Annotated in this window: 51 protein-coding genes and 2 tRNA genes (2 of these 53 only partly in view); 47 read left to right on the plus strand and 6 right to left on the minus strand. The window is 49.2% G+C overall.

Features of this window, described 5'->3' with window-relative positions:
• The 7 genes from purB to DW720_RS06515 all read left to right on the plus strand — a co-directional run.
• Window positions 1-1,278 carry the 3' portion of an adenylosuccinate lyase gene (gene purB / locus DW720_RS06485; protein ID WP_107001528.1) on the plus strand. Its footprint begins 153 nt before the window's first position, so the window shows 1,278 of its 1,431 coding nt (coding positions 154-1,431); the start codon falls outside the window, past its left edge; the stop codon is at window positions 1,276-1,278.
• Window positions 1,271-2,188: a LysR family transcriptional regulator gene (locus DW720_RS06490; RefSeq protein WP_118481727.1), complete on the plus strand. Its 918-nt coding sequence runs from the start codon at window positions 1,271-1,273 to the stop codon at window positions 2,186-2,188. Before purB ends, DW720_RS06490 begins: the two co-directional genes overlap by 8 nt.
• A 210-nt stretch (window positions 2,189-2,398) precedes the next feature.
• On the plus strand, window positions 2,399-3,679 hold the full coding sequence (locus DW720_RS06495; RefSeq protein WP_118749401.1) for an adenylosuccinate synthase: 1,281 nt from the start codon (window positions 2,399-2,401) through the stop codon (window positions 3,677-3,679).
• Window positions 3,680-4,076: 397 nt separating this feature from the next.
• Window positions 4,077-5,351: a PD-(D/E)XK nuclease family protein gene (locus DW720_RS06505; RefSeq protein WP_118749402.1), complete on the plus strand. Its 1,275-nt coding sequence runs from the start codon at window positions 4,077-4,079 to the stop codon at window positions 5,349-5,351.
• A 124-nt stretch (window positions 5,352-5,475) separates the two neighbouring features.
• On the plus strand, window positions 5,476-5,850 hold the full coding sequence (locus DW720_RS06510; RefSeq protein WP_107001522.1) for an MmcQ/YjbR family DNA-binding protein: 375 nt from the start codon (window positions 5,476-5,478) through the stop codon (window positions 5,848-5,850).
• A gap of 10 nt (window positions 5,851-5,860) precedes the next feature.
• Entirely contained in the window at window positions 5,861-6,037 is a 177-nt protein-coding gene (locus DW720_RS15705; protein WP_182427916.1) for a hypothetical protein, read from the plus strand.
• Window positions 6,028-6,318 carry a type I restriction-modification enzyme R subunit C-terminal domain-containing protein gene (locus DW720_RS06515; RefSeq protein WP_118742468.1) on the plus strand — a complete coding sequence of 97 codons (291 nt, stop codon included), beginning with the start codon at window positions 6,028-6,030 and terminating at the stop codon, window positions 6,316-6,318. Before DW720_RS15705 ends, DW720_RS06515 begins: the two co-directional genes overlap by 10 nt.
• Before the next feature lie 104 nt (window positions 6,319-6,422).
• Here DW720_RS06515 and DW720_RS06520 read toward each other — a convergent pair whose 3' ends face one another.
• Entirely contained in the window at window positions 6,423-6,620 is a 198-nt protein-coding gene (locus tag DW720_RS06520) for a hypothetical protein (RefSeq protein WP_022359311.1), read from the minus strand.
• 247 nt (window positions 6,621-6,867) lie between these two features.
• Here DW720_RS06520 and DW720_RS06525 point away from each other — a divergent pair, with 247 nt between their 5' ends.
• Entirely contained in the window at window positions 6,868-8,160 is a 1,293-nt protein-coding gene (locus DW720_RS06525) for an N-acetylmuramoyl-L-alanine amidase family protein (protein ID WP_118742469.1), read from the plus strand.
• Window positions 8,161-8,250: 90 nt separating this feature from the next.
• Here DW720_RS06525 and abc-f read toward each other — a convergent pair whose 3' ends face one another.
• Complete coding sequence (abc-f, locus tag DW720_RS06530) at window positions 8,251-10,311, minus strand: ribosomal protection-like ABC-F family protein (protein WP_118673030.1); 2,061 nt, start codon at window positions 10,309-10,311, stop codon at window positions 8,251-8,253.
• Between the two features lie 272 nt (window positions 10,312-10,583).
• On the opposite strand from abc-f, the gene DW720_RS06535 reads away from it, so the two are divergent.
• From DW720_RS06535 to DW720_RS06560, 6 genes are all read left to right on the plus strand, one after another.
• Window positions 10,584-11,279, plus strand: a complete 696-nt coding sequence (locus tag DW720_RS06535) for a redox-sensing transcriptional repressor Rex (RefSeq protein WP_106999697.1) — start codon at window positions 10,584-10,586, stop codon at window positions 11,277-11,279.
• Entirely contained in the window at window positions 11,276-11,644 is a 369-nt protein-coding gene (gene acpS, locus DW720_RS06540) for a holo-ACP synthase (protein ID WP_106999698.1), read from the plus strand. The genes DW720_RS06535 and acpS overlap by 4 nt, the downstream gene beginning before the upstream one ends.
• Window positions 11,641-13,155: an NAD(P)H-hydrate dehydratase gene (locus DW720_RS06545; protein WP_118638575.1), complete on the plus strand. Its 1,515-nt coding sequence runs from the start codon at window positions 11,641-11,643 to the stop codon at window positions 13,153-13,155. The genes acpS and DW720_RS06545 overlap by 4 nt, the downstream gene beginning before the upstream one ends.
• A 22-nt stretch (window positions 13,156-13,177) precedes the next feature.
• On the plus strand, window positions 13,178-14,383 hold the full coding sequence (gene alr, locus DW720_RS06550) for an alanine racemase (RefSeq protein ID WP_243017102.1): 1,206 nt from the start codon (window positions 13,178-13,180) through the stop codon (window positions 14,381-14,383).
• Window positions 14,384-14,598: 215 nt separating this feature from the next.
• Entirely contained in the window at window positions 14,599-14,946 is a 348-nt protein-coding gene (locus tag DW720_RS06555) for a type II toxin-antitoxin system PemK/MazF family toxin (RefSeq protein ID WP_106999700.1), read from the plus strand.
• 143 nt (window positions 14,947-15,089) lie between these two features.
• Window positions 15,090-15,818, plus strand: a complete 729-nt coding sequence (locus DW720_RS06560; protein WP_022360132.1) for a YebC/PmpR family DNA-binding transcriptional regulator — start codon at window positions 15,090-15,092, stop codon at window positions 15,816-15,818.
• Window positions 15,819-16,083: 265 nt separating this feature from the next.
• Here DW720_RS06560 and DW720_RS06565 read toward each other — a convergent pair whose 3' ends face one another.
• Window positions 16,084-17,547, minus strand: coding sequence for a nicotinate phosphoribosyltransferase (locus DW720_RS06565; RefSeq protein WP_118524473.1), 1,464 nt, complete (start codon window positions 17,545-17,547; stop codon window positions 16,084-16,086).
• Between the two features lie 569 nt (window positions 17,548-18,116).
• On the opposite strand from DW720_RS06565, the gene ileS reads away from it, so the two are divergent.
• The 10 genes from ileS to DW720_RS06615 all read left to right on the plus strand — a co-directional run bounded on the left by ileS (window position 18,117) and on the right by DW720_RS06615 (window position 29,529).
• A complete protein-coding gene (gene ileS, locus DW720_RS06570; protein ID WP_118749403.1) occupies window positions 18,117-21,305 on the plus strand; it encodes an isoleucine--tRNA ligase in 3,189 nt (1,062 codons plus the stop codon).
• 46 nt (window positions 21,306-21,351) lie between these two features.
• A complete protein-coding gene (locus DW720_RS06575; RefSeq protein ID WP_118491199.1) occupies window positions 21,352-23,820 on the plus strand; it encodes a glycogen/starch/alpha-glucan phosphorylase in 2,469 nt (822 codons plus the stop codon).
• Window positions 23,821-23,847: 27 nt separating this feature from the next.
• Window positions 23,848-24,372, plus strand: a complete 525-nt coding sequence (locus tag DW720_RS06580; protein WP_106999704.1) for a hypothetical protein — start codon at window positions 23,848-23,850, stop codon at window positions 24,370-24,372.
• A gap of 214 nt (window positions 24,373-24,586) precedes the next feature.
• Complete coding sequence (locus DW720_RS06585; protein ID WP_118749404.1) at window positions 24,587-25,579, plus strand: SpoIID/LytB domain-containing protein; 993 nt, start codon at window positions 24,587-24,589, stop codon at window positions 25,577-25,579.
• 40 nt (window positions 25,580-25,619) lie between these two features.
• The gene (locus DW720_RS06590) at window positions 25,620-26,387 is read left to right on the plus strand and encodes a M23 family metallopeptidase (RefSeq protein WP_118742473.1); all 768 of its coding nucleotides are present in this window, start codon (window positions 25,620-25,622) and stop codon (window positions 26,385-26,387) included.
• Between the two features lie 591 nt (window positions 26,388-26,978).
• Window positions 26,979-27,569, plus strand: a complete 591-nt coding sequence (locus tag DW720_RS06595) for a lactate utilization protein (protein ID WP_118467519.1) — start codon at window positions 26,979-26,981, stop codon at window positions 27,567-27,569.
• Between the two features lie 204 nt (window positions 27,570-27,773).
• The gene (locus DW720_RS06600; RefSeq protein ID WP_022360124.1) at window positions 27,774-28,169 is read left to right on the plus strand and encodes a CBS domain-containing protein; all 396 of its coding nucleotides are present in this window, start codon (window positions 27,774-27,776) and stop codon (window positions 28,167-28,169) included.
• A gap of 92 nt (window positions 28,170-28,261) precedes the next feature.
• The gene (locus tag DW720_RS06605) at window positions 28,262-28,660 is read left to right on the plus strand and encodes a spore coat associated protein CotJA (protein ID WP_227589710.1); all 399 of its coding nucleotides are present in this window, start codon (window positions 28,262-28,264) and stop codon (window positions 28,658-28,660) included.
• Entirely contained in the window at window positions 28,660-28,914 is a 255-nt protein-coding gene (locus DW720_RS06610) for a spore coat protein CotJB (RefSeq protein ID WP_022360123.1), read from the plus strand. Before DW720_RS06605 ends, DW720_RS06610 begins: the two co-directional genes overlap by 1 nt.
• A 3-nt stretch (window positions 28,915-28,917) precedes the next feature.
• Window positions 28,918-29,529, plus strand: a complete 612-nt coding sequence (locus DW720_RS06615; protein ID WP_117795208.1) for a manganese catalase family protein — start codon at window positions 28,918-28,920, stop codon at window positions 29,527-29,529.
• Between the two features lie 125 nt (window positions 29,530-29,654).
• Here the strand turns inward: DW720_RS06615 and DW720_RS06620 are convergent, their stop codons facing one another.
• Complete coding sequence (locus DW720_RS06620; RefSeq protein ID WP_182427921.1) at window positions 29,655-30,038, minus strand: hypothetical protein; 384 nt, start codon at window positions 30,036-30,038, stop codon at window positions 29,655-29,657.
• 126 nt (window positions 30,039-30,164) lie between these two features.
• Between DW720_RS06620 and DW720_RS06625 the strand changes: the two genes are divergently transcribed.
• Window positions 30,165-30,455 (plus strand): phage holin family protein, encoded by a 291-nt coding sequence (locus DW720_RS06625; RefSeq protein WP_022359091.1) that lies wholly within the window; start codon window positions 30,165-30,167, stop codon window positions 30,453-30,455.
• Between the two features lie 471 nt (window positions 30,456-30,926).
• On the plus strand, window positions 30,927-31,769 hold the full coding sequence (locus tag DW720_RS06630; protein WP_118742489.1) for a M15 family metallopeptidase: 843 nt from the start codon (window positions 30,927-30,929) through the stop codon (window positions 31,767-31,769).
• Window positions 31,770-31,997: 228 nt separating this feature from the next.
• On the opposite strand, the gene DW720_RS06635 is transcribed toward DW720_RS06630, so the two are convergent.
• A tRNA-Gly gene (locus DW720_RS06635) sits at window positions 31,998-32,068 on the minus strand.
• 328 nt (window positions 32,069-32,396) lie between these two features.
• Between DW720_RS06635 and trkA the strand changes: the two genes are divergently transcribed.
• The 4 genes from trkA (at window position 32,397) to DW720_RS06655 (ending at window position 35,929) form a co-directional block, all read left to right on the plus strand.
• Complete coding sequence (trkA, locus tag DW720_RS06640; protein ID WP_117795754.1) at window positions 32,397-33,755, plus strand: Trk system potassium transporter TrkA; 1,359 nt, start codon at window positions 32,397-32,399, stop codon at window positions 33,753-33,755.
• Between the two features lie 9 nt (window positions 33,756-33,764).
• On the plus strand, window positions 33,765-35,204 hold the full coding sequence (locus tag DW720_RS06645; RefSeq protein WP_118491207.1) for a TrkH family potassium uptake protein: 1,440 nt from the start codon (window positions 33,765-33,767) through the stop codon (window positions 35,202-35,204).
• A 15-nt stretch (window positions 35,205-35,219) separates the two neighbouring features.
• On the plus strand, window positions 35,220-35,510 hold the full coding sequence (locus tag DW720_RS06650; RefSeq protein WP_022359095.1) for a hypothetical protein: 291 nt from the start codon (window positions 35,220-35,222) through the stop codon (window positions 35,508-35,510).
• Between the two features lie 194 nt (window positions 35,511-35,704).
• Complete coding sequence (locus tag DW720_RS06655; RefSeq protein ID WP_022359096.1) at window positions 35,705-35,929, plus strand: hypothetical protein; 225 nt, start codon at window positions 35,705-35,707, stop codon at window positions 35,927-35,929.
• Window positions 35,930-36,042: 113 nt separating this feature from the next.
• On the opposite strand, the gene DW720_RS06660 is transcribed toward DW720_RS06655, so the two are convergent.
• Window positions 36,043-36,116, minus strand: a tRNA-Pro gene (locus tag DW720_RS06660).
• Window positions 36,117-36,659: 543 nt separating this feature from the next.
• Between DW720_RS06660 and DW720_RS06665 the strand changes: the two genes are divergently transcribed.
• From DW720_RS06665 to DW720_RS06745, 17 genes are all read left to right on the plus strand, one after another.
• Entirely contained in the window at window positions 36,660-37,436 is a 777-nt protein-coding gene (locus DW720_RS06665) for an HAD family hydrolase (RefSeq protein ID WP_118467525.1), read from the plus strand.
• Between the two features lie 242 nt (window positions 37,437-37,678).
• Complete coding sequence (asnA, locus tag DW720_RS06670) at window positions 37,679-38,689, plus strand: aspartate--ammonia ligase (RefSeq protein ID WP_022360200.1); 1,011 nt, start codon at window positions 37,679-37,681, stop codon at window positions 38,687-38,689.
• Window positions 38,690-38,840: 151 nt separating this feature from the next.
• Window positions 38,841-40,262 carry a dihydrolipoyl dehydrogenase gene (lpdA, locus tag DW720_RS06675; RefSeq protein WP_118742490.1) on the plus strand — a complete coding sequence of 474 codons (1,422 nt, stop codon included), beginning with the start codon at window positions 38,841-38,843 and terminating at the stop codon, window positions 40,260-40,262.
• A 25-nt stretch (window positions 40,263-40,287) separates the two neighbouring features.
• Entirely contained in the window at window positions 40,288-42,084 is a 1,797-nt protein-coding gene (locus DW720_RS06680) for an aminopeptidase P family N-terminal domain-containing protein (RefSeq protein WP_181357136.1), read from the plus strand.
• A 121-nt stretch (window positions 42,085-42,205) separates the two neighbouring features.
• Window positions 42,206-43,483, plus strand: coding sequence for a peptidoglycan-binding protein (locus DW720_RS06685; RefSeq protein ID WP_118742491.1), 1,278 nt, complete (start codon window positions 42,206-42,208; stop codon window positions 43,481-43,483).
• A gap of 123 nt (window positions 43,484-43,606) precedes the next feature.
• Window positions 43,607-45,037 carry an MATE family efflux transporter gene (locus tag DW720_RS06690; protein WP_106999719.1) on the plus strand — a complete coding sequence of 477 codons (1,431 nt, stop codon included), beginning with the start codon at window positions 43,607-43,609 and terminating at the stop codon, window positions 45,035-45,037.
• Between the two features lie 199 nt (window positions 45,038-45,236).
• On the plus strand, window positions 45,237-45,947 hold the full coding sequence (locus DW720_RS06695) for a Bax inhibitor-1/YccA family protein (RefSeq protein WP_107000382.1): 711 nt from the start codon (window positions 45,237-45,239) through the stop codon (window positions 45,945-45,947).
• Between the two features lie 416 nt (window positions 45,948-46,363).
• Window positions 46,364-47,962: a GH25 family lysozyme gene (locus DW720_RS06700; RefSeq protein ID WP_243023708.1), complete on the plus strand. Its 1,599-nt coding sequence runs from the start codon at window positions 46,364-46,366 to the stop codon at window positions 47,960-47,962.
• Between the two features lie 966 nt (window positions 47,963-48,928).
• Window positions 48,929-49,729 (plus strand): OadG family transporter subunit, encoded by an 801-nt coding sequence (locus DW720_RS06705; protein ID WP_118742492.1) that lies wholly within the window; start codon window positions 48,929-48,931, stop codon window positions 49,727-49,729.
• A gap of 28 nt (window positions 49,730-49,757) precedes the next feature.
• Window positions 49,758-50,114 (plus strand): acetyl-CoA carboxylase biotin carboxyl carrier protein subunit, encoded by a 357-nt coding sequence (locus DW720_RS06710; protein ID WP_118742493.1) that lies wholly within the window; start codon window positions 49,758-49,760, stop codon window positions 50,112-50,114.
• 63 nt (window positions 50,115-50,177) lie between these two features.
• Entirely contained in the window at window positions 50,178-51,329 is a 1,152-nt protein-coding gene (locus tag DW720_RS06715) for a sodium ion-translocating decarboxylase subunit beta (protein WP_022360208.1), read from the plus strand.
• 280 nt (window positions 51,330-51,609) lie between these two features.
• Window positions 51,610-51,795, plus strand: coding sequence for an aspartyl-phosphate phosphatase Spo0E family protein (locus DW720_RS06720; RefSeq protein WP_106999723.1), 186 nt, complete (start codon window positions 51,610-51,612; stop codon window positions 51,793-51,795).
• 230 nt (window positions 51,796-52,025) lie between these two features.
• Entirely contained in the window at window positions 52,026-52,451 is a 426-nt protein-coding gene (mraZ, locus tag DW720_RS06725) for a division/cell wall cluster transcriptional repressor MraZ (protein ID WP_022360210.1), read from the plus strand.
• Complete coding sequence (gene rsmH, locus DW720_RS06730; protein WP_022360211.1) at window positions 52,448-53,386, plus strand: 16S rRNA (cytosine(1402)-N(4))-methyltransferase RsmH; 939 nt, start codon at window positions 52,448-52,450, stop codon at window positions 53,384-53,386. Before mraZ ends, rsmH begins: the two co-directional genes overlap by 4 nt.
• A 91-nt stretch (window positions 53,387-53,477) precedes the next feature.
• Window positions 53,478-53,957, plus strand: coding sequence for a hypothetical protein (locus DW720_RS06735; RefSeq protein WP_022360212.1), 480 nt, complete (start codon window positions 53,478-53,480; stop codon window positions 53,955-53,957).
• Window positions 53,935-56,106, plus strand: coding sequence for a penicillin-binding protein 2 (locus DW720_RS06740; protein WP_243099711.1), 2,172 nt, complete (start codon window positions 53,935-53,937; stop codon window positions 56,104-56,106). The genes DW720_RS06735 and DW720_RS06740 overlap by 23 nt, the downstream gene beginning before the upstream one ends.
• Before the next feature lie 245 nt (window positions 56,107-56,351).
• Window positions 56,352-57,671, plus strand: the 5' portion of a protein-coding gene (locus DW720_RS06745; RefSeq protein ID WP_118742495.1) for a penicillin-binding transpeptidase domain-containing protein. 462 nt of this gene lie beyond the right edge of the window; the window shows 1,320 of its 1,782 coding nt (coding positions 1-1,320); the start codon lies at window positions 56,352-56,354; its stop codon lies off the right edge, out of view.

Here is a 57,671-nt window from a genome sequence, read left to right on the forward strand (position 1 = left end):
GAGCAGATCGATGAATTGAAAGCACATAAGGATGAAATCAATTTTGATGTTGCTAAAGAGCGTGAGAAACTGGTGCGCCACGATGTTATGTCCCATGTGTATGCGTACGGCGTACAGTGCCCGACAGCAAAAGGAATCATCCATCTGGGTGCAACTTCCTGCTACGTAGGAGACAACACCGATATCATCATTATGACAGAAGCCCTGAAGCTGGTACGTAAGAAACTGATCAGTGTTCTGGATGAGCTGGCTAAATTTGCTGATAAATATAAAGCACAGCCGACCCTGGCATTTACCCATTTCCAGCCGGCACAGCCGACCACCGTCGGTAAGCGTGCAACTCTGTGGATGATGGAGCTCAAGCAGGATCTGGATGATCTGGATTATGTGCTTGGATCCTTACGTCTCCTTGGCTCCAAGGGAACAACCGGTACACAGGCAAGCTTCCTGGAGCTCTTTGATGGGGATCATGCAAAGTGCCGCAAGGTAGATCAGATGATCGCAGAGAAGATGGGCTTTGATGGCTGCTATCCGGTATCCGGACAGACCTATTCCCGTAAGCAGGATACACGTGTATTAAATGTTCTTGCAGGTATTGCACAGAGTGCCCATAAATTCTCCAACGATATCCGTCTTCTTCAGCATCTGAAAGAAGTAGAAGAGCCTTTCGAGAAGAATCAGATCGGTTCCTCTGCTATGGCATATAAGAGAAATCCTATGAGAAGCGAGCGTATGGCTTCCCTGGCTAACTACGTGATGGCAGACGTGATGAACCCGATGCTGGTTGCATCTACCCAGTGGTTTGAGCGTACATTGGATGATTCTGCGAACAAGCGTCTGAGTGTTCCGGAAGGCTTCCTTGCAATTGATGGTATTCTGGATCTGTACCTGAATGTCGTTGACGGTCTGGTTGTATATCCGAAGGTTATCGAGAAACACATGATGGCAGAGCTTCCGTTCATGGCAACCGAGAATATCATGATGGATGCAGTAAAGGCAGGCGGTGACCGTCAGGAACTGCATGAGAAGATCCGTACTCTGTCGATGGAAGCTGGAAAGAATGTGAAAGAGAAAGGTCTGGATAACAACCTTCTCGAGCTGATTGCAGCGGATCCGGCGTTCAATCTGTCCTTAGATGACCTGAAAGCAGCGATGAAACCGGAGCGCTACACCGGCCGTGCAAAAGAGCAGGTAGATGAGTTCTTGGCAGAGGTAATCCAGCCGATTCTGGATGCAAATAAAGAAGATCTGGGAGTGAAAGCAGAGATTAATGTCTAAACAGGATTTACATGGAAGTGTGAATCTGGAGTATTACCGGGTATTTTGCAGCGTGTGCGAATGCGGCGGCATCACGGCGGCCGCAGAGGCACTCTGCATTTCCCAGCCGGCGGTCAGCCAGGCGGTCCGACAACTGGAGACCGCGCTTGGCTGCCGCCTTTTTTTGCGGACATCGCGCGGCGTGAAGCTGACGAGCGAGGGAGAATTGCTTCTGTCGTATGTCAGACGGGGAATTGATGCGATACAGGACGGGGAGACGATGCTGCGGCGCATGAAGGACCTGGAAACGGGCGAGATCCGCATTGGCGCGAGCGATATGACACTCCAGTTTTATCTGCTTCCATATCTGGAACAATTTCATGAGCAGTATCCGAATATCAAGGTGACGGTTTCAAACGGTCCGACGCCCGAGACCCTTGAAGCACTCTATCAGGGACACATTGATTTCGGTATTGTCAGCACACCTTTTGAGACCAAGCAGGCGGTAAAGAGTTTTCCGGTTCAGGAGATCCGCAATGTGTTTATAGCCGGACCCAAATACGCAGCCCAGTTAAAGGGCAGAAAACTTTCATATAAAGAGCTGTTGAACTGCCCCTGCATCTTCCTGGAGCGCAATACCAGTACGCGCCGCTTTATGGATGAGTTTCTGGCAAAGCGCGGGGTTCGGCTGGAGCCGGAGTTTGAACTGGCCACCAGTGAGATGATTGTCCAGTTTGTTAAGCGGAATCTGGGAATCGGCTGTCTGATGTCGGATTTTGCATCGGAGGCTCTTGGAAATGGGGATGTTTTTGCGTTGGAATTTGACGAAGAGATGCCATCCCGTGAGTTTTGTCTGGTGGCAGCTGAGAAAGCCTGGATGTCCCCAGCGGCTGCGAAGCTTTTTAAGCAGCTGGCGAAGGTAACCACATGAGAAAAATAGGAGCTGCAAAGTAGCGGTTTTTCAAATCACATTGCCTGGCATATGTGTGAGCATCAATAGTATAAGTGTTAATTATGTAGCTTATAAATAATATTGATTTTACTTATATAGAAAAGTTGTGTATGATTATACAGTAAGAAGGCATGATCGTTTTTCAATCATGCCGAAAAGTATTTATATTCTTCTGAGGGAGGAAAATTCATGGTACGAGCAATAGTAGGAGCTAACTGGGGAGACGAAGGCAAGGGTAAGATTACCGATATGCTTGCTAAGGAATCCGACATCATTATCCGTTTTCAGGGAGGAAGCAACGCAGGTCATACGATTATCAACAATTATGGCCGTTTCGCACTTCACCTTCTGCCGTCCGGTGTATTTTACGGACACACAACCAGCATCATTGGCAATGGTGTGGCATTAAACATTCCATTCCTGGTAAAAGAGCTGGAAAGTCTGGTATCTCAGGGTGTTCCGATGCCGCATATTCTGGTATCGGACCGTGCACAGATCCTGATGCCGTACCATGTTCTGTTTGATACGTATGAGGAAGAGCGTCTGGGCGGCAAGTCCTTCGGTTCCACCAAGTCCGGTATCGCGCCGTTCTACTCTGACAAATACGCGAAGATCGGTTTCCAGGTCAGCGAACTGTTCGAGGACAAGGCAGCTCTGAAAGATAAAGTACAGCGTGTCTGCGAGACAAAGAATGTCCTGTTAGAGCATCTGTACCACAAACCGCTGCTGAACCCGGATGAGGTTCTGGCAGAGCTGATGGAATACAAGAAGATGGTAGAGCCGTATGTATGCGATGTATCTGCATATCTGCATGACGCGATCAAAGAGGGTAAAAACATCCTTCTTGAGGGTCAGTTAGGTTCCCTGAAAGACCCGGATCACGGTATTTATCCGATGGTTACTTCTTCTTCGACTCTGGCAGCTTACGGCGCTATCGGCGCAGGTATCCCGCCGTATGAGATCAAAGAGATCACAACCGTTGTAAAGGCATACTCCAGTGCAGTCGGCGCAGGTGCATTTGTCAGCGAGATCTTCGGTGATGAGGCAGACGAACTCCGCCGCCGCGGTGGTGATAAGGGCGAGTTCGGCGCAACCACCGGACGTCCGAGACGTGTGGGCTGGTTCGACGCAGTAGCAAGCCGTTACGGCTGCCGCATCCAGGGTTCAACCGAAGTGGCTCTGACCGTTCTGGATGTTCTGGGATATCTGGACGAGATCCCGATCTGCGTTGGCTACGAGATCGACGGCGAAGTTGTTAAAGACTTCCCGGTAACCTACAAGCTGGAGAAAGCAAAACCGGTTCTGAAGACACTTCCGGGCTGGAAATGTGATATCCGCGGAATCAAGAAATACGAAGATCTTCCGGCAGAGTGCCGCAACTACATCGAGACGATCGAGGCAGAGCTTGGCGTACCGGTAACCATGGTATCCAATGGTCCGGGACGTGATGAGATCATTATGAGAAAGTAACTTTATAGAATCAATTTCAGCGGCGGTCCTGCATGATGAGTGCAGACCGCCGCTATTTTTGTGTAATAGGAAATTCCTTGGAATTCTCTATTACACAAAAAGGCACATTCTTTTTCAAGTTTATTCTGAAATCAGCCAGTCAATTAAATTCTTAGATTTTATGCCATCATAGGAAGAGTCCATTCCGGGATTCAGGGAAAGGACGATTTTTTCGTAATTGTCATTGATTTTTTGAAGAGGGAATAATTCAGGATAAGGTATGATTTGGTGTGAAGAAAATTGGAGGGATGCCTTGGATAGAGTCTGTGAGAACCGTTTTTTTTATGGTATGATGGATAAAAAGAAATCGTTTTATAAATGAAAAATGAGACAAACGGGAATCGCCAGAGAATGAGAAATGGAAACATATAGAGATTTACTATCGCAAATTCATACAAACTGTAAAAACATACCATTTCATAAGAAATTATCAGCCTACAACATTTTTGATGTATTAGAGATACAGAGCCGTGAAGTGATCATGTGCCGTTTTTTGACCAATCTGCTGAACCCGGAGGGAATGCATGGCTGCGGAATCCGGTTTCTGAAATCGTTTATCCGAGATGTGTTGAAAATGGATCCGGTAAGCGATACATTGCTATTGCATACGGAGGTAGTCAAAGAGTACCCGATTGATAAAGAGAGAAGAATTGATATTTTCATACGGAATGCGGAGTATCAGATTCCGATCGAGGTAAAAATCTATGCGGGGGAACAGGAAGGACAGTGTTCGGATTACTTTGAGATGGCACAAAATTCCCGATTGATATATCTAACCCGTTTTGGAACTCCGCCATCTGAGTACAGCCGGAAGAAGAAAGGCGGAGGAAATTTATTACCATTAGGGCAAATCCAGTGTATTTCATGGGCAGAAGATATCTATCGGTGGCTAGAAGGTGAATTGCAAAATTTAAAAGAGCCATTTCGGGCAGTGATGGAGCAATATTTGGATGCGGTACATAGCATAGCGGATGAAAGAGAGAAGAAAGTGGCAGATAAAGTGATTGAGGCATTGTACGAATCGCCGGAAAAATTTCTTGCCGGAATTGAGATTGAAAAATCAATGAAAAAGGCAAAGGTGCGGCTGATTCGCCAGGTGTTTGAAGAATTTCAGCAGCAGATGCAGCCGATTATAGAAAAATATGGTTTGAAATTAGAAAAGGATAGTGGATATTATTCCTATCAGGATTCACAGCATGATAAATTTTATGATTGTTACAGCACCTATCCCGGATTGAATTATGTGGTAAAAAAGGCAAAATTTCAAAAAGCGGGTCTGGAACTCTGGTTTCGGATTGAGGTAGAACATAATTTGTTTGCGGGATTTTGCCTGTTTGATAAAGAAGCCAGCTCCAAGGATGGCTTTTCGAAAGGCTATCAGGTAGATGATATAACCGACGGGCTTAAGCAGGAGGCATCCAGATATCTCAAAAAGGAAATAATTCTGCCGGAGGACTGGTGGTTTGCCTGGTGTTATCCGAACGGAAAACGCCACTGCGAAGAGGCAGAAGTGCCAGATTTTAAGCAGATGAATTCGTGCGCGGTTTCGCTTGTGGATGAAACGGCGCGGAGGGAGTATGTGAAGCGGGCGTTGGCGGTGTTCGAGAGAGAACTTTTGGGGTGGCTTTTGTAAAGGGATAAATTGTCGCTGAAACAGAATATCATACTGCACTATAAAAACACATTTACACAAACAAAAACATTGTAAATAACAAATATATTCTACCTTGAAACCGAAAGCGAGGCGTTTCACCAAAATGACAAGAGAAGAATTATTTCAATGGGTAAAACAGGAATATGGCACGGAAGCGGAATATCCGTGGAAGGATTCGAACGCAGTGCTGCGTCGGGCGGATAATGATAAATGGTATGGCGTGATTTTGAGTGTTGCAGGGAGTAAGCTGGGGTTGGAGGATGATAATATCATAGATGTTATAAATCTAAAGAGTGATCCGATGCTGATAGGTTCTTTGCGGGGGCAGAAAGGATATTTTCCGGCATACCATATGAACAAGGAGAAGTGGATCAGTGTTTTGCTGGGGGATGCGGGGCTGGATGAGCCGATTAAAAATTTACTTGCGTTAAGCTATGAGCTGACAGCGCCAAAGAAAAAGAAGAATACTTCCAAATAGGGGGGATCTTATGTCAAACTTTGAATTTTTAAAGAATACAAAAGAATATGCATTATTTGCGCCAGCGGTGGTGGAAGCGAAGCGCACCAGCAAGGAATGTTGGTCGGAAACAGGTTATGCTGTATGCGGACTGTTTAGAGAGGAAGTTTGGCCGCAGACCGATGATGTTTACGACGAATGGATTTGAAACGTATTTCTGGGATGACAAGACTTCTCCACAGCGTCCGGTCAGTGGCATTTTCAGAGTTTATTAACGATCAGTCATTGAAGCAACGGCAGATCAATTTTGTTCATAAGATTATTAATCATATGGAGCAGAATGGGTATATGGAGAATGTGGCTGTTTTGCAGAAGCCTCCGTTTGATAAGCCAATTAGTTTTTTAAAGCTGTTTGATGTGAGAACGAGAACAGCGCTTATGAAAGCGATTAATGATGTCCGGGAGAATGCGGTTACAGTGGCGGGATGATGAAAAAATGACAGGAGACTGCGGAGGCAGTCAGTATAGAAGAGTGAAAGAAGCGAACGACTGCGTATTGTGTTAGAAATAGACAGTCGTTTGCTTTTTGAACGTTATTTTTTCTTTTTAAAATATCGCAGTGCCACCGCATACCCATAGAGCACCGCCGGTATAACGATCGTGCAGAACAGCGATGCCAGCAGCAGATTTTCTGCCAGTGGACTGTCCATCAGGGCGAAGATGATGGAAGAGACGTAGAGGGCGATTAGGATAACAGCACCTGTCAGCGCCAAAATGCGTTTTGATTTCATATATGGTATCCTTTCTAATTTTATAACTCTATAAAAAAGAGTGATTGGAATTTGTAATCATTTTTATATTGTTTCAAAGGCAGATTGGATATTGCTGTCTTTGATGAACTGTCTTTTATTTTATTATTATAAAGGATGTAAGAATTTTTTTCTATACTTTTCATTTGCGGTGCGGTAAAATAAGAAGAGATGTGGCAACTGTTCACAGTTTTTTGCTTAATTATGAACAAGAAAGGGGAGGCACACGATGAATTGGAAGAAAAAATTTATGTGGGCAGCATCCTTTTTAGTATCCCTGTTTGTTTGTGGGACAGCGCTGGCGGCAGGTAACGATGCGTTTGCGGACACCCCGGCGCAGGGCAAGGAAGAAAATCAAGTTTACAGGTTCGGCACCGAAAATAATGCCAATGATATAACAGAGACAGAGGCATCGGCGACAGAAAGTGGCGCGGCTGGTTTTGAAAATAAAGAAATGTATCTGTATGAGGGCGAGTGGGTCGGAGACGGCGAGGACTGGCAGTACCGCCTGACGGATGGCAGCTTTTTGAAAGCGTCCTGGCTGAAATCGAATGGTCACTGGTATTATCTGGGAAAAAGCAGCTATATGCAGCGGGGACTCCGGAAAATCGGCACAAACCGTTATTATTTCGCCGAGAGCGGCGCGATGATGACTGGCTGGATTTATGAGGAAGAGACGGATCAGTGGTATCATGCAAACGAGGATGGAGCACTGACGACCGGCTGGTATCAGGCAGGAAATGCCTGGTATTGGTTTGATTCCAAATGTGTTATGTTCAGCGGCGGAAACCGGATGGTAAACGGGCATAAATATTATTTCTTTGACAATGGTCAGATGGCGGCGGATCAGTACGTGGAACTCAACTACTACGATGCAAATGGACTGCGCGACCGGACGCATGATGTGCGTTTGATGGGAAAACGGCGTCCGTCGGACAGTGAAAAAGAACAGATTACGAAAGAACTGGCAGGCGTGCCAAGAGAGTGGATCAAACGATTTGCAGAATCAGGCTGGGAGCTGATGTACTACACAGACAAGGCATACTTCTCAGCGCCGAAAACAGAGCAGGGTATCTATTTTGTCAATTATGATACAGATGTGCATTACAAGAAAATCAAATTTTCTAAACCGCAGGGACTTGCGATGGCATTCGGCGAGTTCGCTGCGTCGGAACTAAGCGACGAAGAAACCTCACGTGCCCTGACGGATTTCGAGCGATATCTGGCTGGCAGTGGACTGGTGCAGCCGCTTCCATCCTACTTTGACGATAAGCCGGAGATGCAGTTCGGCAGCTTTTTCGCCGCCTGCTGTGACGAAGATGTCCGAGCTGACATCCGAAAAAACAGTCCGGAATTATACAAATATGTCGTAAAGTTAGGATTCTGGCAGGAAGGACAAAAACCAGACGAAGCCGAAGGGGTCGAGATGAACTCTGATCCGGAATTTGCCGGAAATGGAGCCGGACCGGCTGGGGATGAATCTTTAAAGGCTAAGAGTGGTCCGGCATCGGAAGTGCCGTAAGAAAACGTGGTGGCAGCAGGAATTTGCCGTATGTAAATGCAAAGCCGCGGCAAATTCCGTTACTGGGCGCGTATGCGTGAACAGTAACCACTACTCTGCCAATTCCTCCCACTTCTCATACAATCCCTCTAACTTTGCATTCAGTTCTTCCTTCTCTTTATTCAGTTCCATCAAACGCGGAACATCGGAAAAGACAGTCTCATCGCAGAGAAGCGCATCGATCTCCTGATCGCGGGTTTCAAGGGTGTGGATTTCTTCCTCGACGCGTTTCAATTCATTCTGTTTCTTACGAAGCCGCGTCTGTTCTTCCTTCTGCTGTTTCCAGTCCAATTTGCCGGAGGAAGCGCTGGCTGCCGCCTGAACTGCAGCGGTCACGGCAGAAGCGGACGAAGCAGCAGAGGTACCAGTGCCATTTCCAGAAAGAGCAGTCGGATTTGCGCCTGTCGCAGCGGTCAGATGGCTGGAAGTCCCTGTGTTTCCGGCTCCGGAAGATTTTGCAGAGCGGCTGGCTGCCTGTGCGGCGGAAGCCAGATAGGCTTTCTCCTGCGTCTCCCTCTTTTCCAGATAATAATCGTAGTTTCCAATATAATTAATCAGTGTTCCCATCGTCAGATCGAGAATCCGGGTCGCAGTTTTGTTGATGAAATATCGGTCATGGGAGACGTAGAGAACGGTTCCGGTATAATGAACCAGCGCGTTTTCCAGAATCTCCTTCGAGGCGATATCCAGATGGTTGGTCGGCTCATCGAGGATCAGGAAGTTCGCCTCCGAGAGCATCAGCTTCGCCAGGGAAACACGTCCGCGTTCGCCGCCGCTCAGATCGCGGATGCGCTTAAAGACATCGTCGCCGGTGAAGAGAAATGCCGCCAGCACATTTCGGATCTGCGTGTTGTTCATATCCGGGTAGGTGTCCTGCAGCTCGTCAAAGAGCGTCTTGTCCATGTGCAGAACCTGGTGTTCCTGATCGTAGTAACCGATATGCACCTTGGAACCTAACCGGATCTCGCCGTTGTCCGGGGTCAGAAGACCGTTGATCATCTTGAGAATTGTGGTCTTGCCGGTTCCGTTGTTGCCGATGATGGCGATGCGCTCGCCGCGTTTTATCTCAAAGTTAAGATCCGTGAAGAGTGTCATGCCGTCGAAACTCTTGGCAAGCTCACGGACGGAGAGAACGTCATTTCCGCTGGTGACGCACGGTTCCAGCGTAATGTGCATCGCGTCGTTGATTTCGGTTGGTTTTTCCAGAAGATCCATCTTGGAAAGCATTTTTTCACGGCTCTCGGCGCGCTTGATGGATTTCTCACGGTTAAAGGATTTGAGTTTGGTGATAACCTCCTCCTGATGGCGGATCTCCTGCTGCTGGTTTAAGTAAGCCTTGAGCACACCGGCGCGGATGATCGCTTTTTTCTCGCTGTAGGCGGTGTAATTGCCCTGGAAAGAGGTGGCGATGCCGCCGTCCAGCTCGACGATCTTGGTCACGACGCGGTCCAGAAAATAGCGGTCGTGGGCGACGATGATGACCGTCCCGGCGTAGTTCATCAGATAGGTTTCCAGCCACGCGATGGATTCCATGTCGAGGTGGTTGGTCGGCTCGTCCAAAAGGATGATGTCCGGTTTGGAGAGCAGGAGCTTACCGAGGGAGACGCGCGTTTTCTGACCGCCTGAAAGTTCGGAAACCGGTTTGGAAAATTCTTCCTCGACAAAGCCGAGTCCCTTTAAGACACCGGTGATTTCACTCTGCCATGCGTAGCCGTTTAAAAGTTCAAATTCATGGTTTAAGCGGCTGTAAGTGTTGAGCATCGTTTCGAGCTTTTCGCCCTCGGCGTGCTTCATCTGGAGTTCCAGCGTGCGGATCTGCTGTTCCATTTCCAGAATCGGACGTTTGACCTCCAGAAGAGAGTCATAAATGGTGGTCTGGCTATGCAGATCCTGGTGCTGTGCCAGGTAACCGAGGGTTTTGCCCTTGGCGATGGTCACGGAGCCCTCGTCTGCTGCGAGTTCTCCGACAATTATTTTTAAAAGAGTCGATTTACCGGCTCCGTTGATGCCGACGATGGCGGCTTTTTCGTGATCTTCTACATGAAACGATACGTGTTTGAGGATTTCCTCTGTACCGAATGCTTTTGAAATATTGCTGCAAGATAAAATCATAGATTCCTCCTGTGGTTGTATCCATGTATTTTGGTTAAAAATATACCGTCAATCTCAAATTATAATATAAATAAAGAAGCAATGCAAGAATGAGAACGGTTAATGGCTGTTTCTGGTCAGAAAATTTTGCGAAATACAATGTAAAATCCCTCATATGAAATAAAAAAATTGACAATTATTTATCATATGACTATAATAAATTTATCAGATTGTCCGAAGGTTTGCGTAAACCATATGGACAACGTTAGAGGAAAGAAAGGTGGAAGAAAGCCGTGGAACAGAAAGAGATATCTAAAGCGGTCATTTCTAGGCTACCCAGATACTATCGTTACTTGGGCGAATTGCTCGAGGAGGGAGTAGAGAGAATCTCATCGAATGATTTGAGTATCCGCATGAAGGTGACAGCGTCCCAGATTCGTCAGGATCTGAATAATTTCGGCGGATTTGGTCAGCAGGGATATGGTTATAATGTAAAGTATTTATATTCGGAGATTGCCCGGATTCTGGGAATTGACCGTCAGCATAACCTAATTATTATCGGTGCGGGAAATCTGGGTCAGGCGATCGCGAATTATACGAATTTTGAGCGGCGTGGTTTTTTAATCAAAGGCATGTTTGATGTGAATCCGCGTCTGGTCGGTCTGGTAGTCCGTGGAGTGGAGATCCGCGGTATTGAGGATCTGGAGCAGTTTATCAAGGACAATGAAGTGCAGATCGCAGCACTGACGATTCCGAAGTCGAAAGCGCCGGAGATTGCGGATCGGCTTGTCAAAGCCGGAATCAAGGCGATCTGGAATTTTGCCCATACAGATTTACAGGTTCCAGATGACGTTGTGGTGGAAAATGTCCATCTGTCGGAGAGCCTGATGCGCCTTTCTTACCGCGTATGCAGCATGCAGGATCAGAAAGCGAGAGAAGAAGCGCAGAGAAAGCAGGAAGAGGCAGCTGGTGCTGGAGAAATAAAATGATCGTCGGAATTGGTACGGATCTGGTAGAGATAGAGCGAATCAAAAAAGCCTGTGAAAAAGAGGCTTTTTTGGTGCGTGTATATACAGAAGAAGAGCGTCGGCAGGCTGGGGGAAATGCGTCCCGGCTCGCCGGCGATTTTGCGGTAAAAGAGGCAGTCTCGAAGGTGTTTGGAACAGGCTTTCGGGGCTTTGGACTGCTGGATATAGAAGTGCTTCGGGACGAGTTTGGAAAACCGTGGGTGCAGCTTCACGGGGGAGCGAAGAAACTTGCGGACAGCCTGAAAATCACCCGGATTCACGTGTCGATCACGAATACAGGCAGTCTTGCATCCGCGTACGCAGTCGGAGAGGGGGAATGGAAATGAGACGTCTGGTGACAGGAAAACAGATGAAAGAGATAGATGGATATGCAATCCGGAAAGTGGGGATACCCTCTCTGGTACTGATGGAGCGAGCGGCGCTGGCGGTTGCAGACGAGATGGAAAAACGGTATGGGAAGCTTTCAGGGCAGAGGCTTCTGGTATTTTGCGGAACGGGCAATAACGGTGCGGACGGCGCGGCGCTGGCTAGGATTCTCTTTCTGCGCGGCGCGCTTCCGACGGTGCTCACGGTCGGTGACAAGGCGCACTGGACGGGGGAGATGACCTGTCAGGTGGCGATTGACCGGAATCTGGGGATCCCGGTGGAGGCGTTTGAAAATTATGTGCCGGGGCATGTGGAGATCATGGTGGATGCGATCTTTGGTGTGGGTCTTTCCAGAGAGGTCGGCGGTGAATTTGCCGAGGCGATCCGTTTTATGCGTGAGCAAGAGCCAAAGGCGGTAGTTGCGGTTGATATTCCGTCCGGCGTCAGCTCAGAGACAGGGGCGGCGCTTGGCGAGGCAGCTGAGGCGGATCTGACCGTTACTTTCGGCTATGAGAAGCTGGGAATGGTGTTCTATCCGGGACGGAAGCTGTGCGGCGAGATTGTGATTGCCGACATCGGGTTTCCGGCGTATACAAAATATGAAGGGCATACCTATTTTGCCTATGATCCGGAGGATCAGAACCAGATCCCGAAACGGCGGGCAGACGCCAACAAGGGAACGTATGGAAAAATCCTGATCGCAGCCGGTTCGGAGGGGATGTGCGGCGCAGCGTATTTGAGCGCCCTGGCCGCGTACCGGATGGGCGCGGGACTTGTGAAGATCCTGACCGTCCGGGCAAATGTGCCGATTCTGCAAAATCTCCTTCCGGAGGCGATCCTGACGCCGTATGATCCGGAACAGGCACAGACAGATCCGGCAGGTTTTAAGAGCCTGGTGGAACAGGAGTGCGGCTGGGCGAGCGCGATCGTGCTGGGACCGGGACTGGGAAAGGAAGCCCATGTCGCAAGTCTGGTGCAGAACGTGCTGCTTTCCGCCTATGTGCCGATCATTGTGGATGCGGATGGATTAAATGCTGTCGCACAGCATCCGCATTTGTCCGGGTATTTTACGGAAAATGTGATCGTTACTCCGCATCTGGGAGAGATGGCGCGTCTGACGGGACGTTCGATTGAGGAACTGAAACGGGATCTGGTCGAGTCAGCGGTGCGGTATGGCGAAGAAAAAGGCGTGACCTGCGTGCTCAAGGATGCCGTGACGGTGACGGCGGGGCGCGATGGCAATGTGTATATCGGCGACAGCGGCTGCGCCGCGATGGCAAAGGGCGGTTCCGGCGATGTGCTGACCGGTGTGATTGCCGGGCTTCTGGCGCTGGGATTTTCAGAGGATGAAGCGGCGGCGCTCGGTGTGTTCCTGCACGGAAGAGCCGGGGCGGCAGCTGCCTGTAAAAAGGGAGAGCATTCCGTGCTGGCAAGAGATATCGCGGACTGTCTGCTTGAAAAGATAGATTGAAAATAAAAAGGAAGACAAAAAGATGGAAAAAGCATATACAATGGCAGAAGAACCATATACCCGGATTTATGCGCGGATTGACCTGGATGCGATTGTGAAAAATATGGAGGCGATGCGCGAAAATCTTCCGGCAAAAACGAAGATGATCGGCGTGGTTAAGACGGATGGTTACGGTCACGGGGCTGTCCCGGTGGCGAAGACGATCGCGCCGTTTGTCTGGGGCTATGCGGTGGCAACCTTGGAGGAAGGACAGAACCTGCGCCGCCACGGCATTGACAAACCGATTCTGGTGCTTGGCAGCACGCACCCGCGGCATTTTGCGGAATTGATTGAGGACGATATCCGTCCAGCGATCTTTGAGGAAGATAAGGCAGAGCTGCTCTCAAAACTTGCGGTTTCGATGGGAAAGACGGCGAAAATGCATATTGCGCTCGATACCGGCATGGGACGAATCGGATTTCACCCGGATGAAAATAGCCTGAAAGAGATAGAGCGGATTGCAAAGCTTCCGGGCATTGAGATCGAGGGAATGTTTACACATTTTGCGCGTGCTGACGAGGCGGATAAGGCATTTACCCATTTACAGTATGAGCGGTACCAGAAATTCCATGAAGGTCTGGAAGCTGCAGGCGTTCATATTCCGATGTGCCACTGTGCGAACAGCGCGGCGATCATGGAACTGCCGCGGATGGGACTGGATGCGGCGAGAGCCGGTATCACGGTATATGGTCTGTATCCGTCGGATGAGGTAGAGCGGAACATGAAGATTTACCCGGCGATGGAGATCCGCAGCTTTATTACCTATGTTAAGGAAGTGGAGCCGGGCACGCCGATCAGCTACGGCGGAACCTTTGTGACGGACCGTCCGATGCGGATTGCGACGATTGGCGCCGGATACGGCGATGGCTATCCGAGAAATCTCTCTGGAAAGGGTTATGTCCTGATTCATGGACACCGCGCACCGATTCTGGGACGCGTCTGCATGGATCAGTGCATGATCGATGTGACCGATATCCCGGAGGCTGCTGAGGACACGCGGGTAACGCTGGTCGGACGCGACGGAGACGACGAGATCACGATGGAAGAGCTGGCGGAATGGAGTGGCGGTTTCCACTATGAGATCCCATGCGTGCTTGGAAAACGTGTGCCGCGCGTGTACGTGAGAGGTGGAAAGATCGTCGGGAAAAAGGATTATAATGATGATCGGTATGAGGATTTTATGGAGTAAAGCCGGTGTTTGAACCATTTAGAAAAAGGATTCATAAGATAAAGTAGATAGCTTCGGCAAAGCCGGGAACCTGGACTGCCGGATGCATTTATGGGACGACCCGCGTATAGGCGGTGTAAATCTGTCCATACTAACGGTATAAACGGACTGTGGAGCTGTGAAAGTACAAAGCAGTTATTTATATCTTAAAATAGTTTGGACGGAGTGTGAATCGAGTGATTATCAGACGAGGAGATATTTATTACGCAGATTTAAGACCGGTCATCGGCTCAGAGCAGGGCGGCGTCCGCCCGGTGCTGGTCATCCAGAATGATATCGGCAACAAGCACAGCCCGACCGTGATCTGCGCGGCGATCACATCAAAGATGAACAAAGCCAAGCTGCCGACGCATGTGGAATTAAACACGCGCCGCTGTGCGATGGTGAGGGATTCGGTCATTTTACTGGAACAACTCCGCACGATCGATAAGCAGCGGCTGAAAGAGAAAATCTGTCATATCGACGGGGCGCTTTTACAGGAGGTGGACCGTGCGCTGAAGGTCAGTCTGGAACTGGATACATAAAATCAGCCGCGAACCCCTTGTCAAGCATACAGAATGGTGTTAAAATAGTTAAGATGCAGCTTTTTAGTGCCGAAATCGGCGTGATATAAAAGCTGATGAGCGAAAAGATACAACAAAGAAGATAGAAAGAGGAGTGTTATTTTATGTCAGGACATTCAAAGTTCGCCAATATTAAGCACAAAAAAGAGAGAAACGACGCAGCAAAGGGAAAAATCTTTACCGTTATCGGCCGTGAGATTGCCGTAGCTGTTAAGGAAGGTGGTTCGGATCCGGCAAACAACAGCCGCCTGCGTGATGTGATTGCAAAAGCAAAAGCGAACAATATGCCGAACGATACCATCGATCGTGGTATCAAGAAAGCAGCCGGAGATGCAAACTCTGTCAATTACGAGAATCTTACATACGAGGGATATGGTCCGAATGGCGTCGCTATCATCGTAGATACCCTGACCGACAACAAGAACCGTACCGCAGCGAATGTCCGCAGCGCATTTACCAAGGGCGGCGGAAACGTAGGTACTCCGGGCAGCGTGTCCTTCATGTTTGATAAAAAAGGTCAGATCATCATCGACAAAGAAGAGTGCGAGATGGATCCAGATGAGCTGATGATGCTTGCACTGGATGCGGGAGCTGAGGATTTCTCCGAGGAGGAGGACAGCTACGAAGTGATCACCGCACCGGAAGATTTCTCTGCAGTCCGCGAGGCGCTGGAGAAGGCTGGCGTTCCGATGATGGAAGCAGACGTTACCATGATTCCGCAGAACTGGGTAGAGCTTACCGATGAGGAATCCATCAAAAAGATGCAGAGGATCCTGGATCTTCTGGATGAGGATGATGACGTACAGGCTACTTACCATAACTGGGATGAGTAATTGATATCATATTTGATATAGATTTTAAAAAAATAAAGATACGATTCATATAAAAACTGTCGCTGGAATACAATGGCGGGCTGGACTTTTCAAAGAAGAGGGCTGGCAGCCGGATGTATTTGGCGGCAGTTTTTGTGTAATAGGAATTTCCTTGGAGACACATTCGTTTTTATTTTGCAAATTTTATGGAAGCGTTAAAGAAAAAAATACCATGTCCGGCAGCAATAAACTTGCCTGAACATGGTATTTACTCGTATTTTATCTACTAGTTGCTTGTATAATGATAGCTGTCTAACAGCTGTGCCTTCATATGCCACAGCTCGTTGGAGAGATCCACATGAATCTCATGCGGGTTTACCAGACGGCGGGACTCATCCCACAGCGTCTCCTGTTCTTTCTTGCAGTATTCGCGGATGTCCATAACCTTTGGAGACTCGTAAACGCATTTGCCGTTTTTGAAGATTGGAACGAGAAGTTCGCGCATGGTGTAGGTGCCCGGCGCGAGGTGTGTCTTTTTCCATGTCTCGATCGGATCGAAGAGCAGAAGGGAATTCTTCTCATCGAACTCTTCATCCACGAGACAGATCAGATCTGCGATAATCTTGCCAGTCTCCTTGTCATAGATTCGCTGGATGGTCTTGTTGCCCGGATTGGTAACCTTTTCTGTATTTTCCGAAAGCTTGATCTTCGGGATAAATTTGCCTGTGTGACGGTCCTTGATGGCAGCCAGCTTATAAACGCCGCCGAAGGAAGGGCAGTCCTTGGAGGTGATGAGGTTTGTGCCGACACCCCAGGACGTGATGGCAGCGCCCTGAATCTTCAGGCTGTCGATCAGGTATTCATCCAGATCGTTGGAGGCGGAGATGACTGCATCCGGGAATCCGGCGTCATCCAGCATCTTGCGGGCTTTCTTGGAAATATATGCAAGGTCGCCGCTGTCGAGGCGGATGCCGTAGAAAGTCAGCGGGATACCGGCGTCGCGCATCTCCTGGAAGACGCGGATCGCGTTCGGAACACCGGAACCCAGGGTATCATAGGTATCGGCTAACAGGATGCAGGCACTCGGATAGAGCTTTGCATAAGCGCGGAACGCAGTCAGCTCATCCGGGAAACTCATGATCCAGCTGTGTGCGTGGGTTCCCTTGACCGGAACGTCAAATAGTTTTCCGGCCAGTACATTGGAAGTGCCGATACAGCCGGCGATCATGGCAGCGCGGGCGCCATAGGTACCGGCGTCAGCACCCTGCGCGCGGCGAAGCCCAAACTCCATAATTCCGTCCCCGCGTGCGGCGAAGACGATACGGGATGTTTTGGTCGCGATCAGGCTCTGGTGGTTGATGATATTTAAGATGGCAGTCTCAACCAGCTGTGCTTCCATGATTGGCGCGATGACCTTGACGAGAGGCTCGCGCGGGAAGACAACGGTGCCTTCCGGGATTGCGTAAATGTCACCCGAAAATTTGAAATTGTGAAGATATTCGAGGAAATCTTCATCAAAAATGCCGAGTCCGCGTAAGTATTCGATGTCGGCATCATCGAAGTGAAGATTTTTCACATAGTCAATGACCTGCTCTAAGCCGGCGCAGATGGAAAACGCATTTCCATCCGGGTTTGTGCGGTAGAACGCATCAAAAATGACGGTTTCGTTGGCATCTTTCTCCCGGAAATAGCCCTGCATCATCGTCAGTTCATACAGGTCGGTCAATAGGGTAAGGTTTCTTGGCTCCATAATATTCTCCTTTGTTGCGAAAGACGGCTGCGGGCACGCCCTTCTTTTATATAGTATACTTCATTGTTTATATTTGCAATGAATGTCTGTGTCCGTTTTTTAAAGTAAATACAGACATATTTTATATACTATACCATAAAATCATAGGAATGGCAAAATAATGATAATTTTATAACATGTGAATCATATCCGAAACATTCCTTGACAACCATCTGGAAAAAAGATACAATGTCCATGTTAGTGATTTGATTACTAATTATGATAGGAAAAGCAATGATGGAGACAGTAGCGCCGCACGGAAAGCGGGAGCGAGGCAGGGACGGTGAGAGCCTGCTGTGAGTAAAGCGGATGCGAAGATCACTCCGGAGCTTCGGGCTGAACCATTTTTGGAAGTCTGAGCGCCGTTTCTGACAGTGCCCGGAAGGAAAATTCAGTAAGTACCGACGGTTTCCTCCGTTATAGGGAGCGCATATAAAGGTATGCAGTAATAGGTGGTTAAAAGCAAGTGGGCCCTTGTCCTGTTACAGGATGGGTCCATTTTTATTTCATATTTTTAGGAGGAATTTATCATGTACAACAAAGTTCCGGCAAACATGAATTTCGTGGAACGTGAAAAGAACATTGAGAAGTTCTGGGAAGATGAGCAGATTTTTAAGAAGAGTATCGACAGCCGTAAGCAGGGACCGACCTATACATTCTATGACGGACCGCCTACCGCAAACGGCAAGCCGCACATCGGACACGTGCTGACCCGTGTTATCAAGGATATGATTCCGAGATACCGCGCGATGAAAGGCTACATGGTTCCGAGAAAGGCTGGATGGGATACCCACGGTCTTCCGGTTGAGCTGGAAGTAGAGAAGATGCTGGGACTGGACGGCAAGGAGCAGATTGAGCAGTATGGTCTGGAGCCGTTCATCGAGCACTGTAAAGAGAGTGTCTGGAAATACAAAGGAATGTGGGAAAAATTCTCCAACACCGTTGGTTTCTGGGCAGACATGGAGCATCCGTATGTCACCTACCACAACAGCTTCATTGAGTCTGAGTGGTGGGCATTAAAAGAAATCTGGAACAAGGGACTTCTTTATAAGGGCTTCAAGATCGTACCGTACTGCCCGCGCTGCGGCACCCCGCTGTCCAGCCATGAGGTGGCACAGGGATATAAGGACGTCAAAGAGCGTTCTGCGATTGCCAAATTCCCGGTAAAGGGCGAAGATGCATACATTCTTGCATGGACGACCACCCCGTGGACACTTCCGTCCAACGTGGCACTCTGTGTAAATCCGGACGAGACATATGTAAAGGTAAAAATGAAAGAGGATGGCACGGTTTATTATATGGCGCAGGCGCTGTGTGATACCGTTCTGGGCGAGGGCACTTACGATGTCCTGGAAACCTTTGTCGGAAAAGATCTGGAATATAAAGAGTATGAGCCATTATTTGACTATGCCGTAGCAACCTGTGAAAAACAGCATAAGAAAGCATTCTACATTGTCTGCGATAATTATGTAACACTGACCGATGGTACCGGTGTCGTACACATTGCGCCGGCATTTGGTGAGGATGACTCTAAGGTCGGCAGAAAATATGACCTTCCGTTCGTACAGTTGGTAGACGGCAAGGGCGAGATGACGAAGGAGACTCCGTGGGCTGGTATGTTCTGCAAGAAAGCCGATCCGGAGGTTCTGAAAGCATTAAGAGAAAGCGGACTTCTGTTCTCTGCACCGGTATTTGAGCATAGCTACCCGCACTGCTGGCGCTGCGATACACCACTTATCTACTATGCACGTGAATCCTGGTTCATCAAGATGACCGCAGTCAAGGATGACCTGATCCGCAACAACAACACGATCAACTGGATTCCGGAGAGCATCGGTAAAGGGCGTTTCGGCGACTGGCTGGAGAATGTCCAGGACTGGGGCGTGAGCCGTAACCGTTACTGGGGAACTCCATTAAATATCTGGGAGTGCGAGTGCGGCTGCCAGCACGCGATCGGAAGCCAGGCAGAATTAAAATCTATGAGCCCGAACTACACGGAGGTTGTGAAAAAATATGCAAAAGAGATGGATCAGGAGGCAAATGGAGAGGTTGAGCTTCACCGCCCATTCATCGATGATGTGACGATCACCTGCCCGAAGTGCGGCAAACAGATGCACCGTGTACCGGAGGTTATCGACTGCTGGTTTGATTCCGGTTCCATGCCATTTGCACAGCATCATTATCCATTTGAAAATAAAGAACTGTTTGAGCAGCAGTTCCCGGCAGATTTCATCTCCGAGGCGGTTGATCAGACGCGTGGATGGTTCTACTCCCTGTTAGCTATCTCGACCCTGATCTTTAACAAGGCGCCGTACAAGAATGTTATCGTTCTGGGGCATGTCCAGGATGAGAACGGACAGAAGATGAGTAAGTCCAAGGGCAACGCGGTTGACCCGTTCGATGCACTGCAGACTTACGGCGCTGATGCGATCCGCTGGTATTTCTACATTAACAGTGCACCGTGGCTGCCGAACCGTTTCCACGGAAAAGCCGTTATCGAGGGACAGAGACGTTTCATGGGTACTCTCTGGAATACCTATGCATTCTTTGTACTCTATGCGAATATTGATAATTTTGACGCAACCAAATATACACTGGAATACGATAAACTTCCGGTTATGGACAAATGGCTGCTGTCTAAGTTAAACAGCCTCATCAAAGAGGTGGACGACGATCTGGGCAACTACCGCATTCCGGAGGCTGCAAGAGCGCTCCAGGATTTCGTCGATGATATGAGTAACTGGTATGTCAGAAGAAGCCGTGAGCGTTTCTGGGCGAAGGGCATGGAGCAGGATAAGATCAATGCGTACATGACACTCTACACCGCACTGGTAACTGTAGCGAAGGTAGCGGCTCCGATGATTCCGTTCATGACCGAAGACATTTACCAGAATCTGGTTCGCAGTCTGGATAAAGAGGCACCGGAGAGCATCCATCTGTGCGACTTCCCGGTTGCAAATGAGGCGCACATCGACAAGGATCTGGAAGCGAAAATGGAAGAAGTCCTGAAGGTTGTCGTTCTGGGTCGTGCAGCAAGAAATACTGCTAACATCAAGAACCGTCAGCCGATCGGACGTATGTTCGTGAAGGCAGAGACCGCTCTGCCGGCGTTCTATCAGGAAATCATCCAGGATGAGCTGAATGTGAAGAAGGTAGAGTTCACGGATGATGTCCGCGCATTTACCTCCTACAGCTTCAAGCCGCAGCTTCGTACCGTTGGACGCAAGTATGGCAAGTATGTAAACGAGATCAAAGAGATTCTTGCAGGTCTGGACGGAAATCAGGCGATGGATACCTTAAATGAAACCGACCTTTTAAGCTTTGAGACGCAGGACGGTACAAAGGTAGAGCTGGCAAAAGAAGATCTTCTGATTGACATGGCACAGGTACCGGGCTTTGTATCTGAGGGTGACAATTTCGTTACCGTTGTTCTGGATACTAATCTGACACCGGAACTCATCGAAGAGGGCTTTGTCCGTGAGATCATCAGTAAGATTCAGACGATGCGTAAGGAAGCCGGTTTTGAGGTAATGAACCATATCAACGTCTTCCAGGACGGAAATGATAAACTTGCAGAAATTTTAAAGAACCATACAGAGGAAATCAAGAAAGAGGTTCTGGCTGATAATATCCTGATTGGCACCATGGGCGGACACACAAAAGAGTGGGATATCAATGGCGAAAAAGGTATGTTTGGTGTTGAGAAAACGACTGACTGATGTGCCTGGCGGGAAACCGTGATACTACGAATATTAGGAGGACAGGATGCGCGAGATCAGCAAAGAAGAGTTTAAAAAGAGTATTATCGAAAATGTAAAGAACCAGTACCGCAGAACGATCGACGAGGCGACACCGCAGCAGATATTCCAGGCTGTGTCCTATGCGATCAAGGATGTGATTATCGACGACTGGATTGCAACTCAGAAGCAGTTTGACGAGACAGGCGCAAAGAAGGTATATTACCTTTCTATGGAGTTTCTGATGGGACGTGCGCTTGGTAACAATATCATCAACCTGGGTGCGAAAAAAGCAGTGAAGGAAGCACTGGAAGAGCTGGGTTTTGACCTCAATGCGATTGAGGATCAGGAGCCGGATCCGGCACTTGGAAACGGCGGTCTGGGGCGTCTGGCAGCATGTTTTCTGGATTCCCTGGCAACGCTTGGTTATCCGGCTTACGGCTGCGGCATCCGTTACCATTATGGTATGTTCAAGCAGAAAATTAAAGACGGCTACCAGGTGGAGGTGCCGGATGAGTGGCTGAAAAACGGTTATCCGTTCGAGCTTCGCCGCCCGGAGTATGCGACCGAGGTTAAATTTGGCGGTTATGTCAAGACCGAGTGGGACGGTGGGCGCAACCATTTTGTACAGGAAGGTTATCAGTCTGTTCTGGCAGTTCCGTATGATATGCCGATTGTCGGCTACGGCAACAACGTAGTCAACACCCTGCGTATTTGGGATGCACAGCCGATCGACACGTTCAGCCTTTCTGCATTTGACAAGGGTGATTACCAGAAGGCGGTCGAGCAGGAGAATCTGGCGAAGAACCTGGTTGAGGTCCTTTATCCGAACGACAACCACTATGCGGGTAAAGAGCTGCGTCTTAAACAGCAGTATTTCTTCATTTCTGCCAGCTTACAGGTTGCTCTGAAGAAATTCAAAGAGACAAACGATGATATTCACAAACTGCCGGAGAAGATCGTATTCCAGATGAACGATACGCATCCGACCGTGGCAGTTGCTGAGCTGATGCGCCTGCTCCTGGATCAGGAAGGCTTAAATTGGGATGAGGCGTGGGGTATCACAACAAAATGTTGTGCATACACCAACCACACTATCATGGCAGAGGCGCTGGAAAAATGGCCGATCGAGCTGTTCTCCCGCCTGCTTCCGCGTGTATACCAGATTGTGGAAGAGATCAACCGCCGTTTTCTGATCGAGGTACAGAATAAGTACCCGAATAACTACGAGAAAGTTAAAAAGATGGCGATCATCTTTGACGGTCAGGTCAAGATGGCGCATCTGGCGATCGTAGCCGGATATTCCGTCAACGGTGTGGCAAAACTTCACACCGAGATTCTGAAAAATCAGGAGCTGAAAGATTTCTACGAGATGATGCCGGAGAAATTTAACAATAAGACAAACGGTATTACCCAGCGTCGTTTCCTGCTGCATGGCAACCCGCTTCTGGCAGACTGGATCACGGAGCAGATTGGCGACGAGTGGATTACCGATCTTCCGCACCTGGCAAAATTAAAAGTATACGTCGATGATCCGAAATTCCAGCAGGAATTTATGAACATCAAGTATCAGAATAAACTGCGCCTGGCAAAATACATCAAGGAGCACAACGGCATCGACATTGATCCGCGTTCCATTTTCGATGTACAGGTAAAACGTCTCCATGAGTACAAGAGACAGCTTTTAAATATTCTTCATGTAATGTACCTGTATAACCAGCTCAAAGACAATCCAAACATGGATATGGTTCCGAGAACCTTTATTTTTGGTGCGAAAGCAGCGGCAGGTTACCAGATTGCCAAGAAGACGATCAAACTGATTAACTCTGTAGCAGATGTTATCAACAATGATAAATCCATCAATGGTAAGCTGAAAGTTGTGTTTATCGAAGATTACCGCGTTTCCAACGCAGAACTGATTTTTGCGGCAGCGGATGTCAGCGAGCAGATTTCCACCGCCAGCAAGGAGGCGTCCGGTACCGGCAACATGAAGTTCATGCTGAACGGTGCGCTGACGCTGGGCACGATGGATGGTGCGAACGTGGAGATCGTCGAGGAGGTAGGCAAGGAGAACGCATTTATCTTCGGTCTGAGCGCTGACGAGGTTATCAATTATGAGAACAACGGCGGTTACAACCCGGAGGAGATCTTCAACACCGACCAGGATATCCGCCGCGTGCTGATGCAGCTCATCAACGGCTACTATTCACCGCAGGATCCGGAGCTGTTCCGCGATATTTACAATTCTCTGTTAAATACAAAGAACAGTGCCAAGGCAGATACCTACTTCATCCTGAAAGATTTCCGTTCCTATGCGGAAGCACAGAGACGCGTCGAGGCAGCTTACCGTGACGAGAACTGGTGGGCGAGAGCAGCCATGCTCAACACAGCAAGCGCTGGTAAATTCTCCTCTGACCGTACCATCGAGGAGTATGTGCGCGACATCTGGCATCTGGAGAAGATCCATGTGGACGATGATGATGTAAAGGCACTGTAAAAGGAGTAAAAAGAGGGAGGACACACTATGAGAGGATACAGAAAAAGACCGGGGACACAAGGATTTTCGGTTCCTCTTGTGGGTGCTTCCCTCTTTTTTATCATTTCGCTGTTTTTGTTTGCTTCTTATAAAAACAGCGCCTATCAGCAGGCGAAAAAGGAAATCTATTCGCTTTATACGGCGAACCGGGCGTTTGATCTGGATGAGGTGTATCAGGACGGTCTGACGGCGATCTATGCGAAAGAGTATGGAAAGACGGCAACCGAGGCTGGATGCGAGGCGCTGGAGCAGACGGGGCTTCCGTATGTCCTTTTATTATCGCAGTTTTCCGCACCGGTGGAACGCGTGTATGTGACGAACTGTCAGCTGAGCGAGACGGGGCGGGATAAGAAGGCGCGGACGTATGACTACACGGTTTCGGTGCGTTTCTGCCTGGAAAAAGGCGATGAGGTGCTGGCACCGGAGAAGACGATGGACTTTCATGGAACTGTGGTGATGAAGAAAAAGGGATGGTTCCGCTGGCTGCTGGATGGTGTGACGCTGGGGGAGTAAAAGAATGATAGAGGGGAAACTGGAAGAGACTGCAAAGGGCGGCGGAGGAAAAGCCGGAGCGTAGACTTGTGATATTTTTTGAGTGCCTGTCATAAGATAAGGAAGGCAGAGAAAAGAAGCAGGTTTGTAAGGCATTGAAACCATAAGTTTACTGGTATGGCAAAACAGAAAATGCGTGAAACCGTACTGGAACAGTCAAAACAGGAGAACCGAAATGAAGAAGAGAACTGCCGCCGTACTGGCGGCTTTTTTGATCCCATATATCACAACACTGGCAGTTTCCGGGCGTGTGCAGGGGGCGGATGGAGGAAAAATCGGAGGAAATTCAGATAGAACATCTGGAGGGGGAAGTCAGACGGATGGTCGGCAGATCCTTCTGGATCGGGAGGATGGCGTCCGCAACAACGGAACCGGGTATGCTGTCCCACTGGAAGAATATCTGATCGGTCTGACTGCAGTGCAGATTCCGGACGGCTATCCGAAGGAGGCAGTCAAGGCGCAGGCAATTCTGGCGCGGACGGCGCTGTACCGGGAGATGGACGGGGCGGATTCGATCGAGGAATCGGCGTTAGATATGGATTATCTGGAGCCGGAGCAGATCGAGAGCCGGTTTGAGGCGGCTGGAATGCCGGAATATTACCAGACGATCTGTGGGGCGGTGCGGGAGAGCGCAGGACAGACGGCGATCTGGGATGGGGATTATATTGAGCCGCTGTTTCATGCAGTGAGCGCGGGGCGGACGCGCGAAGGGGATGAGGCGCATCCGTATCTGGCGTCGGTTGCGGCAAAGGAGGATGAGGGCGCTGGCGGCTACCTGACGCGGCAGGGCATGACACGGGAAGAACTGAAAAAACGTCTGGAAGAAGGACTGAATGCATTGGGAGAACACCCGGATCTGGAAAATTTGGAAGAAGAGCGGATTCTGGAGGAAATTCAGATCGTGAAACGGGACAGCGCCGGTTATGTGGAAACAGTGCAGATTGGGGCGGAGACGTACAGCGGGGACGCGGTGCGCTATGCGTTAGGCGTGCCGTCGCCAGCTTTTTCCCTCGAGGAAGACGGGGACGAAATCCGCTGTGTTACTTATGGGCGCGGGCATGGTTACGGGTTGTCGCAGTACGGGGCGGGACTCATGGCGGAGAATGGGAGCAGTGCGGAAGAAATTTTAAAGCATTATTTTAAAAATATTCAAATCGTTTCTGAATAAAACGATTCACTTCGGCAAGACTAATACCGAGGTGATAAACGTGAAAAATAAAGTAAGACAGTTATTCAGGGACAAACTTGTTCTGGTAATGACAGTGCTTGGTCTGCTGACAATCGTAGCCGCAGCAGGAACCGTAAAAATTCGAAAAGATAATGCGCAGGATGGAAGAAATCCGTATCTGGATGTGCCGCAGACGGAGGGAATCCTGGCGGAAGAGAGGCCGCAGAACCGTTTAGAAGAAAACGACGGACAGGCGGAAACACGCGCACAGGTGGCAGGAAGTTCGGATGCCTCGTATTCGGTCAATAACCGGGATGAAGCCGATCAGAAGCCGATGGAGGAGGAAAAAGAGAGCAGTCTGGGAGCCGGAGCAGCTGCCGCACGCGCACTTTCCTACAATGGAACCGATCGCTTAAGCTGGCCGGTCCAGGGCAATGTAATTCTCGATTACAGCATGGATTCGACCATCTATTTTCCGACGCTCGATCAATACAAATGCAATCCGGCGCTCATTATCCAGGGCGATGTGAGTGAACCGGTCGCCGCACCCGCCGAGGCGCAGGTAACCGAAGTCGGTTCTAATGAGGAGATCGGCAATTATGTTGTGCTGGATCTGGGAAGCGGCTACACGGCGGTCTGTGGACAGCTCAAGGACGTTCAGGTGGCGCAGAAGCAGTATGTGGCAAAAGATACGATACTCGGATATGTGGCAGAGCCGACCAAATACTATTCGATTGAGGGAAATAACGTATATTTCGAGCTGATGCACGACGGAGAACCGGTGGATGCGCTGGACTATCTGGAATGACAGGCTGAAATGCTGTTTATGATACGCCTTGCAGTCTGGTTCTGGCTGTGGCAGAAATTGGAAATGAAGGGATAAGTTTGTGTTTTGTGACAGGTGGTTTTGAAACAGAAAGCTGCTGTATGAAAACATGAAGACAGGGAATTTTGTTGACTTGATACTGTTTACGGGTAGGCACTTTTGGAACCGAAAGTGCCGTAAGAAAACGTGGTGGCAGCAGGAATTTGCCGTATTTGAATGCGAAGCCACGGCAAATTCCGTTACTGGGCACGCATGTGTGAACAGTAACTTGACTTGAAGCAAGGCGGGCAGCTAATTTGCTCTGCCTTGTTTTTCTGCCAATATTTGATATACTATAGGTAAAGTACGAATATTTTCAAAGATCAAAAGCTGTCAATGTAGGTTATAAATAAAAGTTACGTAACTGTTCAGTACCTTCACAGTCACGCGCAAAAATCCATTAAAAATTGCCTACGGCAATGGGATTTTTGCCTGCTGGTTCATGTTTTCGTACGGTCAGCGCAGTAAATGCGCAGACCTACTGAACAGTTACAAAGTTACTATAAATTGAACGATTTAATAAGGAGGACAAAGATGGAACAGGAATTGTTGAAGAATAATTTTGAACGTCACGGATTTAAAACGAGTTTCTTTGATACAAAGGAGGCTGCGTTGGACTATCTGAAAGATCAGATTTCCGGGAAAAAAGTTGCGATAGGCGGAAGCGTGACGGCACAGGAGATGGGACTTTATGAAGCACTTTCCGAGAAAAATGAGGTGATCTGGCACTGGAAAAAGGCAGGGCGCGAGACGCTTATGGAAGCGAGAAGTGCCGAGGTGTACATAACCAGCGCCAATGGTGTTTCCAAAACCGGAGAACTGGTCAATATCGATGGAACCGGAAACCGCGTGTCGCAGACCTTATTCGGACCGGAAAAAGTATATTTTGTCATTGGAAACAATAAAGTCTGTCCGGATTTGACATCTGCGATGGAACGTGCAAAACAGATCGCAGCACCGAAGAACGCAGCCCGTCTGCAGGTCCAGACCCCGTGTGCGAAAACGGGCGTTTGCGTAGACTGCAACAGCCCGGCACGGATTTGCCATTCGATCGTGATCCTGGAGCGTCCGAGCAATGGGATGGAAGTAGAGGTTGTGTTTGTGGATGAGGAGATGGGTTATTAGGAGCGGAATATAGTTACTGGTCACGGGTATGAACAGTACCGATTATAGAAAAATTTGATGGAAAAATAAGGATTTCTTTATATCTTTTTTGGACGGATTTGGTATAATCAAGAAGAACGAAGGCAGATTTGAACGAAAATATACAAAATCTACAGATACGTATGGGGTACGTATGGGGAAAGATGAAAGGAGAACAGGTAAACCATGAATATATTATTTTTTCTGACACCGAAAAGTGAAGTCATTTATGTGAATGAGGAGGACACGGTTGGGCAGGCAATGGATACGATGGAAAAGTACAAGTATTCTGCGGTGCCGATCATCACGAAGGCAGGGCGTTACGCAGGAACATTAACCGAGGGCGATCTGCTGTGGGGACTCAAAAATAAGACAGATCTGGTGCAGAAAGGACTGGAAAAAGTGCGGATCACTGAGATTCCACGCCGTTCCGATAATCAGCCGGTACTTGTCAATGCGGATATGGAAGATCTTCTGGGAAAGATCATGAACCAGAATTTCGTGCCGGTGCTGGATGATCAGAAAAATTTTATCGGTATTATTACCAGAAAAGATGTTATCAGTTACCTTTGTAAAAAATAGTACATAATGATCGCTCTGTTTTTCAGCGGCGATCGCATTTATATATTTCCTGCATAAGATAAAGTATAACTGCTTTTGTAGGAGAATGAAATATGAATGGTTATCAGGATAACTCCAGCCGGAAAAATGCCTGCCGTTCGGGAATGCCTCTTATGTCATGCCCGGTGGCAGGCATTTCTGGCAATCGCTGCATAAATACTGCACCGCCAACCTGTCCGCCGGAAATACCTTGTGCTGGTTCGGTGCATCCTGTTTTGGAAAATGGGGCATTTTGCCCGCAGGGGCCAGAAATCCGACCTGCCCGCCCGTATCCGCAGACAGGAGGAAACAGGCCGCCGCAGACATTTCTGGGAGGCGGAAATTATCCGGTCGGCATGGGATATGTACCGGTTCAGTCCTGGCAGCAGCCGTATGCGCTGGAAACCGCATTCAGGCGGGGAACTATTTTTCCGGATCTGGATCTGCCGTTTATGATGGGAGGTGCCTGCTGATGAATGAGACTGCCAGAAAATTGATGAAACGGATTGATGATGCCAGCTTTGCAATGGATGATGTGATTCTCTATCTGGACACCCACCCGGATGACAGGAATGCGCTGAATTATTACCGGTATGTGGTGGCACTTCGGAAAGAAGCTGTTAAAGCGTATGAGGCATCGTTTGGACCGCTCACGATCGAGGATGCGGACGATGCATGCACATGGTCCTGGCTTACAGAGCGCTGGCCGTGGGAAGGGGAGGTGTAGCGTATGTGGAGATATGAAAAAAGATTACAATATCCAGTCAATATCAAGACGCCGAATCCGAAGATCGCGCAATATATAATGAGCCAGTATGGCGGTCCTGACGGCGAAATCGGAGCCTCTATGCGCTACCTGTCCCAGCGGTATACGATGCCTTATAAGATGCAGAAAGGACTTCTGACTGACATCGGAACCGAGGAACTCGCCCATATGGAGATGATTGCCGCCATTGTCCAGCAGCTCACGCGCAACCTTACTCCGGCACAGATCGAGTCATCCGGGTTTGGACCATACTATATCGACCACACCACGGCAATCTGGCCGCAAGCAGCAGGCGGAATCCCGTTCAATGCGTGCGAGTTCCAGTCGAAGGGCGATGCGATCACGGATTTATATGAGGATATGGCAGCAGAGCAGAAAGCCCGCACAACCTACGACAATATTCTCCGCGTGGTCAAAGATCCGGAAGTATGCGATCCGATCCGTTTTCTGCGCGAGCGGGAGATTGTACATTTTCAGCGGTTTGGTGAAGCTTTAAGAAATGTACAGGATCACCTGAGCAGTCGTAATTTCTATACGTTTAACCCAGAGTTTGATAAAGTGAAAGCGAAGGGATAAAACAAAAACCTCCGTAAACAATGTCAAATTCATTCTTTACGGAGGTTTTCAAACCAGCACCGAGTACGGATAAATCCGAACCCTCAACCTCCGCCAGTGTGATGGTCTTAGAACCGTTCTTACAGTTAAAAGTAAGGAATTATCTTGTCCTTATAAAGATACACCGCATTTACAAAACTGTCAATCAGTCTTTGCCGCTGTTCCCGCTTTGTCACATCAAATTTACGGAAGCGGTAAATGAAAAATGCTATCTGTTCTCTTGTAAGCAGGGGCTTGTGCATTTCCTCCTGCAAAATGCTGACTTCAAGCTGCCTTTTGGTTTCCTCCAACTCGTCCAGTCTTTGCTTGGTGGACGGAGTAAAAATCCCTGCTTGAATGGAGTTGAGCATATTGTTAATACCTTTTTCCGTTTCTGCAAGCTGCTTTTTCAAAAGAGGCAGATCGGTGCTTTCTTTCTTCTGCAACTCCATCAGCGTATCAATCAGTCGTTCCATGACTTCATCATTCATAATTGCTTTCATACAGTAATTGAGCGTACATATAAATTAGAGGAGACCGAGGCAGTGATGCAGGAACAGATCCGGGTGGCAAACCATCGGATCGCAGATTTGGAAAAGCAGATGGAGGGATAAGGTATGCAGATTAAAGATTATGTAAAGCCGGAATTACTTGTGGTAGCAGTAGTGCTGTACTTTATTGGGATGTGGCTGAAGCAGAGCGAGACAGTGAAAGACAAATACATCCCACTCATTAATGGGCTGATTGGCGTTGCGATTTGTGCCATCTATGTGTTCGCCACCTGTGCCTGCGGCAGTGGTCAGGATATCGCGCTGGCAGTTTTCACGGCACTTACACAGGGCGTCCTTGTGGCGGGATTGTCTACGTATGTAAACCAGATTTTTAAGCAGTCAGGAAAAGAAGAGTAGAAGGAGGCGATCCGACTATCTCCCGCGGCAGTTCGGGGCATGGCTGCCGTTGCGGCATCGCAACAATAGGGAAAATCGACGAAAGCCGATAGAGTGAAAGAAATTTATATGCTATAATGTCAGAGTTACCGCCTCCGAAACTGGTGACAGGAAGGAGGTGCCTGCGGTGGAAATACTATTATCTCTTATTGTTTCCGTCGTGGCGGGTGTGATTAGCCATCTCATCTGCAAATGTTTAGACGGTCACAAATAGTCGGTAACTAGCCTGCGGGTTTAAGCCTTCCCGTCGTGAAATTAGGAATAAAAACCCCCAAGGAGTCGCGATCCTTGGGGGTTTTGTCGTTGCCTGTGATGGACAACTACTATCTCTTAGCCTATCGGCATTATAGCATATGCGAAAATTCTTTGCAAGATACCCCGGAAAACAAAATTTCATATTTTTTCATATCATAAAGAAAAGAGGACAAATCTATGAGAGATATCACATTATGCCATCCGCGCCTCCAGGCGCTGACTGCGCAGCTCGTTGATAAGTGTGTCGGTGCAGGTTTGCCGATTAAAATCGGGGAATCTTTCCGGAGCGTCGCCGAACAGGACGCTTTGTATGCACAAGGGCGGACTCAGCCGGGCAGCATTGTCACGAATGCTAGGGGCAGCAGCTATAGCAGCCAGCACCAATGGGGCATTGCAGCGGATTTCTACCGGGCAGATGGAAAAGGCGCCTATAATGAGTCTGGAGATTATTTTAAGAAAGTAGGAGAGCTTGCCAAAAATCTGGGGCTTGGATGGGGCGGCGATTGGAAAAGCATCGTAGACAAGCCACACGTATATTTGCCGGATTGGGGCAGCGGTACTGGGATTTTGAAACAGAAATATGGGACATTTGAGGCGTTTAAAAAGACCTGGGCGGCGGAGAACAGCACGGTACCAGAACAGTCAAAAACGGTGATCACCGATCTTAAAGAAATTAAGAGCGGCGCACACGGCTTGAGCGTCACTGCATCCTCGCTCATCATCCGGACAGCTCCGGCAGGTGCTGACTCTGGCAAGCGCTACACCAAGGATCAGCGTGTGCAGCCAATTAATAAATGCTTTGCCGGCGGCGATCCGTGGATCCAGACTGCGGACGGCTGGGTGTCTGGCAAGTATCTTACTGGCTGGGTGTGCCAGGACGGGCGCTGGTGGTATCTGCTGAGTGGGTACATCTACCGGCACGATGCAGTCTGCCAGATTGACGGGCAGGCGTATGCGTTTGATTCGGATGGCTGGATGATTACCGCAGATCGGATAGCAGAGGACGGACATATACGATAAAATATGATGAAAAACACAATATAAGCGCATAATAAGGGGCTGTCATTCCTTGAAAATAAAGGGAAAACAGCCCTTTTTTCGTGTGATATTTCGTGTGATATTTCCCCAGAAAAAGGGGTTCTTTATACTGAAATATGCTTTCGTGGTAGATGCTCCAAAAACACCAGAAACCCTTGTAAATAAAGGAAAAATCCAGCATTTACAAGGGTTTCCGCATCCATCAAAAAAAGCAGATAACGGGAATCGAACCCGCCTTTCCAGCTTGGGAAGCTAGCGTTCTACCGATGAACCATATCTGCAAATATATATTAAGTATACTGTTTTTTCTGAAAAAGTCAAGAAATTTATCTTGCCCAAAAGGGAGGAAAGTTACTGTACACGGGTAGGCACTTTTGGGATCGAAAGAGACAAATATATTCAAAACGCCCACAAAATGCCCTCTTAACACAATTTATATTTCAAAAACTCGCAGAAGGTGTTATAATAATTCGGTATGGATCAGGGCGCGGTTTTCAGGCACCCTTTTTCCGTCATAGGAAAGTGTTAAGGCACATTTTTTATTTTGTATATAAAATAGAGATTTTCTGTATCGGTATGGCGGATAAGCAGAAAATAACGGAGGAAACTATGGATATAATCATTATCGGATGCGGCAAGGTTGGTACGACGCTGGCGGAGCAGCTTGTCCGGGAGGATCACAATGTGGTGATGATCGATACGTCTGCGGAGCGAATGCAGCGGGTGTCAGATGATATTGATGCGATCAAGCTGGTGGGAAATGGTGCCAGCATTTCCATGCAGATCGAGGCAGGTGTGCAGACGGCGGACATGCTGATTGCCGTGACAGGGTCGGATGAGATGAACCTTCTCTGCTGCCTGATTGCGAGAAAAGTGGGACATTGCCACACGATTGCGCGTGTGCGGAATCCGATTTACAGCAACGAGCTTACCTTTATCAAGCAGCAGCTGGGAATTTCCATGATTATCAACCCGGAATATGCGGCGGCGACGGAGATTTCGAGAATTCTGCGCTTCCCGTCAGCGATCAAGATCGATCCATTTGCCAAGGGAAAGGTAGAGCTTCTGAAATTTAAGGTAAAACCGGAGTTTAAGCTGGACGGGCTTTCGGTCATGGATATTGATAGCCAATTCCGCTGCGATGTCCTGATCGGCGGTGTTGAGCGCGGCGATGAGGTGGCGATCCCGGATGGTAAATTTGTGATTAAAAACGGGGATATGGTGTCGATTATCGCTTCCCCGGCAAATTCGGCAGAATTTTTCCGCAAGATCGGCATCCAGACAAACCAGGTCAGAAATACGATGATTGTCGGAGGCGGTACGATTGCTTATTATCTGGCGAAACTTTTGGCTGCGATGAAGATCCGGGTTAAAATTGTGGAGAAAGATAAAGCGCGTTGCGAGGTTCTGACAGAGCTTCTGGACGATGCGTTGATCCTCAACGGTGACGGAACGGACCGGCAGCTTCTTCTGGAAGAGGGGCTGATGACGGCGGAGGCATTTGTCACTCTGACGAATATGGATGAGGAAAATGTATTCCTTGCGCTGTATGCGAAGGAAAATTCCAGCGCGAAGCTGGTGACAAAGGTTAATCGGATCGCCTTTGACGAGCTGATCAGCAAGCTGGATCTGGGAAGTCTGATTTATCCGAAATACATCACGGCGGACTACATTTTACAGTATGTGCGCGCGATGCAGAATACCATCGGCAGCAATGTGGAGACGTTGTACCATATTCTCGACAGCCGGGCGGAAGCGCTGGAGTTTGTGATCCGCGAGGAGTCGGAAGTGACGGGCATTCCGCTGATGAATCTGAATCTCAAGAACAACCTGCTGATCGGATGCATCAACCGCGGCGGCAATATCAAGATCGCGCGTGGACAGGACTGCATCCAGCAGGGCGATACAGTGATCGTCCTGACGAGTCAGAAAGGTCTGCGGGATATCCGCGACATCCTGAGAAAGTAGGCGGCATAGATGAATTATTCGATTGTATTTTATATCATAGGCTGGATCCTGAATTTTGAGGCGGCTTTTATGGTGCTTCCGACGGTAGTGGCACTGATTTACCGTGAGTCAGAGGTATGGTGTTTTCTGGCAACGATGGCAGTATGCCTGATGGTTGGTATGCTTCTGGTACGCCGGAAACCGAAAAATCAGATCTTTTATGTGGCGGAGAGCTTTGTGGCGGTTTCTCTAAGCTGGGTTTTACTCAGTGTGATGGGAGCAGTGCCGTTTGTATTAAGCGGCTATATTCCAAATCCGATCGATGCCTTGTTTGAGACGGTATCGGGCTTTACGACGACCGGTGCAAGTATTCTGAGCAATGTGGAGCAGCTGCCGAAATGCTTATTATTCTGGCGAAGTTTTACGCACTGGATCGGCGGTATGGGCGTTCTGGTATTTCTTCTGAGTGTCCTGCCGATGGTGGGCGGTTCCCATATGAATTTGATGAAAGCGGAGAGCCCAGGACCCATCGTGAGTCGTCTCGTTCCGAAGGTTCAGATGACGGCGAAGCTGTTATACCAGATTTATCTGGGAATGACGATTCTTGAGGCTGTGATTCTGATTCTTGGGAAAATGCCGATTTTCGACGCGATCACGATCACGGTCGGAACAGCAGGTACGGGTGGTTTTGCAATCCGGAATGATAGTCTGGCGAGCTACACGGCATTTCAGAAAAATGTCGTGACGGTGTTTATGATTCTGTTCGGAGTGAACTTTAACTTTTACTTCTTTCTGCTGATGCGGAAGATGGGACAGGCCTTTAAAATGCAGGAGGTCCGGGCATATTTTCTAATCATTGCATCGGCGGTTGGCATCATTACAGTCAATACGGTAGCACTCTGCGGCAATGCACTGCAGGCATTCCAGGATGCGGCATTCCAGGTCGGTTCGATTATCACGACGACCGGTTATGCCACGGTGGATTTTGATAAATGGCCGCAGCTTTCAAGAACGATTATGGTACTTTTGATGTTTATCGGCGCCTGCGCGGGCAGTACCGGAGGCGGTATCAAGGTGTCGCGTGTTTTGATTCTGCTTAAATCGGTAAAAAAGGAGCTGAAACAGTACCTGCACCCGAGTGCAGTGGAGAAGATCAAAATGGATGGAAAGATCGTGGAGCATGAGGTTGTGCGCTCGACGAATGTGTTTATGGTTGCGTATGTGCTCATTTTTACGGTATCTGTTCTGCTGATTTCTCTGGATGAATACGATCTGGTGACGAATTTTACGGCGGTTACGGCTACGTTTAATAATATCGGACCGGGTCTGGCGCTGGTCGGACCGACCGGAAACTTTGGATTTTTCAGTAATTTCTCAAAAGTGGTTCTGATTTTTGATATGCTGGCAGGACGTCTGGAGATTTTCCCGGTACTTCTGCTGTTTTCAAGGGAAACCTGGAAGCGGTTCTAGGGAAGGAGAATGCGGATGGATATACTGTTCTTTTTAACGGGGTGTCTGGGACTGGCAGAGACAATTGATTTGTTCTGCGGCAAAGATTTCCTGATTTTTATATCGGATTCGATCGATCCGAAGAAATATAACCTGAAAAAGGTGTATGCGGTTGAAAAATGGCTGTTTGCGATTGATACGCTGTCGCTGTTTGGCATGGCGTTTCATCTGGGCGGCGGTACGGGCGATCTGGTGCTGGCGGCAGTTGTGCTGGTGACACTGTTCGCACATGTGTATGTGTTTAAGAGCCGGAACTTCCGGGTGTAAGTAGATAAAAGTGGGCGTGATGTGTCTGGCATGCGCCCATTTTTATTGCCATGATGCAGAGAAAATGGCTGGTGGCGTGTTTTGGGACAGATGCTTGAAACGGCTGACAGTGTGGCTTCCGGGGAAGTGGGACACACTTTGCGTTGACAGGCATATGATATAGTATCAATGAAAAATGAAAAGGAGATTATCATATGTGTTGGTCTTGGGGTAATGGTTGTGGACACTGCGGAGGATGCGGCGGCTGCGGAAACAATGGATGGGGCTGGAATAGCTGTGGAAATAATGGAAGAAATTCCTATCGGAGAGGTTTCAACGATGGTTATGCAATCGGCTATCGGGATGGCTATGATGCCGGAAGAGACAGCCAGTCTGGCTGCGGCTGCAGTAATAATGGCGGCTGTGGCTGCGGAAATTAGAGATGGAGATTCAGCTTGCATGGGGTGTGAACTGAGAGGAAGAAAGCCGGGCGGTGAGAGCTGCCCGGCTTTCTTCCTTTTATTTATTAAGAACTCTAAGAATATGCTAAAAATCGGGGCAACAGGATTTGAACCTGCGACCTCTCGGCCCCCAGCCGAGCGCGCTACCAAGCTACGCCATACCCCGAAAATAAATCATAGCTGTACTTTGCCAAATGTTCAGCTGACATATACCGCCATTTGTTGAAATATTATATGCATGATACCAGGGTCAAAAGGTCAGAAGTTCGACGCAAGCTTGCTTGCAGGAGAATTTTTGCCCTTGGGACCCGCCAAAAACATGAGTAAGTAGCCATTTTTCAAAGAAAAATGAGCGAATTGCGAATGTTTTTGAGAATTGCGGGAGCACGCAGTGCAGAGCAATTCGGTATCAGAGGGGTCAAAAGCTTTTGCCCCCAACATCATATGCATATCATTATATCAAAATTACATCAAAAATCAACTATGACTTCTAAATTTTCGCTGCCGGATGTTTGTTTTTTTGATGTAATTTTGATGGTTGAGTGGAATTTTACGAATCAATGGAATGGATCAACAGAATGAATATTTTCCCAATATTGACTCCAAATTTGAAAAATGGTATGATGAAAACGTGGATAATTAAAAGAAAAGGTCATAGCAGAGTCTTCGGCTGTGACCTTTTGTAGTAACCAACCCCAAGGAGAACATCATGATAAGTTTTGACCTCGACATGACCCTCTTAGACCACCGGACGGATCAGATCACACCGAGTGCGCTGGAGGCGATTGAAAAGCTACGCCCGAAGTACAAGATTGTGCTGGCAACGGGGCGCGATATGGATAATTATTACAGTACATCGTACCGGGACATCGTCCGTCCGGATGCGATTGTACATATGAACGGGACGAAGATCACAGTGGGAGATAAGCTGCTGTTTGAGCACATCTTTGATCCGAAACTCCTGCGCCGGGTGCTGAGTTTTTGCGATGAAAAGGGCTTCGGAATCGGCATGACGGTGGGGGATGAAGATTACTATATCCATCCAGAGATCATTGCGGCTAATGATATCCGCTTCTGGGGAAGCTGCGGGCGGCAGTTCCAGGATCCGTGGAAGATGCTCACGATGCCGGTCCGGACACTGGCGTTTGTCGGCAGCCGTGAACAGGTGAAGGAGATGGAACGGGAATTTCCGACCCTGAAATTGCCGATGTTTGCGAGCGGACATGGCGCGGATGTGGTCGAGAAAGGCAATTCCAAGGCGGACGGACTCCGCAGGCTGGCGGTGTATTTTGGAGAAAAAGAAGATCTCTCCGATACAGTGGCATTTGGCGACAGCATGAATGATATTGAGGTTGTGCAGGAAGCCGGCATCGGCGTGGCGATGGGAAATGCAGTGGATGCGCTTAAAAAAGTAGCCGATTACGTGACGGCACCGATCGGGGAAGATGGAATTTATAAAGCGTGCGAACACCTTCATTTATTTTAAAGAAGTTATTTTCCTATTTTACCTGTTCCCATTTTCCTATATAAATGATATAATAGCTACCAAACGGTTATTGTCCACAGGTGAGTTTCTTTGAGTAGAAATTCCATGCAGTACAATAACAAGAAATGACTTAAAAGGCGCGTGCCTGCAAGCTTTGACTAAAAGGATGAACTGCGGCTGCAGAAATCGGCAGTGCGGCAGGGAACCGGACACGCACCGGGAAAAAAGAGAGGATGTAACAGATGGAACATTTAATTACTCCGGCTGGTTATAAACCGGTATTGGATTTGAGAGAAACACAGGTTGCTATCAAGGAAATCAAGGACTTTTTTCAGAGAGAACTGGCAAAACAGCTCAATCTGACCCGTGTGTCCGCACCGCTTTTTGTACTGCCGGAATCTGGTCTGAACGATAACTTAAACGGCGTAGAGCGCCCGGTGTCCTTTGGAATTCTGGAGCAGAAAGATCGGAAGGCTGAGATTGTACATTCTCTCGCCAAATGGAAACGTCAGGCATTAAAAGAGTACGGATTTCAGGAAGGTGAAGGCCTTTACACCGACATGAGCGCGATCCGTCGTGATGAGGATACAGACAACATCCATTCCATTTATGTGGATCAGTGGGACTGGGAGAAGATCATCAGTAAAAAAGATCGTACCCGTGAGACACTGGAATCCATTGTCCGTTCGGTTTACAAGGCACTGAAAGTGACCGAGGACTATATGGCATATGAGTATGAGTACATTGGACGTTATCTTCCGGAAAATATCACATTTGTGACGACCCAGGAGCTGGAAGATATGTATCCGGATTGCACACCGAAGGAGCGCGAGTACAAGATTGCGAAGTTGCATGGTGCGGTATTTATTGAGCAGATTGGTGACAAGATGAAATCCGGTGAGAAGCACGATGGTCGTGCTCCGGACTATGATGACTGGAAATTAAACGGCGATATTCTGGTATATTATCCAGTTCTGGATATCGGACTGGAGCTTTCTTCCATGGGTATCCGTGTTGATGAGGATTCCCTGAAAGAGCAGCTGGTAAAGGCGGGATGTGAGGAACGCGCGGAGCTGCCATTCCAGAAAGCAGTTCTGGAGGGAGAGCTTCCGTATACAGTCGGCGGCGGTATCGGTCAGTCCCGTATCTGTATGTTCTTCCTGCGGAAAGCACATATCGGAGAGGTGCAGGCGTCGATCTGGCCGGACGGTGTGCGCGCAGAGGCAGAGGCTCACAACATTCATCTGCTGTAAAAATAAAATTGATGAAAAGCTGCCCGGGAAAGTGATTTTCTGCGGCAGTTTTTTGTGTAATAAGAAATTCATTAGAATTCCCTATTACACAAAAAGGCACATTCTTTTTATGTAATGGGAAGCCCATAGAATGAGAGGATAGGATATTTATATGGCGGATCATATCTATGATTTAATTATTATCGGTGCGGGACCGGCGGGATATACGGCAGCGCTGCGTGCGGCAGCGATGGGGATGGATGCAGTCCTGATCGAGAAAAAAGCGCTGGGCGGCTCATGCGTCAATACCGGCTGTATTCCTGCCAAGGCGCTTCTGCAGGCGACGGCGGTCTACCGGGATATGCTGAAAGCATTCCGGTTTGGCATCGTGGCGGAGAAGGTCAGCTTTGACTGGCGGCAGATGCAGATTTATAAAAATGAGTCCGTGGAATCATTCCGCTCAATGATTCAGGGAATGTTAGAAAAAGCGGAGGTGGAGATGATTCACGGCGATGCGCGCCTGCATGCGGATAATGTGGTGCGTGTGACGACCTCCAAAGGCGCATTGACGCTGAAAGGAAAAAATGTGATTCTGGCAACCGGTTCCAGCCCTGTGATTCCGGATATCCCGGGAATTGATCTGCCGCAGGTTATGACAAGCCGTGATATTCTGCGGATGGATGACTGGAATTTTGACTGTCTGACGGTCATCGGCGGCGGTGTCATCGGTGTGGAGATCGCGACGATCTTCGCGGCGCTCGGTTCCAGCGTGACGCTTTTGGAGCAGGCAAACCGTCTGCTGGAGTCGATGGATCCGATGATTTCCGAGCAGATGGAAGCAAATCTGCGTTCTAAGGGTATTGAAGTCCACTGCAATGTACAGGTCATGGAGATCAAGGATCGCGGCAACGATACGGTGTCGGTCAATTACCGCTGTGAGCGCGGCTGGAAGGAAAGCCCGGCAGACCGCGTGCTGGTGGCAGTCGGCAGACGCCCGAATATGTCGAAGGTTCTGGCGGACGATTGTCAGGTGCAGCTGGAAAATGGGCGTCCGCTCATCAAGGGAACTTACCGCACGACGCAGGAAAATGTCTATGCGATCGGCGATACCGTGGCGCGGAAACGTCTTGCCCATGTGGCAGCGTCCCATGCGGCTTATCTGGTCGAAAACCTGGCGGGACGCGGACACCGGATGCAGCTTTCGGTCGTGCCGAACGGTATGTATGTCGTGCTTCCGGTTGTGCCGACCTGTATTTATACGGAGCCGGAGATTGCGGCGGTTGGATTTACGGAAAATGACGCCCGCCTTTATAATATGAAGATCAAGTGCGGTGTGGCATATATGACGGAAAATGGAAAAGCGCTTCTGGCGAGAAACAGCCGCGGTTTTGTGCGCCTGATTTTTGAGGCGTATACCAACACGCTGATCGGGGCGCAGATCATGTGTGCGCGTGCGACGGACATGATTGGAGAGATGGCAACGGCGATCGCCAACGGTCTTACGGCATATCAGCTCTCGACGGCGATGCGCGCGCATCCGACGTACAGTGAGGCGATCACGGAGGCGATCGAAGATGCGTTGAAAAATGGATAATAGAGAAACAATAGGAGGCAGAAAAATGGGACGTGAGGTTCGGGAGAGAATTGAACAGCTTCGCGAGAAGATGGCGGAGCGTGGAATGGACGCATATCTGATTCCGACATCGGATTTCCATGGCTCGGAATATGTGAGCGAGTATTTCAAATGCCGGAAATATATGACAGGCTTTACCGGCTCGGCGGGAACAGCGATCATCACGATGGAGGACGCAGGGCTCTGGACGGATGGCAGATATTTTGTGCAGGCGGCAGCAGAGCTTTCCGGCAGCGGGGTGAAACTTTATCGCTCCGGTCAGGAGGGCGTGCCGACAACGCTGGAATTTTTGAAAAAACATATGCCGGAACAGGGTGTTCTGGGCTTTGACGGCAGAGTGGTCGATACGGCAGAGGGCGAGCACATCGCGAAAGCACTGTCTGGGAAAAAGGTACGCATTTCGGAGGGAGAGGATCTGATTGGGAGTATCTGGGATGACCGCCCGGCGCTTCCGATGAACCCGGTCTGGATTCTGGAAGAGAAGTATGCGGGAAAACCGGCGGCGGAGAAGATTGCAGATCTGCGCGGGGAGATGAAAAAGTGTCAGGCGACGGTGCATCTGCTGACGAGTCTTGATGATATTGCGTGGCTTTTAAATATCCGGGGCGATGATATTGTACATACGCCGGTTGTATTGTCCTACTTGATTGTGACAAAACAGGAATTATTCTTCTTTATTCATGAGAAGACGCTGAACGAGGAAGTACGTGCCTATCTGCATGGACTGGGCGTTCGGATCATGCCATATGAGGCGGTATACCAGATTGCATCCGCATTCCGCTATGAGCGTGTATTATTGGAAAAGTCGAAGATCAATTACCGTCTGTTCCGGTGCCTGGATGCGAGTGTGAAAGTGATCGAGGCGATGAACCCGACGGCAGCGGCAAAAGCAGTCAAAAATCCAGTGGAACAGGAAAATATGCGCCGCGTGCATGTGCAGGATGGTCTGGTATTGACCCGTTTCCTGCGCTGGATGAAGGAACATGCAGGTGAAAAAGGACTGGATGAGTGGACCGCCGGGGAATATCTGGATAAGCTGCGCCTGGAACAAAAAAACTGCCTGGATATGAGCTTTACGACGATCTCTGCGTGGGGACCGAACGCGGCGATGTGCCACTATACGGCGTCTGAGACAGAGAAGAGCAGTGTGCCGAATAAGGGGCTGTATCTGGTCGATTCCGGCGGACAGTATTATGAGGGAACGACGGATGTGACGCGTACCATCGCGGTCGGACCGATCACGCAGGAAGAAAAACGCTGCTGTACGCTGGTGGCGTGCTCGATGCTGCGTCTGCTGGATGCGAAGTTTATGTATGGCTGCCGCGGTATCAACCTGGACTATATTGCGCGCGAACTCCTGTGGAGAAACGGCCTGGATTTCAACCATGGAACAGGGCATGGTGTCGGCTATCTGGGCTGTGTGCATGAGCGCCCGAATTCCATCCGATGGAGGCTGCTCACATCGCCCGCTGAAAATGCGGTTCTGGAGGAAGGCATGGTTACCTCTGATGAGCCGGGTCTTTATCTGGAAGGAAAATTTGGCATCCGGACGGAGAATCTGATGCTCTGTGTGAAAGATGTGAAGAATGAATTTGGTCAGTTCATGAAATTTGAAAATCTGACCTGGGTTCCGATTGATCTGGACACGATCGATGTATCGCTGATGGAAGGGCGTGACCGCGAGCTTTTGAACGCGTACCACAAGGGCGTGTTTAAGAAGCTGTCTCCGTATATGACGGAGGAAGAGAAAGCATGGCTGACAGAGGCGACGCGAGCGATTTAGAGGAGGAGAACAAGGAAGATACGGCAGTAAAACATTAAAAAGCGGTTAAAAACCGGCATAGATAAAAGATGCCGGATATAAACTGTAAATGACCATGTAAAATAAATGTGAGGCTGCGTGTATGCGCTATCATTTGTTCGACCGTGTTCGAATCTGTGAGACAACTGGAATGCAGGACGGCTATCTGAGGATCGATGTGGTAAACCGTGAAAACAATTTCCCGATTGAGGGAGCAGAGGTTTCGGTCAGTTATGGCGATTCCGGACAGACGCAGGAAGTGCTTAGAACCAATTTATCCGGGCAGACAGAGGAGATTGCGGTAGCAGCGCCTCCTGTGTCGCTTTCACTGGAAGAACAGAACCGGGAAAAGCCGTATGCGGATTATACGGTGGAAGTGAGGGCAGAGGGCTATGAGTCGGTGAAGGTAAAGGGAACGGAGGTGCTGGCGGGCGTGCTGGCAGTCCAGCCGATCCGGATGATTCCGCTTCCAGCTCAGACCGGAGCGGAGGAGAATATCCAGATTCCGGACCATACCTTATATGGTTCCTATCCGCCCAAGATTGCCGAGGATGAGGTAAAACCAGTGCAGGAGAGCGGAGAGATCGTGCTGAGCCGCGTGGTGGTGCCGCAGACGATCGTCGTGCATGACGGTGCACCGACGAATGCGTCCGCAAAAGATTACTATGTGGCATACCGGGATTATATCAAGAACGTGGCATCGAGCGAGATTTATGCGACCTGGCCGCGCAGCACAATCGTCGCTAATGTGCTGGCGATCATGTCGTTTACGTTGAACCGGGTGTATACGGAGTGGTATCGGAACCAGGGCTACGATTTTACGATTACATCCTCAACGGCATTCGATCACAAATGGATTTACGGGCGCGATATTTTTGAGCCGATCTCAGAGGTGGTGGATGACATTTTTGACAACTATCTGTCCCGCCCCGGTGTGAGGCAGCCGATTCTGACGCAGTACTGCGACGGGCGGCAGGTGTCCTGCCCGGGCTGGATGACCCAGTGGGGATCATGCAGTCTGGGAGAACAGGGATACAGCGCGATTGAGATATTGCGGCGCTTCTATGGAAATAGTATTTACATCAACACTGCGGAACAGATATCAGGAATCCCGATCTCCTATCCGGGGGAACCGCTTAAGGTGGGGGCCAGCGGCGATAAGGTGCGGCAGCTGCAGCAGCAGCTTGACGCGGTGGCGACTGTGTATACAGCGATCCCGCGGGTTACGCCGGACGGGATCTACGGACCCGGAACGGAGGCGTCCGTACGGGCGTTCCAGTCGGTGTTTGGACTTCCGCAGACGGGCGTGGTCGATTTTGCTACCTGGTACAAGATTTCTCATATCTATGTGGGGATCTCGCGGATTGCGGAGCTGAATTGAGTTGGAAATGGGATTTGCGGGAGAAGAATAACGAAAAGACATATGAATTCCTATAGGTGAAATATCTGTGAGCAGGATGCATACAGGAAACAGAGACAAAGAACATAAGAGGGGGTGGATTGGATGAAAGATACCAGACGGGAAGAGGGAGTCAGACAAACCGGGGGGACTGGCCGGGCAAATGCGATCACAGAGGGAGTGATCTGGAAACAGCTTCTGCTATTTTTCTTCCCGATTTTATTTGGAACTTTTTTTCAGCAGCTCTATAATACGGCAGATGCGGTGGTAGTAGGCCGTTTTGTCGGAAAGGAAGCGCTGGCGGCGGTCGGCGGAAGCACATCGATGCTTACGAACCTGCTGGTTGGCTTTTTTGTAGGACTTTCTTCGGGTGCGACAGTTATCATCGCCCAGTTTTACGGGGCGGGACGCGGTCAGCGGGTCAGCGAGGCAGTCCACACGGCGATTGCCTTTTCGCTGCTGTGCGGTATCCTCATGACGGTTGGCGGACTCCTTTTTTCCGACACGGCGCTTCGCCTGATGGGGACGCCGGAGGATATCATGGACAATGCAAGCGGGTATCTGCACATTTATTTTGTCGGAATCACGGCGAACCTCTTATATAATATGGGTGCCGGAATCCTGCGGGCAATCGGTGATTCCAAAAGACCGTTCTATTTCCTTGTGATCAGCTGTTTTACAAACATTGCGCTCGATCTGTTGTTTGTAGTAGGACTTCGGATGGGCGTGCGTGGCGCGGCGGTGGCGACGATTCTTTCCCAGGTGGTCAGTGCGTGTCTGGTATTGGGAACGCTGATGCGTGCGGATGGCTCGTACCGGTTTGAGATCCGGAAAACGCGGATCACACCGGTGATTCTGGTGCGGATCATCCGGATTGGGTTTCCGGCTGGACTCCAGTCGGTTATGTATTCCTTTTCCAACCTCGTGATCCAGAGCAGCGTCAATGCACTGGGAACAGACACGGTGGCGGCGTGGGCTGCATATGGAAAGATCGACAGCACTTACTGGATGATCATTAATGCGCTGGGGATCTCCATCACGACCTTTGTCGGACAAAATTACGGCGCGGGGCGGCTGGACCGTGTGAAACGCAGCGTGTACGTCTGCCTGGGAATTTCCTGTATTATCACGGTGGGGCTGAGCACGATCCTGTATCTGACGGGCGGCTATATTTATCTGTTGTTCACAACGGATGCGGCGGTAATTGCGATCGGCATGAAGATTCTTCACTTCCTGGTGCCGGCATTTGTGACATACCTCTGTATTGAGATTTATTCCGGCGCACTTCGCGGTGTGGGAGACTGCTGGATTCCGATGATTATGACGGCGCTGGGCGTGTGCGTCCTGCGGGTTGTCTGGATCCTGATCGCTGTTCCGATCCGCCCGGATATCCTGACAGTGGTATTCAGCTATCCGCTGACCTGGACGATCACAACGGTTCTCTTTAATATTTATTATTATTTTTTCAGTGCGCTGAAAAAATGGAATGTGCCGCTTCCGTGGAAGAAAAAGAGGCGGGAGCTTCATAACCTGTAAATAGTTATGCATGGTTTCGAAAATGATTGACAAAACGGGGTGGTACTGGATTTTTTTCAGAAAGTGTGATATTCTTATGTTACAAAAGATAGGTGACAGTGTTTCTTCCTGGATGGATGCCGCGCAAGCGGCAGATAAAACGGAGATTCGAAACAGAGGGCAGAGGCACTTGCCGCTGGTCAGAAAGAGAGGCAGAATTATGGGCTATGAACCAATGAATGAGTCCTGGCAGATGGCGGGGGAACGCCATGAGACACTGGGACAGTATGTGGCGAAGACATATTTATGGATGTTTGCAGGGCTTCTTGTGACATTTGGCATCGCATTAGCCGGATACGTGACGGGAGCGATTTTGTATGTATTTCAGGTTCCGTATGCGACCCTCGCATTGACGGGACTGGAGCTTTTGACGGTGATCTGGCTGAGTGCCCGGATTCACAAGTTATCGGTGGGAGCGGCGAGAGGGCTGTTTCTATTCTATGCAGCTTTAAACGGCGTTGTTTTCTCGATGTATTTCCTGATCTTCGGTGTTGTGGAGATGGTGTTTGTATTTGCGGCGACCGCGCTGTTCTTCGGAATGATGGCGGGCGTCAGCCTGATCTTCAAGCTGGACTTGAGCGGAATCCGTCCACTGCTCGTTGGCGGATTGCTGTTTCTGATTCTCTTTGGTCTGCTTTCAATGTTTTTAAATCTAGGCAGCTTTGAGACAGTGCTCTGCTATGCCGGTATCGTGGTATTCTTAGGCTTTACCGCTTATGATACAACCAAGATCCGGGATAATTACCAGATTTTCTCTGCGGATCCGGAGCTGCTTCAGAAAGCATCGGTATTCTCGGCGTTGCAGCTGTATCTCGATTTTATCAACCTGTTTCTGTACATTATCCGCCTGATGAACCGGAATCGGAAATAGGAAAAAATCTTTCAGGAGAACGAAAGTTCCTTTGCAGGAATAAAGAAAAGTGGAATTTTGCGGAAAACTGAATATGCAAAAATGAAATGCCGGAACGGGGGAAAGCTTTGTTCCGGCATTATTGTGTTTTTCTGCTTGAAAATCCTGTTTTTGGCATGGACGGCTTCATTCTTTTAGCAGAAAGGGAAGCATTCTGTAATAAATTTGACAGATTTTATTTAAAGTTTCTCTATTGAAGTGGATGGGGAGTATCTGTTAAACTAGATTATAATAGGGAAAGTCCTGCTGTTGGTTACACAGTGTGTGGATGAACCATATCTGTTTCGCATATGCCCCCGCCGGATCAGGCGGGGAAATGTATATAAAATGGTGAACAGACAACAGGAATAAAAGGATAATCAAGGAGGTTTTTTGGCATGAATCGGAATAGAGTGAACAAAAAAAGGATGGGGGGCGCGCGTGTGCTTTCACGGGCAGCGGCTGGCATGCTGGCAGCAGCGCTGTGCTTTCAGCCGATGACAGCGCTGGCAGGACCGGCGGGAGATTCTTCTCTTACATCGTCATCCTCGAATGCGGGGCCGGGCGGCGGTTCGGTCAGCTCCAATTCGGGAAGTACAGGCAGCTCTGGCGGTTCGACTTCTGTTTCCAATGGAGGTGTGAGCGCGGTCACATCGGGGCTTGGCGTGTACCGGGTGACGGAGAATGAGGGGATCGGTGCGATTGCGCGCGGCGTGGATGTGTCTTACTGGCAGCAGAATGTAAATTGGAGCCAGGTGGCATCGGATAATGTACAGTTTGCGATGCTGGCAACCCGGTTCCGCGGTAATGTGGATCCGTTTTTCGCTATGAACGCGGCAAATGCGAGCCAGGCAGGGCTGCGGCTGGGCGCGTACATTTATTCGTATGCGACTTCGGTCGAAATGGCGCAGCAGGAGGCGGATTTTGTCCTGAATCTTATCAAGGATTATCCTATCTCCTTCCCGGTTGTCTTTGATGCCGAGGATGCTAATACGCTGGGAACTCTGACGCAGTCTCAGGTCAGCGATGTGATCAACGCGTTCTGTAAGCGGATTCAGGATGCAGGATATTATCCGATGGTCTATGCAAATGAATACTGGATTGCCAATAAGATCGATATGTCGAAGATTTCGTATGATATATGGGTGGCAAAATACCAGCAGAAGTATACATATTCAAAGACCTCGATGTGGCAGGCGTCCAACACCGGTTCGGTCAAGGGCGTGAACGGCAATGTGGATATTGATTATCTGTATAAAGATTATACGCAGATCATTCCGGGCAATACCTGGCGGACGATCGCGGGGAACCGTTACTATTATCAGAACCATGTGATGCAGAAATCGGCGTGGATCAACGATGGTCAGAATTGGTACTATATGAATGCGGCGGGCAATCCGTCTACAGGATGGCTGGAGCTTTCGGGCAAAAAGTATTATTTGGAGGCGGACGGTCATATGATTACCGGCTGGAAGACGCTGGACGGCGGCTGGCGTTACTTTGACGCATCTGGCGAACAGGCGACGGGCTGGCGTGCGGTCGATGGAAGCTGGTATTTCATGGCGGACAATGGTCTGATGCAGACCGGCTGGCTGGAGACGGGCGGCAAGAAATATTATCTGAACGCATCCGGCGCGATGCAGGCGGGCTGGCAGAACCTGGGCGGAAGCTGGTATTACTTTGACGGCTCCGGCGCCATGACGACGGGCTGGCAGGCAGTCGGCGGAAAGTGGTATTACATGAATGAGTCCGGCGTGATGCAGACCGGCTGGCTGGATCTTGGCGGTAAGAAATATTACCTGGATGCCAGTGGCGCGATGTACGCAGGTATTACGTTCGAGATGGATGGAAATACCTGGCAGGCAGCGGCAGACGGAAGCTGCACGGTAGTTCTGCCGGAGGAGAATGCGGCGGGAAATGGCGGTTCGACGGACGGACAGACTCCGATAACCGGAAGCCAGTCACCGGTGCAGCCGTCCGGTCCGGCAGGGGTATAATATAAATATGATTTGAACCAGTACCCAGATATTGGAGCTGATTCAGTTAAAAAAATGAAAAAGTAAACAAATTCGAACGGAAATAACTTGCTTTTTTGCCGACCTCATTATACAATGTTAAACAGGCAAAAAAATGGACTTGCTTATGGGATGGAGGAAACCAGCATAAGTAATCTGGCATAACATGACGTTTCAAACTGCTATATCAACTGTATGTGCAAGATAAGCTGCGGCTGTTCCGGTGCGGATTTGACGAAAGATGCGAGGCTCTTCTGGCTGCAAATTAGGAAGAGCCTCGGTATGCGTTATATCGGCAAAAGCGCAGAATCGGGATGGCGGGCACAGAAGTAGTGCGAAAGCGGGGGCGTTTGTCAGCAGGAAACTGTGAAAGCAGTGGTTCGCAGGCAGGCAGCTGCGCTAAGACGCAGGCAGGGAAAGGTCGGAGAATGCAGATTCCGGATTTAGTACTGCATGGAAGCAGCGTGTTTTTACATATTGTATAATGATTATATAATCAGAACCGTCGGCGGAGTTGTAGTGCTAAAAAAGGGATGTCAGTGCGGCTGGCTGCCGGAATCATTTCCGGAAACAGGGGGATGAGGGCAGTGTTTGTCATCAGTCAGGCACCGGACAGCGCTTATGTGAGAATCGAATAACAAGTCAGTGGTACAGATGTTTATGTATGCATGGCTATTAAAGTCGGATTCGCATAGACGGAAGTGCATGCCATTTATGTATGCGGAGGAGATTGTACAATCCTCTGCTGCCGCAGCGTGTCAGATGGAGAATTCCCGGAGTGGATGACAAGCTCTGGAAATTTTGCAAAAACACCTGCAAACACAGATAGGTGGGAAGTATCACGGATGGCGCCATGAAAGAAACAAGGATGCTGTCAGGATATGATTCACGAAGAAAGAGGGACGTCCGTCAAAGCATGGAACGATCTAATTACGAGGTGACACATTTATGAAACAGAATATGAAAAGAATGCTGCTTGTACTTTGCATGGCAGTCTGCTTTTTCGCTCTGTCCGCCTGTGGTAGCGCTTCTGAAGAAGCGGTAGAGCCGATTTCTCCGGAGATCGAGCAGACCATGAGCGATGGCGCTAAGAGCTATCTGGAGCAGTTCGCCAGCTACAGTGACGAAGATCTGGCAGCACAGCTGAAACAGGCTGAGAAGCAGAAAAACACAGTCATTGAGTCTGCAATTTCTTCTTGGACCAGTTCTAAGGACGATTTAGGCAAGATGAGTGAGATTCAGAGCGTGACCGTAGAGCGCGCCGATGATGACAGCTACACAGCAGTTGTTCAGGCTTCCTTTGAGAAGAGAGACTTGACTTTCTCCCTGACCGCTGAGGAGAGCGTAAGCAGCTACGGCGGTACTTCTCTGGTACCGACCGAGTTATCCTTTGTTGTAAACTACAGCTTCGGTGAGAAGATGGAGAAGGCAGCATTAAATACCCTGATGGGTATGGGTACCGTATTCCTGGTACTGATTTTCATCAGCTTAATTATCAGCAGCTTCAAGAAGGTTAACGAGATTGAGGCAAATGTAAAGGCTAAAAAAGCAGGAGCAGAGGCACCGGCAGCAGCACCGGCACCTGTACAGACTGCAGCACCGGCAGCAGCGCCGGCATGTACCGCAGCACCAGCAGCAGGCAATGCGGCAAACGATGGAGAACTGGTAGCAGTTATCACTGCAGCGATCGCAGCAGCAACCGGCGTACCGGCAGACAGCGTAAATATCCGCTCCATTACACGTAAATAATCATCGATAAAATCTGGAGGAATTTAAAATGAAGAATTATACTATCACCGTAAATGGTACAGCATATCAGGTAACCGTAGAAGAAGGATTTGCAGGCGCAGCAGCTCCGGCTCCAGCAGCAGCTCCAGCACCGGCAGTAGCACCGGCTCCAGCAGCAGCACCGGCAGCAGGCGGCGTAACCATCACATCCCCGATGCCAGGTAAGATCCTTGGTATTAAGGCAGCAGCTGGCACAGCTGTAAAACGTGGTCAGGTTATCCTGCTTCTGGAAGCTATGAAGATGGAGAACGAGATCGTAGCTCCTCAGGACGGTACCGTTGCCAGTGTTAATGTTGCAGTAGGCGATATGGTAGAACCGGGCGCAGTTCTTGCTACATTAAACTAATCTAATTTTTATAAAACTGGCTGAAAAAATACGGGATATGTTATTCCGTTTGGAGGAATTAATATGGAATATATAACAACTACATTGTCCAATCTTCTTCAGCAGACAGCATTCTTAAACCTGACATTTGGAAACATCGTTATGATTTTCGTAGCGCTGATTTTCCTGTATCTGGCAATCGGAAAAGGATTCGAGCCGTTACTGCTTCTTCCGATTTCCTTTGGTATGCTGCTTGTAAATATCTATCCGGATATTATGAGATCGATTGAAGACTCATCGAACGGAGTTGGTGGACTTTTACATTACTTTTATTTACTGGATGAGTGGAGTATCTTACCATCCCTCATCTTCATGGGTGTCGGTGCGATGACAGACTTCGGTCCGCTGATCGCTAACCCGAAGAGCTTCCTGCTCGGTGCAGCTGCTCAGTTCGGTATCTACGGCGCTTACTTTATGGCTATCTTCATGGGATTCAACGATAAGGCTGCGGCTGCTATCTCCATCATCGGTGGTGCAGACGGCCCGACCTCTATCTTCCTGGCAGGTAAACTTGGTCAGACAGGTCTGATGGGACCGATTGCCGTAGCAGCTTACTCCTACATGGCTCTGGTTCCGATTATCCAGCCGCCGATCATGAAACTCCTTACCACCAAAGAGGAGAGAGAGATCCGTATGGAGCAGCTTCGTCCGGTATCCAAACTGGAGAAGATTCTGTTCCCGGTTGTTGTTACAATCGTTGTCTGCATGATTCTGCCGACAACTGCTCCGCTGGTTGGTATGCTTATGCTTGGTAACCTGTTCCGTGAGTCTGGTGTTGTTAAGCAGCTGACAGAGACTGCTTCCAACGCCCTGATGTACATCGTCGTTATCTTCCTGGGTACTTCCGTAGGTGCTACTACCAGTGCAGAGGCTTTCTTAAACCTGGATACCATCAAGATCGTAGTTCTGGGTCTGATTGCATTCGCTCTGGGTACTGCAGCAGGTGTTATCTTCGGTAAGATTATGTGCAAGGTAACTCATGGTAAGGTAAACCCGCTGATCGGTTCCGCAGGTGTATCTGCAGTTCCGATGGCAGCACGTGTATCCCAGAAGGTTGGTTCTGAGGCAGATCCGAGCAACTTCCTTCTGATGCACGCAATGGGACCGAACGTAGCTGGTGTTATCGGTACTGCCGTAGCAGCAGGTACATTCATGGCTATCTTTGGCGTGAAATAGGATCGAGCAGATTTATTCTGAATAATGTATTTATATAGTAGGGTGGGATTCTTCGGGATTCTGCCCTATTGTTATATGCAAACGTCGGTTGCTGTTCGCAGGTAGGAATTTTCTGAACTGAAAATCCCGTTGCTGGGCACACGTGTGTGAACAGTAACAAACGTCGTTTTTTGTCGAATTTAATCGGTCGAAATAGTTTGCTTTTTGCTGGTGGAAGACGTAAAATGACAGTGAAGTAAGGAGGAATGGCACTAGAGAATAGAAAAGGAGAATGCATAGGATGGCGGATATGAGAGAAGAATTAGTTCAAAAGATTGAACGGGCAAGACAGCAGCTGAATCAAAATATTGACACAAAGGCAGCATATGACACAATTTATCACTACAGTGTGGAGCTTGACAAACTCTTAAATCAGTATATCGGGCTGGAGACGGAGACTGAAAGAGGGCTGGAGACGGCGCTATAAAATAAGAGTGGAAATAGAAACAAATATAGATAAGTACAGAAAACTCAGGTACATGTGTTCGGAAAAAGAACCGGTGCCTGAGTTTTCTGATTTTTTTTCGATTTAGACCTTGCCATTTTGATGGGCATGTACTAAAATAAACATAACAAGTGGTAGAAAGTGGTGAAAAGTGGAACGAAATGGATTTTCGGGACACAAAAGTGGTACACATCGGATGACGGGTGATTGATATGTTCATGGGAGAATACAATCATACAATCGATGCGAAGGGACGTTTGATCGTTCCGTCGAAGTTCAGGGAACAGCTTGGAGACGAATTTGTGGTGACAAAGGGGTTGGATGGCTGTCTTTTTGTGTACGATAACACCGAGTGGAAAAAGTTCGAAGAGAAGTTACAGGCACTCCCACTTACCAATCAGAATGCCAGAAAATTCTCCCGTTTCTTTCTGGCAGGTGCCTCGGCGTGTGAGGTGGATCGTCAGGGACGAATCCTGCTTCCTTCGGTTCTGCGGGATTTTGCAGGACTCGAGAAGGAGGTTGTTCTGGTCGGCGTCGGAAGCCGGATCGAGATCTGGAACAAGGCGACCTGGGCGGAGAAGAATGTCTATGATGACATGGAAGAGATTGCAGAAAATATGGAAGGCCTTGGCATATGATATTTAATCACAAATCAGTATTATTAAATGAGACGGTTGACAGTCTCTGTGTAAAGCCCCAGGGTATCTATGTGGATGGGACACTGGGAGGCGGCGGTCACGCGAGCGAGGTGGCGGCACGGCTGGGAGACGGCGGACGCCTGATCGGGATTGATCAGGATGCTGACGCGATTGCGGCTGCGTCAGAACGTCTGGCTCCCTTTGGAGATAAGATAACCGTTGTGCGGAGCAATTATGAGCGGATTGCACAGGTGTTAGATGAGCTGGAGATTCCGCAGGTGGATGGAATTTATCTGGATCTGGGTGTTTCTTCCTTCCAGCTTGACACAGCGGAACGGGGATTTACCTATCGCGAGGACGATGCGCCGCTGGATATGCGGATGGATCAGAGAAATGAGCAGACCGCGAAGGACATCGTCAATACCTACAGTGAAATGGAACTGTACCGGATCATCCGGGACTACGGTGAGGATCGGTTTGCGAAGAATATTGCAAAACACATCGTTCAGGCACGACAGAAAAAAGAGATTGAGACGACAGGCGAGTTGACGGAGATCATCCGGGCATCGATTCCGGCAAAGGTCCGGGCGACCGGCGGTCATCCGGCAAAGCGTACGTTTCAGGCGATCCGGATCGAGTTAAACCGGGAACTGGATGTGCTGGAAGATTCGATCGATACGATGATTGAGCGCCTGGCACCGGGCGGACGGCTTTCGATCATTACGTTCCATTCCCTGGAAGATAGAATCGTAAAGAACCGTTTCCGGACGAATGAAAATCCATGCATCTGCCCGCCGGATTTTCCGGTCTGTGTCTGTGGACGCAAAAGCCGCGGCAGGGTGATTACAAGAAAACCGATTCTTCCGACCGATCAGGAGATGGAAGAAAACCCGCGTTCCAAGAGCGCAAAGCTCCGGGTATTTGAAAAATCATAAACAAAAGCATAACTGCACCGCAGAACAGAGATCGTTTCAGGTGCGGGGGAGATAAAAGAGAGAAAAAGCGAAAGAGCAGGGAGGGAACGTTATGTCTGTCAGAAGGAGACAACATGTATCGGCCTCCACGTATGTGGACGGTAATACCGTGCGAAAAGTTCAGAGAACCGTGGAGATAAGACCAGAAAGAGATGAGAGAGAGGAGTACCGGCATAAACACGCCGTGCGCCGCAACCAGGAAAAGGCGCTTTACATGAACGGACCGTATGTGCTGGCGCTGACCATCGCTGCGCTGATCACGCTGGTTTTATGTATGAATTATCTGCATAAGCAGGCGTCGATCACGACCCGTATCAACCACATTGAGGATCTGGAGTTGAAACTGGAAAACCTGAAGTCTGAGAATGATGCACTTCAGACCCGGATTGACACGTATGTGGATCTGGATCATGTATATAAAGTGGCGACCGAAGAGCTCGGCATGGTATATGCAAATAAGGATCAGATTCTTTTATATGACAAGACGGAAAGCGAGTATGTAAGACAGTATGAGGACATCCCAAAACACTAACGGCAGACAGACCTTTCGGAAATATATGCAGGAAAAGCTGGCAATTACCGTCCTGGTAATTATGCTGGCTTTGTTTGCATTGGTGCTGGTGCTTTATAATCTGGTAAAAAGTAAGGGCGAGTCGTACAATCAGATAGTCCTGAGCCATCAGGACTATGAGAGCCGCACGATTCCCTACAAGCGCGGCAATATTATCGACCGGAACGGGACGTATCTGGCGATTAGCAAGAAAGTTTACAATCTGGTCATCGATCCGAAGCAGATTCTGGATACGGAGGAAAACTACCAGTATCTCGATGCCACGCTGGACGCGCTGGTGGAGTGCTTCGGTTACAAGCGGGACGAGCTGCAGGCGATGATCGAGGAGAAAAAAGACAGCCAGTATGTGATCTATGCGAAACAGCTTCCAGCGGAAGACAAAGAGAAGTTTGAGACTTATGAGAAGGACAAGAACAAGGAATACCGGGCGCTGCCGACGGAGGAAGGCGGCAACCAGCGTATCACGGGCGTATGGTTCGAGGAAGAATATAAGAGAACGTATCCGTACAATGAGCTGGCATGCAATGTGGTTGGTTTTGCCCTCAAGGATGGCAATGCATCCGGCGGTGTTGAACAGTATTATAATGATATCCTGAACGGTGTGAGCGGTCGTGAGTATGGTTATTTAAACGGCGATTCGAACGTCGAGCGAACGGTAAAACCGGCGCAGAACGGAAAGACGCTGGAGTTGACGATCGACGTCAACATCCAGAAGATTGTCCAGAAATATCTGGATGAGTGGCAGGCGGGCATTGGAAGTAATCTGGCGGCGGCGATCGTCATGGATCCGAACAGCGGTGAGATCCTGGCGATGGATACGACGACCCGTTACAATCTGAATGATCCGTACAATTTAAGCACCTACTATACGGATGAGGAAATCCAGGCGATGGATGAAAAGACGAAGTCCGAGGCGTGGTATAAAATGTGGAGAAACTTCTGCGTGAGCGACTCTTATGAGCCGGGTTCTCCACAGAAAGCATTTACGGTAGCCGGGGCGATCGAGGAAGGCGCGATTTCCGGAAACGAGGTCTTTGAGTGCGGCGGAAAACTGCATTTCGGAGACTGGGATATCCGGTGTGTTGCCCGAGCCGGCCACGGACCGCTGACGATCACACAGGGATTGATGAAATCCTGCAACGTCGTTATGATGCGTATTGTATCACTGGAGGGAAAAGAGAAGTTTGTCCAGTATCAGAAGATTTTCGGATTTGGCGAGAAGACGGGCATCGACCTTCCGGGCGAGGCGTCCGGTCTGATTTATCAGGCATCCAATATGGATCCGGCATCTCTGGCGACCAACGCATTTGGACAGAACTATAACTGTACGATGGTGCAGATGGCAGCTGGATATGCGTCCTTAATCAACGGCGGTTCCTATTATGAGCCGCATGTGGTAAAAGAGATTCTGAACGACGAAGGATCCGTTGTCAAATCCGTTTCCCCAAATCTGGTGCGAGAGACGGTTTCGGAATCGACCTCGAACTTCATTAATAATGCGCTTTACCAGACAGTATCAGGTGATGGCGGTACCGCGGGCGCGGCGGCAGTTGCTGGTTACGAAGTGGCTGGTAAGACAGGTACGGCGCAGAAGCAGCCGCGTGCGGAGAAGAATTATCTGGTTTCCTTTATCGGATATGCACCGGCATACAATCCGCAGGTACTCTGCTATGTGGTAGTAGATACCCCGCATCTGCCGGGCGAGCAGCAGGCACATTCGACTTTTGCCAGCGAGATTTTCAGCAAGATCATGGCGGAAGTCCTTCCATATAAGAATGTATTCCCGGCAGGCGGCGCGGCACAGGATCTCGAGACCAATCTTTCCAGCCAGGAAGAAGGCATTATAAGCGGCACAGCAACCGAGGATCCGAATGCAGCTGAAACACCGGCAGAGACGACTCCGGCTCCGGAGGGCGGCTGGGCGAACTACGATGAGGAATTTATCGATTCCGGAGACGAGTACAGCTATCCGGATACGATGGGAAATGTGCAGGATGAATCGGCGGCGGTTGGAAACGGAGAAACGTCTGGAACGGGCAGAGACACCGGAACAGCGGATAATGCCGGAGAAACGGCAGCTTCCCAGGAAGCGCAGGCAGCGGGAGATTAAGAATTGTGCCTGTCGGGAAGACTTATCTATCTTGTGTGGAAAATACGTAACTGTTCACAGGTAGGAATTTTCTGAACTGAAAAATCCGTACGATACAGTTCTGGCAGCAGATTTTGCCGATTTGGAATGCGTAGCATCGGCAAAATCCCGTTGCTGTGCACACGTGTGTGAACAGTAACGAAAATACAGAATAAAGAAACGGTTCTTATGATATACTGTAGCAATGAGATCAGACAGGAAGCAGTATGAATCGGAACCGGACGCATCACAGAGGAAGAACTGTCTTTTTGTGCGCCGCCATCTGCCTGTGCATGGCAGGATTGGCGGGGAGACTGTTCTTCCTCATGCTGTATAAAGCGGATTATTACAGCCAGATGGCGGAGGAGCTGCATCAGCGGGAGCGCAGTATCAAAGCGCCGCGCGGGCGGATCCTTGACCGGAACGGAACGGTGATCGCTGATAACCGGACTGTGTGTACTATCTCAGTGATTCATAATCAGGTAAAAGATCCGGAGACAGTTATCCGGGTTTTAAGCGAAGAACTGGGACTTCCGGAGGCGGAGGTGCGGAAAAAGACGGAAAAGCGATCTTCCAGGGAGGTGATCCAGTCCAATGTAGAGAAAACGCGGGGCGATGCGATCCGGGCAATGCGCCTGGAGGGGGTCAAGGTGGATGAGGACTATAAACGATATTATCCATATGGACGTCTGGCATCGAAAGTGCTGGGATTCACCGGGGGAGATAATCAGGGGATCATCGGTCTGGAAGTACAGTATGAGAAATATTTAAAGGGCACGGATGGCAAGATCCTGACGCTCACGGATGCAGCGGGGATCGAGCTGGAAAATGAGGCGGAGGATCGCATCGAGCCGGAGGCAGGGCGGGATCTGCAGGCGAGTCTGGATGTCAATATCCAGATGTACGCGGAACAGGCGGCGTACCAGACGATGCAGAAAAAGAATGCGAACCGCGTCTCGATCATCGTGATGAACCCGAAGAACGGGGAAATCTATGCAATGGTAAATGCACCGGAGTTTTCATTGAATGAGCCGTTTGAGCTGGTGACAGATAAAAAAAACGAAGATTCAGAAACAGAAGAAGACATATCCTGGAAGAACGAAGTGCAGTCACACGCAGCATCAGCGCAAAATAAACAAGCTCTCCTCAATCAGATGTGGCGCAATCCCTGTTTAAATGATACATACGAACCGGGGTCTACATTCAAAATCGTGACCGCCGCTGCGGGACTGGAGGCGGGCGTGGTCAACCTGACTGACCAGTTTTCCTGCCCGGGATTCCGGATCGTGGAAGATCGAAAGATTCGGTGTCACAAGGTGGGCGGACACGGCGGGGAGACGTTTTTACAGGGAATGATGAATTCCTGCAATCCTGTTCTGATCGATGTCGGGCAGCGGCTGGGACCGGAGCGGTACTATCAGTATTTTAAGCAGTTTGGTCTGCTGGGAAAGACTGGGATTGATCTGCCGGGTGAGGCGGGGACGATCATGCACCAGCCGGATCAGATCGGACCGGTGGAGCTGGCGACCGTCTCTTTTGGGCAGTCG

Source organism: Clostridium sp. AM27-28, assembly GCF_003480955.1.
In the GTDB taxonomy this organism is placed as follows: Bacteria; Bacillota; Clostridia; order Lachnospirales; family Lachnospiraceae; genus Otoolea; species Otoolea fessa.

What these genes read in the sequence shown, in the direction of transcription:
- DW720_RS06490 (WP_118481727.1), top strand. Translation starts at nt 1,271, where the DNA reads ATGTCTAAACAGGATTTACATGGAAGTGTGAATCTGGAGTATTACCGG.
- DW720_RS06495 (WP_118749401.1), top strand. Translation starts at nt 2,399, where the DNA reads ATGGTACGAGCAATAGTAGGAGCTAACTGGGGAGACGAAGGCAAGGGT.
- DW720_RS06505 (WP_118749402.1), top strand. Translation starts at nt 4,077, where the DNA reads ATGGAAACATATAGAGATTTACTATCGCAAATTCATACAAACTGTAAA.
- DW720_RS06510 (WP_107001522.1), top strand. Translation starts at nt 5,476, where the DNA reads ATGACAAGAGAAGAATTATTTCAATGGGTAAAACAGGAATATGGCACG.
- DW720_RS15705 (WP_182427916.1), top strand. Translation starts at nt 5,861, where the DNA reads ATGTCAAACTTTGAATTTTTAAAGAATACAAAAGAATATGCATTATTT.
- DW720_RS06515 (WP_118742468.1), top strand. Translation starts at nt 6,028, where the DNA reads ATGGATTTGAAACGTATTTCTGGGATGACAAGACTTCTCCACAGCGTC.
- DW720_RS06520 (WP_022359311.1), bottom strand. Translation starts at nt 6,620, where the DNA reads ATGAAATCAAAACGCATTTTGGCGCTGACAGGTGCTGTTATCCTAATC.
- DW720_RS06525 (WP_118742469.1), top strand. Translation starts at nt 6,868, where the DNA reads ATGAATTGGAAGAAAAAATTTATGTGGGCAGCATCCTTTTTAGTATCC.
- abc-f (WP_118673030.1), bottom strand. Translation starts at nt 10,311, where the DNA reads ATGATTTTATCTTGCAGCAATATTTCAAAAGCATTCGGTACAGAGGAA.
- acpS (WP_106999698.1), top strand. Translation starts at nt 11,276, where the DNA reads ATGATCGTCGGAATTGGTACGGATCTGGTAGAGATAGAGCGAATCAAA.
- DW720_RS06545 (WP_118638575.1), top strand. Translation starts at nt 11,641, where the DNA reads ATGAGACGTCTGGTGACAGGAAAACAGATGAAAGAGATAGATGGATAT.
- alr (WP_243017102.1), top strand. Translation starts at nt 13,178, where the DNA reads ATGGAAAAAGCATATACAATGGCAGAAGAACCATATACCCGGATTTAT.
- DW720_RS06560 (WP_022360132.1), top strand. Translation starts at nt 15,090, where the DNA reads ATGTCAGGACATTCAAAGTTCGCCAATATTAAGCACAAAAAAGAGAGA.
- DW720_RS06565 (WP_118524473.1), bottom strand. Translation starts at nt 17,547, where the DNA reads ATGGAGCCAAGAAACCTTACCCTATTGACCGACCTGTATGAACTGACG.
- ileS (WP_118749403.1), top strand. Translation starts at nt 18,117, where the DNA reads ATGTACAACAAAGTTCCGGCAAACATGAATTTCGTGGAACGTGAAAAG.
- DW720_RS06575 (WP_118491199.1), top strand. Translation starts at nt 21,352, where the DNA reads ATGCGCGAGATCAGCAAAGAAGAGTTTAAAAAGAGTATTATCGAAAAT.
- DW720_RS06580 (WP_106999704.1), top strand. Translation starts at nt 23,848, where the DNA reads ATGAGAGGATACAGAAAAAGACCGGGGACACAAGGATTTTCGGTTCCT.
- DW720_RS06585 (WP_118749404.1), top strand. Translation starts at nt 24,587, where the DNA reads ATGAAGAAGAGAACTGCCGCCGTACTGGCGGCTTTTTTGATCCCATAT.
- DW720_RS06595 (WP_118467519.1), top strand. Translation starts at nt 26,979, where the DNA reads ATGGAACAGGAATTGTTGAAGAATAATTTTGAACGTCACGGATTTAAA.
- DW720_RS06600 (WP_022360124.1), top strand. Translation starts at nt 27,774, where the DNA reads ATGAATATATTATTTTTTCTGACACCGAAAAGTGAAGTCATTTATGTG.
- DW720_RS06605 (WP_227589710.1), top strand. Translation starts at nt 28,262, where the DNA reads ATGAATGGTTATCAGGATAACTCCAGCCGGAAAAATGCCTGCCGTTCG.
- DW720_RS06610 (WP_022360123.1), top strand. Translation starts at nt 28,660, where the DNA reads ATGAATGAGACTGCCAGAAAATTGATGAAACGGATTGATGATGCCAGC.
- DW720_RS06615 (WP_117795208.1), top strand. Translation starts at nt 28,918, where the DNA reads ATGTGGAGATATGAAAAAAGATTACAATATCCAGTCAATATCAAGACG.
- DW720_RS06620 (WP_182427921.1), bottom strand. Translation starts at nt 30,038, where the DNA reads ATGAATGATGAAGTCATGGAACGACTGATTGATACGCTGATGGAGTTG.
- DW720_RS06625 (WP_022359091.1), top strand. Translation starts at nt 30,165, where the DNA reads ATGCAGATTAAAGATTATGTAAAGCCGGAATTACTTGTGGTAGCAGTA.
- DW720_RS06630 (WP_118742489.1), top strand. Translation starts at nt 30,927, where the DNA reads ATGAGAGATATCACATTATGCCATCCGCGCCTCCAGGCGCTGACTGCG.
- trkA (WP_117795754.1), top strand. Translation starts at nt 32,397, where the DNA reads ATGGATATAATCATTATCGGATGCGGCAAGGTTGGTACGACGCTGGCG.
- DW720_RS06645 (WP_118491207.1), top strand. Translation starts at nt 33,765, where the DNA reads ATGAATTATTCGATTGTATTTTATATCATAGGCTGGATCCTGAATTTT.
- DW720_RS06650 (WP_022359095.1), top strand. Translation starts at nt 35,220, where the DNA reads ATGGATATACTGTTCTTTTTAACGGGGTGTCTGGGACTGGCAGAGACA.
- DW720_RS06655 (WP_022359096.1), top strand. Translation starts at nt 35,705, where the DNA reads ATGTGTTGGTCTTGGGGTAATGGTTGTGGACACTGCGGAGGATGCGGC.
- DW720_RS06665 (WP_118467525.1), top strand. Translation starts at nt 36,660, where the DNA reads ATGATAAGTTTTGACCTCGACATGACCCTCTTAGACCACCGGACGGAT.
- asnA (WP_022360200.1), top strand. Translation starts at nt 37,679, where the DNA reads ATGGAACATTTAATTACTCCGGCTGGTTATAAACCGGTATTGGATTTG.
- lpdA (WP_118742490.1), top strand. Translation starts at nt 38,841, where the DNA reads ATGGCGGATCATATCTATGATTTAATTATTATCGGTGCGGGACCGGCG.
- DW720_RS06680 (WP_181357136.1), top strand. Translation starts at nt 40,288, where the DNA reads ATGGGACGTGAGGTTCGGGAGAGAATTGAACAGCTTCGCGAGAAGATG.
- DW720_RS06685 (WP_118742491.1), top strand. Translation starts at nt 42,206, where the DNA reads ATGCGCTATCATTTGTTCGACCGTGTTCGAATCTGTGAGACAACTGGA.
- DW720_RS06690 (WP_106999719.1), top strand. Translation starts at nt 43,607, where the DNA reads ATGAAAGATACCAGACGGGAAGAGGGAGTCAGACAAACCGGGGGGACT.
- DW720_RS06695 (WP_107000382.1), top strand. Translation starts at nt 45,237, where the DNA reads ATGGGCTATGAACCAATGAATGAGTCCTGGCAGATGGCGGGGGAACGC.
- DW720_RS06700 (WP_243023708.1), top strand. Translation starts at nt 46,364, where the DNA reads ATGAATCGGAATAGAGTGAACAAAAAAAGGATGGGGGGCGCGCGTGTG.
- DW720_RS06705 (WP_118742492.1), top strand. Translation starts at nt 48,929, where the DNA reads ATGAAACAGAATATGAAAAGAATGCTGCTTGTACTTTGCATGGCAGTC.
- DW720_RS06710 (WP_118742493.1), top strand. Translation starts at nt 49,758, where the DNA reads ATGAAGAATTATACTATCACCGTAAATGGTACAGCATATCAGGTAACC.
- DW720_RS06715 (WP_022360208.1), top strand. Translation starts at nt 50,178, where the DNA reads ATGGAATATATAACAACTACATTGTCCAATCTTCTTCAGCAGACAGCA.
- DW720_RS06720 (WP_106999723.1), top strand. Translation starts at nt 51,610, where the DNA reads ATGGCGGATATGAGAGAAGAATTAGTTCAAAAGATTGAACGGGCAAGA.
- mraZ (WP_022360210.1), top strand. Translation starts at nt 52,026, where the DNA reads ATGTTCATGGGAGAATACAATCATACAATCGATGCGAAGGGACGTTTG.
- rsmH (WP_022360211.1), top strand. Translation starts at nt 52,448, where the DNA reads ATGATATTTAATCACAAATCAGTATTATTAAATGAGACGGTTGACAGT.
- DW720_RS06735 (WP_022360212.1), top strand. Translation starts at nt 53,478, where the DNA reads ATGTCTGTCAGAAGGAGACAACATGTATCGGCCTCCACGTATGTGGAC.
- DW720_RS06740 (WP_243099711.1), top strand. Translation starts at nt 53,935, where the DNA reads ATGAGGACATCCCAAAACACTAACGGCAGACAGACCTTTCGGAAATAT.